General features: G+C 62.7%; 50 protein-coding genes and 1 pseudogene. 25 read left to right on the top strand and 26 right to left on the bottom strand.

Annotation, left to right across the window (positions count from 1 at the left end; translation table 11 throughout):
* The 4 genes from BLP73_RS17425 to BLP73_RS17410 all read left to right on the top strand — a co-directional run.
* The coding region (locus BLP73_RS17425) for an integrase core domain-containing protein (RefSeq protein WP_139166016.1) at nucleotides 1-219 on the top strand (219 nt) is incomplete at its 5' end.
* 262 nt (nucleotides 220-481) lie between these two features.
* Nucleotides 482-1,711, top strand: a complete 1,230-nt coding sequence (locus BLP73_RS17420) for a serine hydrolase domain-containing protein (RefSeq protein WP_090747816.1) — start codon at nucleotides 482-484, stop codon at nucleotides 1,709-1,711.
* Nucleotides 1,712-1,826: 115 nt separating this feature from the next.
* Nucleotides 1,827-2,309, top strand: a complete 483-nt coding sequence (locus BLP73_RS17415; protein WP_090747813.1) for a nucleoside deaminase — start codon at nucleotides 1,827-1,829, stop codon at nucleotides 2,307-2,309.
* Between the two features lie 305 nt (nucleotides 2,310-2,614).
* The gene (locus tag BLP73_RS17410) at nucleotides 2,615-3,124 is read left to right on the top strand and encodes an MgtC/SapB family protein (RefSeq protein WP_090747833.1); all 510 of its coding nucleotides are present in this window, start codon (nucleotides 2,615-2,617) and stop codon (nucleotides 3,122-3,124) included.
* 406 nt (nucleotides 3,125-3,530) lie between these two features.
* Here BLP73_RS17410 and BLP73_RS17405 read toward each other — a convergent pair whose 3' ends face one another.
* The 13 genes from BLP73_RS17405 to BLP73_RS17345 all read right to left on the bottom strand — a co-directional run bounded on the left by BLP73_RS17405 (nucleotide 3,531) and on the right by BLP73_RS17345 (nucleotide 17,859).
* On the bottom strand, nucleotides 3,531-4,259 hold the full coding sequence (locus BLP73_RS17405) for an SDR family oxidoreductase (protein ID WP_090747830.1): 729 nt from the start codon (nucleotides 4,257-4,259) through the stop codon (nucleotides 3,531-3,533).
* Between the two features lie 27 nt (nucleotides 4,260-4,286).
* A complete protein-coding gene (locus tag BLP73_RS17400; protein ID WP_090747809.1) occupies nucleotides 4,287-5,006 on the bottom strand; it encodes an SDR family oxidoreductase in 720 nt (239 codons plus the stop codon).
* Nucleotides 5,007-5,024: 18 nt separating this feature from the next.
* Complete coding sequence (locus BLP73_RS17395; RefSeq protein ID WP_090747803.1) at nucleotides 5,025-6,617, bottom strand: FGGY-family carbohydrate kinase; 1,593 nt, start codon at nucleotides 6,615-6,617, stop codon at nucleotides 5,025-5,027.
* Nucleotides 6,617-7,600, bottom strand: coding sequence for an ABC transporter permease (locus BLP73_RS17390; RefSeq protein ID WP_090747800.1), 984 nt, complete (start codon nucleotides 7,598-7,600; stop codon nucleotides 6,617-6,619). Before BLP73_RS17390 ends, BLP73_RS17395 begins: the two co-directional genes overlap by 1 nt.
* A complete protein-coding gene (locus BLP73_RS17385; RefSeq protein ID WP_090747796.1) occupies nucleotides 7,590-9,092 on the bottom strand; it encodes a sugar ABC transporter ATP-binding protein in 1,503 nt (500 codons plus the stop codon). The genes BLP73_RS17390 and BLP73_RS17385 overlap by 11 nt, the downstream gene beginning before the upstream one ends.
* A 52-nt stretch (nucleotides 9,093-9,144) precedes the next feature.
* Nucleotides 9,145-10,059, bottom strand: coding sequence for an ABC transporter substrate-binding protein (locus BLP73_RS17380; RefSeq protein ID WP_090747793.1), 915 nt, complete (start codon nucleotides 10,057-10,059; stop codon nucleotides 9,145-9,147).
* 86 nt (nucleotides 10,060-10,145) lie between these two features.
* Nucleotides 10,146-11,030 carry a helix-turn-helix domain-containing protein gene (locus tag BLP73_RS17375; RefSeq protein WP_090747790.1) on the bottom strand — a complete coding sequence of 295 codons (885 nt, stop codon included), beginning with the start codon at nucleotides 11,028-11,030 and terminating at the stop codon, nucleotides 10,146-10,148.
* A gap of 365 nt (nucleotides 11,031-11,395) precedes the next feature.
* A complete protein-coding gene (locus BLP73_RS17370) occupies nucleotides 11,396-12,439 on the bottom strand; it encodes an NAD(P)-dependent alcohol dehydrogenase (RefSeq protein WP_090747789.1) in 1,044 nt (347 codons plus the stop codon).
* A gap of 509 nt (nucleotides 12,440-12,948) precedes the next feature.
* Nucleotides 12,949-14,355: a dihydropyrimidinase gene (hydA, locus tag BLP73_RS17365; RefSeq protein WP_090747786.1), complete on the bottom strand. Its 1,407-nt coding sequence runs from the start codon at nucleotides 14,353-14,355 to the stop codon at nucleotides 12,949-12,951.
* Complete coding sequence (locus tag BLP73_RS19810; protein ID WP_245686732.1) at nucleotides 14,352-15,593, bottom strand: cysteine desulfurase-like protein; 1,242 nt, start codon at nucleotides 15,591-15,593, stop codon at nucleotides 14,352-14,354. The genes hydA and BLP73_RS19810 overlap by 4 nt, the downstream gene beginning before the upstream one ends.
* 14 nt (nucleotides 15,594-15,607) lie before the next feature.
* Nucleotides 15,608-16,345, bottom strand: a complete 738-nt coding sequence (locus tag BLP73_RS17355) for an amino acid ABC transporter ATP-binding protein (protein WP_090747780.1) — start codon at nucleotides 16,343-16,345, stop codon at nucleotides 15,608-15,610.
* A gap of 1 nt (nucleotide 16,346) precedes the next feature.
* Nucleotides 16,347-17,018, bottom strand: coding sequence for an amino acid ABC transporter permease (locus tag BLP73_RS17350; protein ID WP_090747777.1), 672 nt, complete (start codon nucleotides 17,016-17,018; stop codon nucleotides 16,347-16,349).
* 46 nt (nucleotides 17,019-17,064) lie between these two features.
* Entirely contained in the window at nucleotides 17,065-17,859 is a 795-nt protein-coding gene (locus BLP73_RS17345; protein WP_090747774.1) for a transporter substrate-binding domain-containing protein, read from the bottom strand.
* A gap of 143 nt (nucleotides 17,860-18,002) precedes the next feature.
* Here BLP73_RS17345 and BLP73_RS17340 point away from each other — a divergent pair, with 143 nt between their 5' ends.
* A complete protein-coding gene (locus tag BLP73_RS17340; protein ID WP_090747770.1) occupies nucleotides 18,003-18,689 on the top strand; it encodes a FadR/GntR family transcriptional regulator in 687 nt (228 codons plus the stop codon).
* A 352-nt stretch (nucleotides 18,690-19,041) separates the two neighbouring features.
* Here BLP73_RS17340 and BLP73_RS17335 read toward each other — a convergent pair whose 3' ends face one another.
* Nucleotides 19,042-19,470 carry an RrF2 family transcriptional regulator gene (locus BLP73_RS17335; protein WP_090747767.1) on the bottom strand — a complete coding sequence of 143 codons (429 nt, stop codon included), beginning with the start codon at nucleotides 19,468-19,470 and terminating at the stop codon, nucleotides 19,042-19,044.
* 91 nt (nucleotides 19,471-19,561) lie between these two features.
* Here BLP73_RS17335 and BLP73_RS17330 point away from each other — a divergent pair, with 91 nt between their 5' ends.
* The 5 genes from BLP73_RS17330 to BLP73_RS17310 all read left to right on the top strand — a co-directional run bounded on the left by BLP73_RS17330 (nucleotide 19,562) and on the right by BLP73_RS17310 (nucleotide 23,838).
* Entirely contained in the window at nucleotides 19,562-20,965 is a 1,404-nt protein-coding gene (locus BLP73_RS17330) for an MFS transporter (RefSeq protein ID WP_090747763.1), read from the top strand.
* Nucleotides 20,962-21,600: a class I SAM-dependent methyltransferase gene (locus tag BLP73_RS17325; protein WP_090747760.1), complete on the top strand. Its 639-nt coding sequence runs from the start codon at nucleotides 20,962-20,964 to the stop codon at nucleotides 21,598-21,600. The genes BLP73_RS17330 and BLP73_RS17325 overlap by 4 nt, the downstream gene beginning before the upstream one ends.
* Nucleotides 21,601-21,720: 120 nt before the next feature.
* Nucleotides 21,721-22,404 (top strand): glutathione S-transferase family protein, encoded by a 684-nt coding sequence (locus BLP73_RS17320; RefSeq protein WP_090747757.1) that lies wholly within the window; start codon nucleotides 21,721-21,723, stop codon nucleotides 22,402-22,404.
* A gap of 35 nt (nucleotides 22,405-22,439) precedes the next feature.
* Nucleotides 22,440-23,405 carry an AraC family transcriptional regulator gene (locus BLP73_RS17315; protein ID WP_090747827.1) on the top strand — a complete coding sequence of 322 codons (966 nt, stop codon included), beginning with the start codon at nucleotides 22,440-22,442 and terminating at the stop codon, nucleotides 23,403-23,405.
* Nucleotides 23,374-23,838, top strand: coding sequence for an SDR family NAD(P)-dependent oxidoreductase (locus BLP73_RS17310; RefSeq protein ID WP_217630720.1), 465 nt, complete (start codon nucleotides 23,374-23,376; stop codon nucleotides 23,836-23,838). The genes BLP73_RS17315 and BLP73_RS17310 overlap by 32 nt, the downstream gene beginning before the upstream one ends.
* A 45-nt stretch (nucleotides 23,839-23,883) precedes the next feature.
* Here the strand turns inward: BLP73_RS17310 and BLP73_RS17305 are convergent, their stop codons facing one another.
* Entirely contained in the window at nucleotides 23,884-24,285 is a 402-nt protein-coding gene (locus BLP73_RS17305) for a RidA family protein (protein WP_090747754.1), read from the bottom strand.
* A 140-nt stretch (nucleotides 24,286-24,425) separates the two neighbouring features.
* Between BLP73_RS17305 and BLP73_RS17300 the strand changes: the two genes are divergently transcribed.
* From BLP73_RS17300 to BLP73_RS17290, 3 genes are all read left to right on the top strand, one after another.
* Complete coding sequence (locus tag BLP73_RS17300; protein WP_090747751.1) at nucleotides 24,426-25,025, top strand: TetR/AcrR family transcriptional regulator; 600 nt, start codon at nucleotides 24,426-24,428, stop codon at nucleotides 25,023-25,025.
* 233 nt (nucleotides 25,026-25,258) lie between these two features.
* Nucleotides 25,259-25,795, top strand: a complete 537-nt coding sequence (locus tag BLP73_RS17295) for a TetR/AcrR family transcriptional regulator (protein ID WP_090747748.1) — start codon at nucleotides 25,259-25,261, stop codon at nucleotides 25,793-25,795.
* Nucleotides 25,792-26,958, top strand: a complete 1,167-nt coding sequence (locus tag BLP73_RS17290) for an MFS transporter (protein ID WP_090747746.1) — start codon at nucleotides 25,792-25,794, stop codon at nucleotides 26,956-26,958. The genes BLP73_RS17295 and BLP73_RS17290 overlap by 4 nt, the downstream gene beginning before the upstream one ends.
* Nucleotides 26,959-26,980: 22 nt before the next feature.
* On the opposite strand, the gene BLP73_RS17285 is transcribed toward BLP73_RS17290, so the two are convergent.
* Entirely contained in the window at nucleotides 26,981-27,232 is a 252-nt protein-coding gene (locus BLP73_RS17285; protein WP_090747743.1) for a hypothetical protein, read from the bottom strand.
* 576 nt (nucleotides 27,233-27,808) lie between these two features.
* Between BLP73_RS17285 and BLP73_RS17280 the strand changes: the two genes are divergently transcribed.
* Nucleotides 27,809-28,318, top strand: coding sequence for an MgtC/SapB family protein (locus BLP73_RS17280; protein WP_090747740.1), 510 nt, complete (start codon nucleotides 27,809-27,811; stop codon nucleotides 28,316-28,318).
* Between the two features lie 243 nt (nucleotides 28,319-28,561).
* Here BLP73_RS17280 and BLP73_RS19180 read toward each other — a convergent pair whose 3' ends face one another.
* Together BLP73_RS19180 and BLP73_RS17275 are read right to left on the bottom strand one after the other, a co-directional pair.
* Entirely contained in the window at nucleotides 28,562-29,479 is a 918-nt protein-coding gene (locus BLP73_RS19180; RefSeq protein ID WP_139166013.1) for a DUF3616 domain-containing protein, read from the bottom strand.
* Nucleotides 29,362-30,285, bottom strand: a complete 924-nt coding sequence (locus BLP73_RS17275) for a Pycsar system effector family protein (RefSeq protein ID WP_090747736.1) — start codon at nucleotides 30,283-30,285, stop codon at nucleotides 29,362-29,364. The genes BLP73_RS19180 and BLP73_RS17275 overlap by 118 nt, the downstream gene beginning before the upstream one ends.
* Before the next feature lie 449 nt (nucleotides 30,286-30,734).
* Here BLP73_RS17275 and BLP73_RS17270 point away from each other — a divergent pair, with 449 nt between their 5' ends.
* Nucleotides 30,735-31,622 carry a cation:proton antiporter domain-containing protein gene (locus BLP73_RS17270; protein ID WP_090747733.1) on the top strand — a complete coding sequence of 296 codons (888 nt, stop codon included), beginning with the start codon at nucleotides 30,735-30,737 and terminating at the stop codon, nucleotides 31,620-31,622.
* Here the strand turns inward: BLP73_RS17270 and BLP73_RS17265 are convergent.
* The 4 genes from BLP73_RS17265 to BLP73_RS20020 form a co-directional block, all read right to left on the bottom strand.
* Nucleotides 31,606-32,538 (bottom strand): IS5 family transposase, encoded by a 933-nt coding sequence (locus tag BLP73_RS17265; protein WP_090747729.1) that lies wholly within the window; start codon nucleotides 32,536-32,538, stop codon nucleotides 31,606-31,608. The genes BLP73_RS17270 and BLP73_RS17265 overlap by 17 nt on opposite strands.
* Nucleotides 32,539-32,747: 209 nt before the next feature.
* On the bottom strand, nucleotides 32,748-33,977 hold the full coding sequence (locus BLP73_RS17260) for a sensor histidine kinase (protein WP_090747726.1): 1,230 nt from the start codon (nucleotides 33,975-33,977) through the stop codon (nucleotides 32,748-32,750).
* A 522-nt stretch (nucleotides 33,978-34,499) separates the two neighbouring features.
* Complete coding sequence (locus tag BLP73_RS17255) at nucleotides 34,500-34,796, bottom strand: sensor histidine kinase (RefSeq protein ID WP_139166012.1); 297 nt, start codon at nucleotides 34,794-34,796, stop codon at nucleotides 34,500-34,502.
* On the bottom strand, nucleotides 34,763-35,071 hold the full coding sequence (locus BLP73_RS20020; RefSeq protein ID WP_425415702.1) for a GAF domain-containing protein: 309 nt from the start codon (nucleotides 35,069-35,071) through the stop codon (nucleotides 34,763-34,765). The genes BLP73_RS17255 and BLP73_RS20020 overlap by 34 nt, the downstream gene beginning before the upstream one ends.
* Between BLP73_RS20020 and BLP73_RS19805 the strand changes: the two genes are divergently transcribed.
* Complete coding sequence (locus BLP73_RS19805; protein ID WP_245686731.1) at nucleotides 34,958-35,530, top strand: response regulator; 573 nt, start codon at nucleotides 34,958-34,960, stop codon at nucleotides 35,528-35,530. The two genes, BLP73_RS20020 and BLP73_RS19805, sit on opposite strands and share 114 nt — an antisense overlap.
* 35 nt (nucleotides 35,531-35,565) lie before the next feature.
* Here BLP73_RS19805 and BLP73_RS17245 read toward each other — a convergent pair whose 3' ends face one another.
* The 4 genes from BLP73_RS17245 to BLP73_RS17230 form a co-directional block, all read right to left on the bottom strand.
* Nucleotides 35,566-36,177 (bottom strand): helix-turn-helix transcriptional regulator, encoded by a 612-nt coding sequence (locus tag BLP73_RS17245; protein ID WP_090747718.1) that lies wholly within the window; start codon nucleotides 36,175-36,177, stop codon nucleotides 35,566-35,568.
* Nucleotides 36,178-36,345: 168 nt separating this feature from the next.
* Nucleotides 36,346-37,218, bottom strand: coding sequence for a DUF2382 domain-containing protein (locus BLP73_RS17240; protein WP_217630719.1), 873 nt, complete (start codon nucleotides 37,216-37,218; stop codon nucleotides 36,346-36,348).
* Entirely contained in the window at nucleotides 37,208-37,630 is a 423-nt protein-coding gene (locus tag BLP73_RS17235) for a YsnF/AvaK domain-containing protein (RefSeq protein ID WP_090747715.1), read from the bottom strand. Before BLP73_RS17235 ends, BLP73_RS17240 begins: the two co-directional genes overlap by 11 nt.
* A gap of 222 nt (nucleotides 37,631-37,852) precedes the next feature.
* Complete coding sequence (locus BLP73_RS17230) at nucleotides 37,853-38,260, bottom strand: LysR substrate-binding domain-containing protein (protein ID WP_281179943.1); 408 nt, start codon at nucleotides 38,258-38,260, stop codon at nucleotides 37,853-37,855.
* A 78-nt stretch (nucleotides 38,261-38,338) separates the two neighbouring features.
* Between BLP73_RS17230 and BLP73_RS17225 the strand changes: the two are divergent.
* The 9 genes and pseudogenes from BLP73_RS17225 to BLP73_RS17185 all read left to right on the top strand — a co-directional run.
* Nucleotides 38,339-39,144: pseudogene (locus BLP73_RS17225) on the top strand (transposase); the annotation flags it as partial.
* A gap of 68 nt (nucleotides 39,145-39,212) precedes the next feature.
* Nucleotides 39,213-39,970, top strand: a protein-coding gene (locus tag BLP73_RS17220; RefSeq protein ID WP_090747712.1) for an IS5 family transposase whose coding sequence is annotated in 2 segments (ribosomal slippage) — nucleotides 39,213-39,537 and nucleotides 39,537-39,970 — 759 coding nt in all. Because the reading frame shifts where the segments join, the coding sequence is not laid out codon by codon here.
* A gap of 186 nt (nucleotides 39,971-40,156) precedes the next feature.
* The gene (locus tag BLP73_RS17215; protein WP_090747709.1) at nucleotides 40,157-40,711 is read left to right on the top strand and encodes a hypothetical protein; all 555 of its coding nucleotides are present in this window, start codon (nucleotides 40,157-40,159) and stop codon (nucleotides 40,709-40,711) included.
* Between the two features lie 13 nt (nucleotides 40,712-40,724).
* On the top strand, nucleotides 40,725-41,672 hold the full coding sequence (locus BLP73_RS17210; RefSeq protein WP_090747706.1) for an HNH endonuclease: 948 nt from the start codon (nucleotides 40,725-40,727) through the stop codon (nucleotides 41,670-41,672).
* A 188-nt stretch (nucleotides 41,673-41,860) separates the two neighbouring features.
* The gene (locus BLP73_RS17205) at nucleotides 41,861-43,843 is read left to right on the top strand and encodes a site-specific DNA-methyltransferase (protein ID WP_217630718.1); all 1,983 of its coding nucleotides are present in this window, start codon (nucleotides 41,861-41,863) and stop codon (nucleotides 43,841-43,843) included.
* Complete coding sequence (locus BLP73_RS17200; RefSeq protein WP_090747703.1) at nucleotides 43,840-46,197, top strand: DEAD/DEAH box helicase family protein; 2,358 nt, start codon at nucleotides 43,840-43,842, stop codon at nucleotides 46,195-46,197. Before BLP73_RS17205 ends, BLP73_RS17200 begins: the two co-directional genes overlap by 4 nt.
* 415 nt (nucleotides 46,198-46,612) lie before the next feature.
* Nucleotides 46,613-47,248, top strand: coding sequence for a recombinase family protein (locus BLP73_RS17195; RefSeq protein WP_090747700.1), 636 nt, complete (start codon nucleotides 46,613-46,615; stop codon nucleotides 47,246-47,248).
* Nucleotides 47,249-47,876: 628 nt separating this feature from the next.
* Nucleotides 47,877-48,305 (top strand): LexA family protein, encoded by a 429-nt coding sequence (locus BLP73_RS17190; RefSeq protein WP_090747697.1) that lies wholly within the window; start codon nucleotides 47,877-47,879, stop codon nucleotides 48,303-48,305.
* A 5-nt stretch (nucleotides 48,306-48,310) separates the two neighbouring features.
* Nucleotides 48,311-49,650: Y-family DNA polymerase (locus BLP73_RS17185; protein WP_139166011.1), on the top strand; the 1,340-nt coding region annotated here is incomplete at its 3' end.

Below are 49,650 nucleotides of genomic sequence, written 5' to 3'. Positions count from 1 at the left end.
AAGCTAAGAGACGAGCTCCTGAACGGCGAGATCTTCTACAGCCTTGCCGAGGCAAAGATCGTCATCGAGGGCTGGCGCAAACACTACAACACAAAGCGCCCACATTCATCCTTGGGATATCGGCCTCCGGCTCCAGAGGCCATGCAATGGCCGGCTCCGCCATCCGGAGCCGCTTCGCCGGCCACCTCAACCATAGCGCCAGGATCTGTCATGCACTAAGACAAGAGATGGACCACCTCATCGGGGCAGGCCACAGGCCAAAGCGTAGGAAGCAAGTCCATGGACATGGTGTGTCCTTCTGCCCACCGGCCCCGCCTCGGATTCGGATGATCCGACAGGGGGGCTATCGCAAGATCGCGGGTGACGCGGCAATGTCGATGAACCACGTCAGCAACGCGCAGCCATGGCGTGCCTCCGAGAGGGCCCCACTTGCACGCCGTCCTGAACTACCGTTTCATGGCTTTAACGGATGGAGGATGGTATGAATCACGGCCCGCTGTCTCGGACGCGTATCCTGCTGACCCTCGGCAGTCTCTGGCTGGTCCCGGGTGCCCTGCAAGCGCAAGATTACCCGCATGCGGAGGAACCCATCGGCACCATCGACGACGTCTATAACGGCCACCTGACGCCGGATCTGGCAGTCAGCACCTTCCGCAACATCGACCGTCTCTTCCCGACCAGAACCATCCCGGCTAGCAACAGCCCCCGCGAACTGCCTGAGGCCCTTGTCGACCTGCCGGACATGGTCAGCTATCAGGTCGATGGGGCGACCTACGACCTCTACGACTTCCTGTCGCTGGACAATGTCACCGGAATGGTCGTCCTCAAGGATGGCGAGGTCGTCTACGAGACCTATCAGCGCGGCAACACGCCCGACACCCGTTGGATGTCGATGTCGGTGGCCAAGTCCATCACCTCGACGCTGGTCGGCGCCGCGATCGTCGATGGCCATATCGACGGACTGGACGACATGGTGGTGGACTACGTCCCCGCACTGGCCGGCAGCGCCTATGACGGGGTCAGCATCCGCGACATACTGCTGATGGCATCGGGCGTCGAGTGGAACGAGACCTACACCGACCCCGCATCGGACCGCCGCGACCTGCTCCGCGCGCAGATCGAGCAGCGTCCGGGCGCCGCGATGGAGGTGATGGCCGCCCTGCCCCGCGCGCATGAGCCTGGCACGCACCACACCTATTCTACCGGAGAGACGCAGGTTCTCGGCGAGGTCGTCCATGGCGCGGTGGGCATGCCGCTGGCGGACTATCTGGCAGAAAAGATCTGGCAGCCCTACGGGATGGAGGCCGACGCCAACTGGTGGCTGGACAGTCCCGACGGGGTTGAGATCGGCGGCAGCGGCCTCTCGGCAAACCTGCGCGATTTTGCCCGCTTCGGGCAGTTCTTCCTGGAAGGCGGGGTGATCGACGGCAGCACCATCCTGCCAGAAGGATGGACGGAAACTGCCGGACAGCCGCAGGAGCTGAAGAGCGGCGATACCATCGAGTATGGCTACATGTGGTGGCCAGGCTGGACCGAGCCGTCCATCGCCGACGGTGCATTCGCCGCCATCGGCATCCAGGGGCAGAACATCTACATCAACCCGACTCGGAACGTCGTGATCGCGACGCACATGGCGCAACCCAAGCCCGTGGGTCGAGAGCCCGTCGACCCCCTGGTTGTGTTCGACGCCATCGCGGCTGCGCTGGACTGATGGTCAACGGGCATCCTTCTTCGACACGCCGCCTGGTCTTCTGTGCATCAGTTGCCCTTTGCAAAACCACCTCTCTCGCAGGACGGTTCGGGACATCGAGCAGGAAGGAAGCGTCATGATCGACGATGCCGATCGGCAGCATCTTCAGCGCTGCGTCGATCTTGCGGCTCAGGCGCTGGAGAGCGGGAACGAGCCATTTGGCTCGGTGCTCGTCTCTTCCGACGGTGACGTTCTGTTCGAGGATCACAACCGCATCGGGGGAGGCGACCACACGCAGCACCCGGAGTTCGCCATCGCCCGATGGGCCGCGAACAACATGGACGTCCAAGAACGGGCCACAGCAACGGTTTACACATCGAGCGAACACTGCCCCATGTGCGCCGCCGCCCATGGCTGGGTCGGACTTGGTCGGATTGTCTATGCCAGTTCGGCAGCCCAAATGACGGAATGGCTTGCCGAACTGGGTGTTCCCGCGTTCCGGGTCCGGCCGCTACCAATCAGCGACGTAATCCGCGATACGACCGTTCAAGGTCCCTTCCAAGAGTTTGCATCGCAGGTCCGTGCGCTCCACGTCCGATCACACAAAGTTCTCGGCTAGCTCCGGTCATACTGCCGCCGATCTTAATGGGACCATCCAACCGGTGATGCCCGGGCTGCAGATCACGACTTCGCTCATCTAGCTGCGCCCTGCGCGAACATCTGGTCTCGAGACGTTGCGCTACGTGCCTCGAAGACCGACGACGAGCGGAGTCGAGTTTCCGTGTCCGGTCGGCTCCCTCTGCGGGCCTTAGTTCGCGCGGTGCGCTGACTAAGATGATGCCGATCGAGCCCACTCGCCAGCAGCGCACTTGCGCAAAACCAGGTCTTATCATCAGTCATGACGATCAGCACGAGGAAGCTACCGTGAATGAAGAGATCTGGTTGACCATTGGGAGCGAGTTCTCCGATCTCCCGGACCTGTCGACCATCACCCGCATCACAGTGCGGTTGATGATCGCCGCGTTGCTCGGTGGCATCCTCGGCTACGAGCGCGAACGAAAGAAGCGAAGCGCCGGCATCCGAACCCATATGTTGGTTGCTGTGGGCGCAGCACTGTTCGTCATTGGCCCACTGCAAAGCGGCATGCCCATTGAGGACATGTCGCGTGTTCTGCAGGGCGTTGTGCAGGGCATCGGCTTCCTGGGTGCCGGAGCCATCATGGTTCGTGCGAAGCAGCGCGAAGTCGAGGGCCTGACGACAGCCGCGAGCATCTGGGCGACCGCCGCCATTGGCGTCATCGCCGGCTTGGGGCTTGAGGCAACTGCGATTTTATCTGCAGGCATCGTTCTGATCATCCTCGGCGTGATACCCGTCATCATGCCGAAAACTTTCGAAGCGGATCCACCACCCGCCGGACAAAGTGACGACCGCTGAGGCACTGTTCCGGCCGAGCATGCTGCGGATGCAATGAGCGGCCGGTTTAGAGAAGCTGCACGGCAGCTCCTCACCGGGCCGACCGTCCGCAATGGGCCGGTCGCTCAATTAATTTCGAGCGCCGCCTTTGGTGTAAATCGACGCAAGCCGACACAATAGGCGCACCGCGCTACGTCCACCGGCCGCCGCGGAATTTTGGTCAGGCACTCCTTGTCGAGCCTCTCGTGAAGCTGCAGAGCAGGAACACTAAATCGGTTGCTCCCACTATCTGCCACTTCATGCCCGGGGGAGGAGAGCCTGACCGACCACCTGCCCATCCAGCATCGTCACGCAACAACTGAGCCGATAACCAGCCCTCGTTCACTGAGCCGGCTGCGGCCAACCGCTCGTCGCATTGACCTTGACGCTAGATATCGAAGTTGCTCGGCAGGACGATCATATCGCGGATGGTGACGTTCCGGGGGCGCGTCAGCATGTAGATAATCGCGTCGGAGACCTCCTCGGGCTCCATGAGCGCGCCGGTGTCCTTCATGTGCTGCAGCCGCTCCGGCTCCCAGTCCGACAGCAGCGCGGAGACGACGGGGCCGGGCGAAACCTGCGCCACGCGCACGCCATGGCCCATCAACTGGCGTCGCATCGTCTGCACGAAGCAGGTCACCGCCCATTTCGAGGCGGAATAGACCGGCTCGACATGGATCGGCGCGTGTCCGGCGATGGAGCAGGTGACGATAATGTCGCCCGACCCGCGGGCAGTCATATGCGGCGCGATGGCGTGGACGTTCTTGATCACCGCGTTGACGTTGAGGTTCAGCATCCGGTCGATGGCCGCGGGGTTCGTGTCCACAAGATCGCCGCCGATATAGCTGCCCGCGTTGCAGAGCATGATGTGCACCTCGCCGACCTTTTCGAGGACCTCAGGCACCATGGCATCGCAGCTCGCAGGATCGAGCAGGTCGGTGACCTGCGAGACGGTGTCGCCGCTCAGTTCCAGCCCCAGCTGCTCCAGCGCGTCGGCGTTGCGGTCGATCATGACGACGCGCGCGCCGGCTGAGAGCAGCGCTCGCGTTGCGGCAAGGCCGATACCCGAGGCGGCCCCTGTGATCGCGGCAGTCTTGCCGCTGAGGGTTACGGACATGTTCTTCTCCTTGAAATGCATATAGCTTCAGACGGCCAAGAAGCCGCCATCCAGCGGCAGCACGGCCCCGGTGATTAAGGCCGCGTCATCCGACAGCAGCAGGCCGATGCTCCGGGCGACGTCTTCAGCCTCGGCGAACTTGCCCATCGGGTGGCGGGCCATCATCGGGTCCTTCTTGGCGGGATCGCTCCAGGCAGCGGCGGCAAGTTCGGTCAGCGTGACGGTGGGGGCAAGTGCCACCACACGGATGCCGTGGGGACCCAGCTCGCGCGCCATGACACGCGTGGCACCCTCCAACCCGGCCTTTGAGGCCGCATAGACGACGTGCTGGTCAAAGCCACGATGGCCCGCGATGCTGGTGACGTTGACGATGGCTCCACCACCTCCGGCCGCGATGCGGGTGCGGGCGAAGGCCTGCGCGCAGATCAGCGCCGTCCGCAGGTTGATGTTCATGACGGTGTCGTAGCCAGCGTCGGTCATGTCGGTGAGGCTTTCCAGCACGTTGGTGCCGGCGCAGTTGACGAGAAGGTCCGCGGTGCCTGCCTCGGCCATGGCGTGGCGTGCCTCGGCGGGATCGGAGAGGTCCGCAACAATGCCACGGCAGCGCTCGCCCAGGCTGTCGAGGTCTGTCTTGGTGCGGCTGATGGCGACGACATCAGCGCCGCGGGACGCCATCAATTGCGCGGTGGCACGGCCAATGCCCTTGCCCGCGCCTGTGATGATGACGGATTTTCCGGTAAACTGCATGCGATCCTCTTGTGTGGTTCAGGGCATCTGGGCGCGGATCTGCCGCGCGGTGTCCTGCAGCGTGACGAAGGCGCGGTATCGTGCGTCGTGCAGGGCACGCAGCTCTCCGGTCGCAGGCTCGAAGGTCTGCGCGACGCGCGACATGGCGGTCATGGTGCTTCGCAGGTCCGGGTAGGCGTCGGCCGCCACCGCGCCCAGCATGGCTGCGCCCAGAAGCACCGGCTCGTCGCATTCGGCCGCATCGACCGGCAGGCCGGTCGCATCCGCCAGAAGCTGGCGGATCAGCGGATGGCGGCCTGCGCCGCCGCTGATGGCGATGCGGCGGACGGGCGCGCCGTGGGCGGTCTGCGTCTCAACGATCTGGCGCAGCCCGTAGCCGAGGCCGCAAAGCCCCGCGACATAGAGCACGACGAGCGAGTCGAGGTCAGTCTCGATCCCCTGGCCCATGATGACCGCGCGGGCCTGAGGATCGGCGAAGGGCGCGCGGTTGCCCAGGAACTCGGGAACGACATGCAGATGGGCAGCCCTGACGGCGGCTGCAGCGGCATCCCTTGCGCGTTCGGCCAGCCATTCGGGCAGCGACATCCTTGCTGCCCGCGCCTCTGCCTCTGCCGCGTCATGTGCGGGATGCAGGGAGATGAGGTGGTCGATGGCCGCGCCCGCGACAGACTGCCCGCCCTCGTTCAGCCACATGCCGGGCACCATGGCCGAGTAGTAGGGTCCCCACACCCCCGGCACGAAGGCCGGCTTCGCGGTGGTGGTCATCGTGCAGGACGAGGTGCCGAAGACATAGCCCACCGCATCAACCGGATCACCCGCCGCCGCGACCGTGCCGACCCCGCCGGCATGCGCATCTATCAAGCCCGCCGCAACCGGGGTGCCGGCCCGCAGCCCCATCGCCCGCGCGGCCTCGGGCAGAAGCCCGTCGCCAAGGCGTGTTCCCGGCTCGACGATCCGGGTTCCGATGCGCGCGAATTCCGCCGCCGCCAGATCTCCAAGACCCACGGAGCGGAAGTAGGCGTCGTCCCACCGCTGCTCGTGGGCCAGATAGGTCCATTTGCAGGTGACCGTGCAGATCGAGCGGGCTTCGCTGCCAGTTGCCTTCCAGGTGAGGAAGTCGGTCAGGTCGAAAAAGTGGCTGGCGGCAGCATAGACTTGGGGACGGTTCTCCTTGAGCCACAGCAGCTTCGGCGTCTCCATCTCGGGCGAGATGCGGCCGCCGACATAGGCCAGCACACCGTGATCGCCCGCGTTGATCCGCGCGGCCTGATCCTTGGCACGATGGTCCATCCAGACGATGATGTCGCGCTCGGGGTGGGCTTCGTCGCCCACCCCGCCGGGCAGATCGCCCGCGACCACCAGCGAGCAGGTCGCGTCGAACCCGAGGCCTCGGACGGCGCCCGGATCGATTTCTGAGGCACCCACCGCCTCGGCCACCGCGTCGCAAACGGCCTCCCAGATCTGTGCGCTGGACTGTTCGGCGATCTCGCCCGAGGGGCGGTGCATCGCGATCTCGCGCTTGGCGCTGGCGTGGAGGGTGCCGCGCCCGTCGAAGACCCCGGCCCGTGCCGATCCGGTGCCGACATCGACGCCGATGAACCAGCCTTCCATCAGCGCCATTCCCGCCCGATATAGATCGCCAGCAGGATGATGAGGCCCTTGATGACGTCCTGCATGTAGGGGTTGATGCCCATCAGGTTCAGGCCGTTGTTCAGGATGCCCAGCAGCACGGCGCCGATCAGCGTGCCGAGGATCAGCCCCCGCCCGCCCGCGATAGCCGTGCCGCCCAGGACAACCGCCGCGATCGCGTCCAACTCGAACCCCACGCCCGCGTTCGGCTGCCCGCTCATCAGGCGCCCCGTCAGAACGATTGCGGCGATGGAGGCAGTGAGGCCCGAGATGCCGAAGACGGCCAGCTTGACCATCCGCGTGCGGACCCCCGACAGGCGCGCCGCAGTCTCGTTTCCGCCGATGGCATAGACGTGACGGCCGAAGGCCGTGCGCTGCAGCAGCACCCAGGCCAGCAGGTAGACGACCACCATGATGATGACGGGCACCGGCACGATGCCGATGCGGCCGACGCCGAACCAAGACACCCAGCCCGGCAGCCCGCTGATCGGGTAGCCGCCCGAATAGATCAGCCCCAGCCCCCGCGCGATGCCCATCGTCGCCAGCGTCACGATGATCGCGGGCATCTTGCCCCACGCGACCAGCGCCCCGTTGAAGAGCCCGAGGCCGACGCCGACCCCCACCGCCGCCAGAAGGCCGATGCCGCCATGCAGGCCCATGTTCACCATCAGCCCGGCCGCGATGGTCCCGGCCAGTGCCATGACCGCGCCCACCGACAGGTCGATCCCGCCGGTCAGGATGACGAAGGTCATCCCCACCGCCAGAATGCCCACGACCGAGACCTGCCGCAGCACGTTCAGGATGTTGTTCACGGTGAAGAAGTTATCGCTGGCGAAGGCCATCAGGGTCGAGACGACGATCAGCCCGACCAGTGGCAGCGCCAGCGGAGAATGCAGCAGCCAGTCCAGCGCGGACTGGCGCGCGCGCGCCTTGGCGGGGGCGCCAATATTGGCGTCATGCGACATGATGAACCTTTCCGGTGGTGGCGTGGGTCATGATCTCTTCCGACGTGATGGCCGAGCCCTCGACGGTGGCGACGATGCCGCCGGACCGGAAGACGCAGACGCGGTCCGACATGCCGATCACCTCGGTCAGCTCGGACGAGATCATGATGATGGCAAAGCCCTGCGCGGTGAAATCGCGCATCAGCTGGTAGATTTCCGCCTTGGCGCCGACATCGATGCCGCGCGTCGGCTCGTCGAAGATCAGGACGCGCATCTGGTGGTTCAGCCAGCGGGCGATGACGACCTTCTGCTGGTTCCCGCCCGACAGCGTGTCGACTCGCGCCGCCGCGCCCTGCGCCTTGACGCGGACCTGGTCCATCGCGGTCTCGGTGCAGGCGCGTTCCTTCTTGAAATCGATGAACCAGTGGCCGCGGCGATACTTGCCGTAGTTGTTCAGCGACACGTTCTGCAGGATCGAGAAGCTGGTGATCAGCCCCTGCTCCTTTCGGCTTTCGGGCAGCAGGCCGATGCCGTGCATCAGCCCGTCCGCGGGATCGCGCAGCCGGCGCTCGGCCCCGTCGATGCGCAGCTTGCAGCGCGCGGCCGGGTATTCGCCTAGCATCGACAGCACGGTCTCGGTGCGTCCCGATCCGACCAGCCCCGCGAAACCCAGGATCTCGCCCGCGCGCAGCTGGAAGCTGGACACCGGGCCGCCGCGGCGCAGCTGCAGCTCGGTCACCTCCAGCACCACGGGGGCCGCGGGATTGGGCAGGGGCTTGGGTGGGAAGCTGTTCTCGATCCGGCGGCCGACCATCATCTCGACCAGCTGGTCGGTAGTGACATCGGCGACGGCGCAACTGCCGACATATTCGCCGTCGCGCAGGACGGTGATGCGGTCGCAGATCTCGAAGATCTCTTCCAGATGGTGCGAGATGAAGACGATGGCGACGCCCGCCGCGCGCAGCTCGCGCATGACCTTGAACAGGTGCTCGGTCTCGGACGGTGTCAGGGTCGCCGTCGGCTCGTCCAGAACCAGGATGCGGGCGTCCAGCGACAGGGCCTTGGCGATCTCGACGAATTGCTGCTCGGCCACGGACAGGCGCGCGATGGGAACGTCCAGCGGCAGGTCGACCTCGAGCTTCTTCAGGATTTCCTCGGCGCGACGGCGCATGGCGCGGCGGTCCAGAAGGCCGAGGCGGTTCTTGATCTCGCGCGCGAGGAACATGTTCTCGACCGCGGTCAGATAGGGGATCAGGCTGAATTCCTGGAAGACGATGCCGACGCCGGCGGCGATGGCCTCGTCGTAATTGGCGAAGCGGCGGTCCTGCCCGTCGATGCTGATCGTGCCGGCACTTGGCTGGATGATGCCGCTGACGATCTTCATCAGCGTGGACTTACCGGCGCCGTTCTCGCCCAGAAGCGCGTGGACCTCGCCAGCGCGGACCTCAAGATCGACGCCGTGCAGCACCTCGATCGGGCCGAAGCTTTTGCGGATGTCCTTCAGTGCCAGCATCTCGTGCCTCCCCGTGATCGGCCGCGCCCCGAGAAGGACGCGGCCTTTGCTCTTACCAGCTGAAGTCGGCCGCATTCTCGGCATCTACCGTGCGCACGTCGATCGGCACCTCGGTCGGCACCACGCGGGCGCCCCAGTATTGCGCCAGCGCCATGCCGAGGCCGACGCGGACCTGATCGCGCGGGAATTGCGCCGTCGTCTGGATGAACGGCCCGCCCTCGGCAATGGCCTGCACCGCTTCCGGCGCGCCGTCGACCGAGGTCAGCTTGATGTCGCGACCCGAGCCTTGGATCGCGGCCAGCGCACCCATCGCGCCACCGTCGTTGACCGAGAAGATGCCGGCCAGGTTCGGATGCGACTGGATCATGTTCTCGACCACGCCGAGCGCGACCGAGCGGTCCTGGCGGCCGTTCTGCGTGTCGACGAGCGTGATGCCCTCATGCTCTTCCAGCGCGGCCTTGCAGCCCTCGACCCGCTCCAGGATCGGAACGACCGGAATGCCGTCGAGGATCGCGACCTCGCCCTGCCCGCCAAGCGCCTCGGCCAGGTAGCTGCAGGACTGGTAGCCCGCGTCGCGGTTCTTCGAGCCGACGAAGCTGTCCACCGGGCCGTTCGCATTCGCGTCGACCGCGACGACGATCACGCCCTGATCCTTGGCCATACGGACGGCGGCCTCGACGCCCGCGCTGTCGGTCGGGTTCAGCAGCAGGATGTCAATGCCCTGCTGCAGCATGTCCTCGACATCCGAGATCTGCTTGGCGACGTTGTGGCCGGCATCGGTCACCACCACCTCGGCCCCGATCGAGGCGGCGGCCTCGTTCAGCGCCTCCTGCATCGAGACGAAATAGGGGTTGTTCATCTCCTGAAAGGTCATGCCGATCTTCAGGCTGTCCTGGGCCATGGCCATGCCGGTCGCCCCGGCCAGGCCAAGCGCCGCGATGGATGCGCTTTTCATCAGGTTCTTCATGGGTTCCTCCCTTGGGTCAGTGACAAGTCATCCCGGTCCCCTGCACAGGCAGCGGCGGTTGCGGGAATTTCGTGGTGGCGGCGGGCTCAGCTGGCCATGCGGATGGTCCGGTTGGCGGCGAAGGTCGTCCGGAATTCCGAGGGCGACATCCGTTTCAGCTTGAGGAAATGGCGGTTGAAGTTCGACAGGTTTGAAAAGCCGACCTCGAAGCAGATATCGGCAACCTTGGCATCCGGGTCCGAGAGCAGCATGTGGCAGGCTAGATCGATCCGCAGCTCGTTGCGGTAGCGCACGAGGGTGGTCCCGGTATGCCGCTTGAACGCCCGGGAAAAGGCGCTCTGGCTCTGGCCGGTCACGAGCGCCAGCTCGGTTTCGCTCAGCGGCTCGTGCAGGTTCTCTCGCAGGTGGCCGATGGCGCGGTTCATCGCATTGTCCTCGACCCGCGCCATGCCAATCACGAAGCTGAGGCTGGCCAGCGACTGCGACGAGGGCGCGTTCACCAGAAGGTCCAGGACCTGAAAGAACAGCCCAAGCCGGCGGGCGCCCCGTGCCTCGATCAGATCTAGCATCAGCGGCCTGACAGCGGCGCTCGTCGCGTCGTCGAACAGCAGACCGCGGCGGCTGCGGTCCAGAAGATGGCGCGCAGCCTCCATCTCAGGAAAGGCGGAGCTGGCGCTCTGGATGAAGGTTTCGGGAAACTGGATGACCACTGTCCGGAGGGGGATGACCTGGCCGGGATCCGTCGTGCTGATCCAGTTCTGCGGCAGGTTCGGCCCCGTCATGATCAGCTGGCCGGGCCCGAAATCACCGACGTGATCGCCGATATAGCAGGTCCCTTTTGTCGCGATGACCAGATGGATCTCGTATTCCGGATGGTAGTGCCAACGAACGGTGCGGAACGGATAGCCATGCGACCACGCCGCGAAGGATTCGCCTTTGCGGATATGAACAAGTTCCAGATCTGGCTGCATCGGCTCCTCCCTTCCGCGCCAGGTCACGACCGCGACGCGGCCCTGCCCCTCCTCGTAGCGCTTTTCCTGAGTCTACATCTTGAAGCCCCGCCCCTCTACGACGAGGCAAAGAAGATGCCGATACTTTTATGACGCTTTGCGGCCGGAATTTACCAGCCAAATCCTGCTGGAGACTGCGCAGCCCGCGGCTCATGCGGCAGCGCAGCGTGGAACTGCTGCGTTGCGGCCCGCTCACCGCAAATTAGATTGCGCAAACACCGCCAAGAGATACATGAACAGACGCGTCAAAGCAGATACATTCCGGGACCGATTGTCGCACGAGACAGAGCCGGCCGCAGCCGGCCCGGTCTGGCGGGTGGCGGCGCTCAGGCCTTCGGCATCTCGATCTGGATCTTCACGTCGCTTTCCCGCCCCTCGGCGGCGCGGTCGAAGGCGGCGATGCTGTTGGCAAACGGCACCGTGGCCGAGATCAGGGGCTTCAGGTCCACTTTGCCCGCCGCGATCAGCGCGATCGCCCGGTCGTAGACATTGGCGTAGCGGAACACCGTCTCCAGCCGCAGCTCCCTGGCCTGAAGGCCCACGATGTCCATCAGCACCGGATCGACCGGCATCCCCACCAGCACCACCGCGCCCCCCGGCCGCGCCAGCTGCGGCAGGCCAAGCACCGCCGGCGCCGCGCCCGAGCATTCGAAGACCACGTCCGCGCCCCAGCCCGCCGTCGCCGCGGCGATAGCCTCGGCCGCGGGGACGCGGCGGATGTTGACCGTCTCGATGCCGGGATAGGCGCCGATGATGTCCAGCTTGGGCTGGGCCAGGTCGGCGACCAGCACCTTGGCGCAGCCCCCCGCCAGCGCGGCCAGCGCAGTCATCATCCCGATCGGCCCCGCCCCCAGCACCATGCCCACATCGCCCGGCTGGATGCGGGCGCGCAGCGCGGCCTGCATGCCGATGGCGAAAGGCTCGACCATCGCGCCCTCGGCGAAGGTGACATGGTCCGGCAGCTTGTAGGTATAGGCGGCCGGGTGGACGACATGCGGCGTCAGGCAGCCATGGACCGGCGGCGTCGCCCAGAAGGTCACCTCGGAATCGACATTGTAGATCCCCATCTTCGCCGCGCGAGAGGCCGGGTTCGGGATCCCCGGCTCCATGCAGACGCGATCGCCGACCTTCAGATGGCGCACCCCGGCCCCGACCTCGACCACCGTTCCCGCGGCCTCGTGCCCCAGCACCATCGGCGCGGTGACGACGAAAGGGCCGATCTTGCCATGGGTGTAGTAATGCACGTCCGAGCCGCAGATGCCGACCGTGTGGACCGCGATGCGCACGTCGTCGGGCCCCACCGCCAGATCCAGCGGAATGTCCCGCAGCGACAGATCGCCCTTGCGTTCCAGAACCAGCGATGTCGGCATGTTGCTCTCCCTTCCAAACGTTTAAACGTGCCGCAGCCTTTTGCCCGGCGAAAATGAACGACAACAGCATCACGCAGACGTCGTAAATTCCCCTGACGAGGAATAGCGCCGAAAATTCGTGGAGACGGAATAATACTATATGCTAGCGCATGGCCACCGACTTGAGGCCACCGCCAGCAGGGAATATACGCGTAGATTGAGACAACAGTGAATTTTTCGAGGGCGAAGACTGAACCGAGCGAAAATGTCACCCGTTATACCTCCCGGCGCACTTTAGGTCCGCATCATGCTTGGTGACTGCTGGTAGCGCGGCGGCGGCGTCATCCGGAAAAACGGGCGCAACGCTGTTTTGGTCGTAAAGAGGCCACGATCGCTCTCAACGTGGCAAGCACTAATGTCTGGTTTGCGGAAGCAACAAGGGGCATCTGTCGAACGACGACCGTCGGCTTTGGGCCCCGTTCCACCAAGTGATCCTTCTTCGGAACCAGCGCTTCCTGGCGAGAGTGGGCTTACGTGTAGACGTCACTGATTGCGCGGCTCAGCTCCCTGCCACTTGCTTCGCCACCCCCACGACCGTGCAGCGCAATCGTTCGCCCACGAAGCACGGTTCTGATCGGCCACCCTGTGATCTCCATCCCCTCGTAGGGGGTGTAGTCGCAGCCATGGCTGAGATCGGCCTGACGGATTGGCCGCGTCAATGTCGGGTCCCAGAGCGTGAGGTCCGCATCAGCCCCGATCGCGATGCTGCCCTTCTGGGGATACAGGCCGTAGAGCCGCGCCGGATTGGTCGAAGTCAGCGCCACGAAACGCTGCAGGCTGATGCGGCCCTTGGTCACGCCCTCGGAGAAGAGGATCGGCAGCCGGGTCTCAACGCCGGGAATACCGTTCGGAACCCACTTGAACGAGGTGCGAGCACGAGGATTGTCCTTGCTGGCCTCACCTTCAAAGCGGAAGGGGCAATGGTCGGACGAGAAGATGTCGAAGGTCCCGTCGCGTAGCCCCTGCCAGATCGCCGCCTGGCTGTCGGCGTCCCGCGGCGGGGGCGAGCAGACGTATTTCGCGCCCTCGAAATCCATGTTCAACCCGCGCAGGTCCTCGGCGGTCAGGGCGATGTATTGCGGGCAGGTCTCGGCAAAGACCTTCAGGCCGCGGGCGCGGGCCCACTGGATCTGCTCCATCGGGTCGCGCCCCGAGACATGGACGATGACAATGGGCACGTCGATCAACTGGGCATGGCTGATGGCGCGGTGCGTCGCCTCGCGCTCGGCGATCTGGGCATGAGCCTCGGCGTGGTAGTAAGGCGCGGTTCGGCCTTCTGCCTCCAAGCGCCGTGTCAGGTGCTTGATGGCGTCGTGCCCTTCGGCATGGACCATGACCAGCGCGCGCTCGCGGCGGGCGACCTCGAACACGTCCAGAAGCTGGGCGTCGTTCAGAACCAGATCGTCATAGGTCATGAAGACCTTGAACGAGGTGTAGCCGTCCCGCACCAGCGCCGGCAGCTCCTGCCCCAGCACTTGCGGGGTTGGGTCACTGATGATCAGGTGGAAGGCGACATCGGTGTGGCAGTTGCCTTGCGCCTTGCGGCGATAGTCCTCGACGCAGGCGCGCAGAGACTGGCCCTTGATCTGCAGCGCGAAGGGTAGAACGGTGGTGTTGCCCCCCGCCGCCGCGGACCGTGTGCCGCTGGCGAAATCGTCGGCCATGGTAGTCCCGTCCGAGGTCGGCTGGTCCAGATGCACATGCGCGTCGATCCCGCCCGGCAGCACCAGAAGGCCGGTTGCGTCGATCCGTTCGGCCCCGGACAGGCCGGTGCCGATCTGGGCGATGCGCCCGTCCTTGATGCCGATATCGGCAGCATAGCTGTCGGCCGCCGTGACGACGGTGCCGCCGGCGATGACGAGATCCAGATCGCTCATGCCGCCTCGCGCGCGACGATCTGCGCCAGCGCCTCGGTTAGCCTGTCCACCTGCTCGACGGTATTGTAATGCACCATCGAGACGCGCAAGACGCCGCCGTTCCCGTCCTCGCCTAAGTGCTCGACCAGCCGGCGCGAGTGGAAGTCGCCGAAGCGCATGGCGATGCCGTGATCGTCCATCGCGCGGGCGACGGCGCCCGAATCCACCCCGTCGAACTTGAACGCGATGGTGGGCACGCGGGAGCTGCCGTGGTTCACCGCCTCGCCGATAATGCGGCAGTCGTTCCGCGCCGACAGCCAGCCGAGCAGCCGTTCCGTCAGCGCATCCTCCTGCGCGGTGATAAGGTCGAAGGCGGCGGTCAGCAGCGCCCGATCGTCTCCGGAAGCGCCGTGGTGGCGGGCGAGGTCGGTGAGGTAGGACAGAATGCCGTCGGTGGCATAGGCAGCCTCGTAGCTGGAATTGCCCGGCTCCAGCTTGGCGCTCACCTTCTCCTTGCCGTAGAAGTAGTGATAGAGCCCGTCCAGCTCGGCCAGCAGATCGTATTTGCCATACATCAGAGCGCCATGCGGGCCATAGGCCTTGTAGAGGCTGAAGACATAGTAATCGACGTCCCATGCCCGCACGTCGATCAGCCGGTGCGGCGCATAGGCGACGGCATCCACGCAGATCCGCGCGCCGCGTTCATGAACGAAGCGCGCAAAGTCGGCGACCGGATGGACCTTGCCGAGGATGTTCGAGACATGCGTGACGCAGACCAGCCGCGTGCGTTCGGTCATCAGCGGCGCCAGATCGTCCAGCTGCAGGTCCATCGTCGCGCTGTTGAGCGGCCAGACCTTGATGGTGACGCCGAACTCCTCCAGCCGCCGCCACGGACCGATATTGCTCTCATGATCGGCCATGGTAACGATCACCTCGTCGCCGGGCGCTAACTGGCGGCGCATTGCCTGCATCAGGTTGCCCATCAGCACCGTGGTCGAGGGGCCAAAGACGATCTCTTCGGGGCGCGCCGCGTTCACCAGCGTCGCCGCGGCCTGCCGCCCGGCCATCAGCGCCGCAGCCGCAGCCTGGGAGACCGCATAGCTGCCGCCGATCTGGACGTTACGATGGGTCAGGAACTCGACCATCCGGTCCAGCGCCGGCTGCGCGATCTGCGCGCCGCCCGCGTTGTCGAAGAACACCCAGTCCGAGGCCAGGCCCGGAAACTGCGCCTGCACCCAGGCCATGTCCAACTGTGTCATCATCTAGTCTTTCGCTAATGGTTCAGCACGGCGCCGAGGAAATCACGCGTGCGGGGTTCCTGCGGGGCCGACAGCACCTGTGCGGGCGGTCCCTGCTCCACGATTTGTCCGGCATCCATGAAGATCACCCGGTCGGCGACCTGCGCGGCGAAGCCCATCTCATGCGTGACTACGATCATGGTGACGCCGGTGCGGGCGAGATCACGCATGACGTCCAGCACCTCGCCCACCATCTCGGGATCGAGTGCACTGGTCGGCTCGTCGAAAAGCATCACCTGCGGCTCCATGGCCAGCGCGCGGGCGATGGCCACCCGCTGCTGCTGGCCGCCGGACAGGTGCTCGGGATACTTGTCCGCCTGATTGCCAATGCCCACCCGGGCCAGCAGACGGTCGGCCTGCGCGGCCGCGTCAGCGCGCGAGGTGCCACGCACCCGGCGCGGGGCCAGCATGACGTTCTGGCGCACGGTCAGATGCGGGAAGAGGTTGAACGATTGAAAGACCATCCCCACCTCTGCCCGCACTTTCGCCAGCGCCCGCCCCGAGGTGACGAGCGTGCCGTCCACCCGGATCTCGCTGCCCGGATCGAAAGGCTCCAGCCGGTTGATGCAGCGGATGAGGGTGGACTTGCCGGACCCTGAAGGGCCGATGATGCAAACCACCTCCCCCTTGGCGACGTCCAGATCGATGCCTTTCAGCGCCTCGAACTGGCCGTAGGACTTCCGCAGGTTGCGGATGCTGACAAAGCCCGCCATGTCAGCGCCTCCTTGCCGCGAAACGGCGTTCCATGCGCGAGACCAGCGCCACGAGCGGCCAGAGGAAGGCGACATAGATCGCCGCGGCTACGATCAGCGGTGTTGGGTTTGCGGCCAGCGCCTGCGCCTGCGTCGCCTGTTTCAGCAGATCCGGCATGGCGACGACCGAGGCGAGCGCCGTGTCCTTGACCACGTTGATCGAGTTGTTGGTCAGCGGCGGGATCACGATCCGCACCGCCTGCGGCAGGATCACGTCTGCCATCGTCTGCCGTCCGCTGAGGCCCAGTGCCGCTGAAGCCTCGAACTGGCCCTTGGGGATGGCCTCAATGCCGGCGCGGAAGATCTCGGCCGTGTAGGCGCCCGACACCAGCGTCAGCGCGGTCATGGCCGAGGCGAAGGGTGACAGCCGCACCCCGACGAAAGGCAGCGCGTAATAGACGATGATCAGCAGAACCAGCAGGGGGATCGAGCGGAAGACGTCGATATAGACCCGCGTCAGGAAACGCACCGGCGCGGGCGCGTAGAGCCGCGCCATCGCGAGGCCGAGGCCCAGCACCAGTCCCGCAACAATGCTGGCCGCGCCCAGTTGCAACGTGATCCACAACCCCCGAAGCAGCAGCGGGAAGGTCCGCCGCATGACCTCGGCGTTCAGGAAGGTATCGAAGATGTCCATGAGCGTCCTTTCGGGTCCGGGCCGGGCCCGGACCCGGGTCTTCGGATCAGTCCAGCGACGGCATCGGCAGGACGGTGACGGTGGACGAGCCCTCGTCCGGCGCGACGCCAAACCATTTCTCGTGCAGTTCAGCCAGAACGCCCTCGGTCTTCAGATCGTCGAGGACCGCGTTCACCTGGCTCGCCAGTTCGGCGTCCTTGGCAAACATCATCGAGTATTTCTCGCCGGTCGGGATGCGCTCGACCACGGCGAGGTTCGGCTTGTCGACGACGTAATACTGCAGCGCCGGGATGTCCGAGATGTAGCCGTCGATCCGCCCGGCCGTCAGGTCCAGCATGGCCGGGGCCAGCCCCTCGTAGCGGCGGATGTCGGAGAAGCCGTATTCCGCCTGATGCTCGGTCACCCACATGTCGCCGGTCGAGCCGGTATCGACGCCGACGACCTTGCCCTCCATCTCGTCCAGCGACTTCGGCCCCTCGGCCAGCGCCGTCAGCGACTGGTCGCTGTCATAATAGGGCTGGGCGAAGCTGACCGATTGCAGCCGCTCGTCCGTGATGGTGATCGACGAGGTGGCGATGTCGATCCGCCCCGACTGCACGGCCGAGAAGAGGCCGTTGAAGGGAATGTTCACCGTCTCGACCTCGGCGCCCATGCGCTCGGCCACGGTGGCAACAAGGTCGATCTCGAAGCCGACGAACTCACCGGCTTCGTCCTGAAACTCCCATGGCACGTTGCCGATATTTGCACCTACCGTCAGCGTCTCTTGCGCTGCTGCCATCCAGGCAGACCCGGCCAGCGCAACTGCTGCCGTCATCGTCATCCGCGCGCCATATCCGAACATCTGAAGCTCCCCATTGTTGTTATTCAATTGACCGGACTAACCGGTCTGACCAGTATCAGCATGAGATGCGCTGCATGGCAACAACATTGACAGGTTCCCGCATTGCCGGAAGAAGACTGCCAACAGGAGAGGCAAGACTGGTGATGTGGGACAAGGGACCCGTGGCGCAGGGCGTGGCGAGCCGGCTGCAAGGGATGATCCGCTCGGGCGAGCTCAAGGCCGGCGACAAGTTGCCCTCGCAGCGCATCCTGTCCGAGCAGTTGCGCGTCTCGCGTCCAACATTGCGCGAAGCGTTGTTGACGCTTGAAACCCTTGGCCTGATCCGGACGCTTCCCGCCCGCGGCACCTTCGTGCTGGACCCCGCGGACCAGCCGCTGCGGACAGGTTGGCGTTATGAAGGGGCGCATGACCTGCACGACGTGTTTCAGACCCGAATCGTGATTGAGGCAGAACTTTGTGCCCTTGCGGCTCCGGCAATGACGGCAGATCTTGCAGCCGACCTCGCCACGGCATCGCAACGGTTCGAAGAGGCGTGGCAGAAGGGCGATCTTGTGGCGCATGTCGAGGCCGACCTTGCCTTGCACCGAGGCATCGCCGATGCCTGTCCGAACCGCATGCTGGCGAATATCTATGCGAATATGCAGCATCTCCTCAGCGAGACACAGCGCCAGCCCATTCCGAACACTGACCCGGACCGCATGCGAGAGTCTATCGCCGAGCATCAGGCCATCGTGGCAGCTCTGAAGGCTGGCGATCCCGATGCCGCGAGGACGTGCATGCGCTCACACATCCAGAACACCGCGCGCTGTGCCGGTGTGTCTTTGGACTAATCTGGCTTTGTCAGTGCTGCGCACGTTTATGCATCTGCGACCAAGTAAACTACGGACCGTAGCGCTGTTGCAGCAAGCACGAACGGCCGCTCCTGGGAAAATGACACAGTGAACCATGTGCCGCCCAACGGCAGGTAAGGGCCGAGTGCGCCTAGACCGTGCTCAGCCAAGCACATTCGTCCACACAGCTCCTGTAGTGTGAAGCAGATCGGCATGATAAGCCGTGCCTACAGTCGCAAGAGCCGCAGCAGGTGAGGCCGCGCGAAAGCAGTCGGCTCATGGCACCGTCGCCCGCTCGCCGGGACCGTGACCACGGTGACCGATTTGAAAGGCTCGCATGCCAGCATAGGTGCTAAGTCTTCTGCATCCTCTCCCGCACCTCTGCCTCAATCTGCGAGAGGCGCAAGGTGCTGAACTTCTCGAGGATCGCTGAAGTAGCCGTGTCGATGCTCTCCGCGATCGTTTCGTTCACCGACTGCTCGACCAGGCAGGAAGGCCTGGGATTCGAGAAGCCGAAGGCGAAGAGATCGGGCGAGCCGAGTGAGCGATAGACGTCCAGCACCGTGATCTCCTCCGTGCCCCGGGTGATGCGCCAGCCGCCGCCATGGCCTCGCTCAGCCTCGACATAGCCGCCGTCGCGAAGACCGGCCATGATCCGCCGCACCACCACCGCGTTCGAGCCAAGCATATCTGCGATTTGCTGCGAGGTCATCGGCGCGTCGGTCTGCGCCATGTGCAGCAGCACATGCAGCAGGCGGGATAGGCGAGTGTCTTGGCGCATCGGAATCCTCAGGTCGTGTAACTTTAGGCATTACATGATGTAGACCGAATGTGCTATCAAGACACTCATGTAGTTACATGAGTCGCCCCACATGGACATCCACCCTGACCGCACCGCCACGCGCAGCTTTGCCCCGCTGCTGATCGGCATGGCCATGACCATCGTCGACATTCCGATGGTGGCGATTGCGATGCCGGGTATCGTCGTCGATCTTGGCCTTGGCACCAGGGCATTGGCTCTGCTCGCGGGGGCTTATTCGCTGGTCGTGGCAATGATGATGCTGCCAGCGGGGCGCGCCGGCGACCGCTTCGGGCGGCGGCGTGTCTTCCTCACCGGGGGCGCGCTGTTTCTGATAGGGGCGCTTCTGTCAGCTCTGGCACCGGGAGCCGTGTGGCTGGCGGGGGCGCGGATGCTGCAGGGCATCGGCGCGGCCGCGCTGGCCCCTCAGGCCCTGGCGATGATCCCACGGCTCTTCGCGCCTGCCGCCCAGCCCGGAGCCTTTGCGCGGCTGGCGATGACCGGTTCATTCGCCTCGGTCTGCGGGCCGCTGCTGGCGGGGGCGCTGCTGGTGGGCGCGCCGGACTGGCTGGGCTGGCGCGCGATCTTCCTGGCCGAGGCGGCGCTTGCGCTGACCGTGATGCTGCTGGCGGGACGGCGCCTGGCCCCGCACAATGCCGCCGGCAGCGCCGCCAGCCGCCCCGCCGAGGTCGCCAGCTTCGCCGCGATCATCCTCTGCCTCGTCGCGCCGCTGTCTCTCGGTCCCGCTTTTGGCTGGCCGGTGCCTGTCTTCCTCATGCTGGCCGCCGCTCTTCCCTGTGCGGCCCTGTTCGTCCGTCTGACCGCACGGGCCGGACCCGCAGCCCTGATCCCGCCCGCGCTCCTGCGGGCCCCGCGCTTCCGCTGGAGCCTCGTCTTCCTTTTATTGGCCGTCTCAGCCCCTCCCGGCTTCTTCGTGGTCCTGTCGCTGGCCCTGCAGAGCGAGCTGGGCCTCAGCCCGCTGCAGACGGGGCTGGTGACGGCAGGCTTCCCGGTCGGGGTGGTGACCGGCTCTTGGGCGGCCGCGCGGCTGCCCCTGCAGCCGCTGGCGCGGGTGGCGCTTGGCACCCTGCTGCTGTGCGCCAGCTTCCTGCTGATCCACGCGATCCTGTCGGGGCTGACGCCGACGCGCCTCTGGCCGCTGCGGGCGGGGATGCTGGCGGCAGGGGCGGCGATGGGGCTCACGGTGACTTCGGTCATGCAACTCGGCATGTCGGGCCTGCCGAAGGCGCTGTCCGGAGCGGGGGCCGGGACCATGCAGACCATGCAGCAGGTGAGCATGGCCGCCTCCATCGCGCTGAGCTTTGCCATCTACGGCCAGGCGCTCGAGACGCGGCCGGGGCTGGAGGCGGCCGCGGCGATGATGTGGCTGCAGATTGGCACGACCGGTGCGGCGGCGGCGCTGGCCAAGGCGCTGCTGCGCGGAACCATTTTCAACCGAAGAAAGGCAGAAACATGATCAGTGACCCACAACAGGACCCCAACGCCTTTTGGGAGGAGTTCTACCGCACCAAGCGCACAACATCGACCGGCCGCGCCACCGCTGCGCTTCATCGGATCGCGGCCGGGCTGACGCCGGGCTTGGCGCTGGACCTCGGCGCCTCGCATGGCGATGACGTGATCTGGCTGGCCCAGCAAGGCTGGCTGGCGCGCGGCTGCGACATCTCCGAAACGGCCGTCGCCCGTGCCCGTGCGCGCGCTGCTGAGTTGGGTCTGGAACAGCAGGCGCAGTTCGAGCGGTGCGATCTGTCGGTCGCCCTGCCCGAGGGCGAGTTCGACCTGATCACCGCGCTTTACCTACAGTCGCCCGTCGCCTTGTCGCGCGCTGCGATCCTCAGCCAGGCGTTCGGGCGGCTGCGTCCGGGTGGTCATCTTCTGGTCCTCTCGCACGCAGCCCCACCGCCGTGGAGTCCGGAGGCAACACCCTCCACCATCTTTCCCACAGTCGGCGAGGAACTGGCCGCCATGGATGCGCCGGCGGCCGAGCTTGAGGTGATTGCCGCCGAGATCGTCACGCGCCTGGCGCGCGGCCCGGATGGCAGAGAAGAGATGCTAGAGGACAATCTCGTGCTGGTCCGGAGGCGCACTGCTTAGGTGCTGCACCGGACGAGTTGCAATGGCACCGCCTGAGGCGCCGCATCCTCTAGGGGCCGCGCCGGCTCCGCGGCTGGTCAACCATGCCGGCTTGTCGCTCCGTTTTTAAGGAGAACCTCTATGAAGCTCTACAATTTCTCTTTCGGCCCATACCCGCAGAGACTGAACATCTATCTGGCCGAGAAGAACCCACACAACGTAGACCAGATCATCTTCAGCGAGCCGAACCCGTCAGCCGATGTTCCGCCCGCGAGGATCAAGGCGCTGACCGCAACTGGTTCTCTGCCGATCCTCCGAGATGACGACGGCACGGTGGTAGAGCAGTCGCTCGTGATCCTGGAATACCTGGAGGAGCGGCTGCCAGGGCCTGACATGCTAGGTGCGACCGCTGCCGCAAGAGCGCGAACGCGTCAACTCGTGCAGGCCTTTGACGAGGCCATGACCTTCTTTGCGCTTTGGGCGCGGCATGGAAGTCGCCTCGGCGTGGGAAAGGTGCCGATCAGCATGGAGCTCGCGCAAATCTGTGGCAGCCGCTTCTTTGACCAGTTGCGGTTGCTGGACCGGATGATTTCCGCTGGCGAGTTTGTAGCGGGAGATCATGTCTCCATTGCGGATTGCATGGCCATGGCAACCCTGCAGTATGCTCATGATTTCTATGGAGTGCCCGTTCCGCCGGATTGCGAAAGACTGACCGCCTGGCTCGACAGCTTCTCACTGCGGCCAAGCGCCCGGCGCCCGCCTTATCCCGAGGCAAAGCGCGCGCGAGCGCTTGGGCTGATGGAGCAGACCGGGGTGACGCCGTAGCCTGGGGAAATGCGGTGGCGGTCGGGGAGGCGCGGATGGAAGCTGCTGACGTAAACGGCGATGAAGCCTCACATTGCTTGGCCGGAACGCCATGTGTTGGAAGCTCGCCTTCCTCCGCCGCGACTGCTCCGCCTGAGCGCACCTCTGCACGCGGACTGCAGCGCTTTATCGCCGGCCGCACGCTCGTCAGCGGGGACGGGCCGGTCTGGACCGACCTCTTCGTGCAGGTCCATTCACGGCTCAGCCACCAGGAGCCCTTTCTCGTGCCGGCGGTTGCCGAGCCGCTGATCGTGTGGATCATTTCGGGGGAGGCCGTTGTCGAAGAACGGGATCTGGGAGGGGACTGGGCTGCATGCCACGTAAGGACCGGCGATTTCTTCCTGACGCGCTCGGCAACACCCTACGAGATGCGCTGGCGCGCCATCGGCGACGCGCCGTTCCAGGTCATGCACCTCTACCTTTCGGTTGCGGTGTTTGAGCGGGTTGCGTCCGACATGCTCGGAGGCGATGCGCCTCCCGCGCTGCGCGACGTCGCGGGCGCGCGCGACGCGCAGCTGTCGCATCTTCTTGCGTTGATCCACCAGGAGCTGACGGCAGAGGGTCAGGGCAGCGAGATCTTCATCCACAGCCTCGCCCGGTGCCTCGCCGTTCACCTCATCCGTCACTACGCTGCCGCGGAGCTCGACCAGGATCAGCAGACGGCGCTGCCAGGCTTCCGGCTTCGTCAGGCCATCTCCTATCTCCAAACCCATCTGGCCGAGCCGTTCAGCCTTGCGGAAGTGGCAGCAGTCGTCGGCATGAGCGAGTTCCACTTCAGCCGCCTCTTCAAGAAGGCGACCGGGATGTCTCCTTCGCGCTACCTCATCCGCCAGCGGATCGCTCGCGCTCAGGTGCCGCCGACTGGATCAGGCTGGACCTGGACGATCACGCGACGCTTGATGCTGCCGCGGCGGGAGGCTCGAAATTCTGGTGAACAACGCCGGGATCTTCGATCCCGCTGACGGTGCCCCCGGCGCGGCGTCCATCGGAGCAGTGCGCCGCGTGATGGAGGTCAACTTCATCGGCGCCCTTGCCATGACGCAGGCAATGCTGCCGCTGCTGCGGAAGTCGCCGGCCGCGCGGATCGTGAACCTGTCCAGCTCGCTCGGCTCGCTGGCGCTGAACGGCGATTCCTCCTCGACCTACTACGCGCAGCAGTTCATCGGCTACAACGCCTCGAAGGCGGCGATGAACATGCTGACGGTGCAGCTCCACGAGGCGCTGAAGTCGGACGGCGTCAAGGTGAACTCGGTCAGTCCCGGCTTCGTGAAGACGGATCTGACCGGCTACGGCACGATGAGCCCCGAGGGAGGGGCGCGCCTGCCGGTCCATTTTGCGCTTCATGCCGGCGAAAGCGGCCTCTTCGTCGAGCCGGACGGTCGCAGCCCATGGTGATGAGAGCAGCGGCAGCTGGCAGCAGGTGCTCGCTGCCACCGCTCCTCAGGCGTTCGGGAGGCGGGCGATGACCTTGATCTCGAAGTCGAAGCCGGCCAGCCACGTCACGCCGACCGCGGTCCAAGTCGGGAACGGCGTCTTCGGGAAGAAACGCTCCTTCACCGGCATCAGGATCGGAAGCTGCGCCTCGGGGTCCGTGTGGAAGGTCGTGACGTCGATGATGTCATCGAAACCGCAACCCGCGGCCTGCAGCACCGCCTCGAGATTGGCGAAGGCACGCTCGACCTGGCCGAGGTAGCTGTCTTCGGGCTGGCCATCCTCGCGGCTGCCGACCTGACCGGACACGAACAGCAAATCGCCCGAGCGGACGGCGGGGGAGTAGCCATGCGCGTCATAAAGCGCATGGCGAGCCGAGTTGTCGGGGTAGATGGCGTCGCGTTGGGCCACGGGTCTTTCTCCTTTGATGAAAAGCTGTCTTGGGCCTGAGGGAGCGCGCTTCCCTCGGGGCGCGATTTCAGATACGTTGCGTATCTGGAAGCTAGCTACATACGCAGCGTATGTCAACCGGAGCGGACGCGGGAGATGCCATGGCGGGGCGAACACGGGCAGAGATGATGGAGGACACGCGGCGCAAGCTAGTCGCCTCGGCGCGCGCGGCATTTGCCGGAAAGGGCTTTGCCAGCACCTCGATGGACGACCTGACGGCTGCTGTCGGGCTGACTCGCGGGGCGCTCTACCACAATTTCGGTGACAAGAAGGGGCTTCTGGCGGCGGTCGTGGACGAGATCGACGCCGAAATGGCGGGCCGGGCGCGCCGGCTTGCCGAGGCGGAAGCGACGGCGTGGAACGCGCTTCTGGCCGAAGGTTGCGCCTATATCGAGATGGCGCTCGACCCCGAGGTGCAGCGCATCGTCCTGCGCGATGGCCCGGCGGTGCTGGGCGATCCGGCGCAATGGCCGAGCCAGAACCGCTGCCTCGACGCTACGCGCGCGGCAGTGGCCGAACTGAAGGCCGAGGGCGTTCTGCGGCCGGTGGACGTGGAGGCGGCAGCGCGCCTCCTGAACGGCGCGGCCCTGAACGCGGCACACTGGGTGGCGGCCTGCGAGGACCCCGCGGCAATGCTGCCGAAGGCGCAGGAGGCGTTCCGGATGCTCGCTGAGGGACTTCTGGAGGAACACGCATCGTAGCTCTTGAAGAAGACACGTGGTGCCGAACTTTGATGAGCTATTCCGGACCGAACTGCCGGCGAAGATCACACTCGGCATCGGCGGTCAAAACTGCCGCCGATAGCATCAACGTCCAGTCCCGGATACTGCAGGGCTTGATAGAGCCGCCCGCTCGAAATGAGTGGACTATCGTTCTGCAGGCCTCAGGCATTCCTACCTTGCGCATGTAAAGCGATCGCTTTACATCGCACGCCATGAGCAAGCGCGACGAGATCATCACAGGTGCCATGAAGACCTTCGAGGAGCATGGCTTTCGCGGCATCGGCGTGGATGCGGTGCTACTGCCTTCCGGCGCGTCCACGCGGACGCTCTACAAGCATTTCGGATCACGTGACGGTCTGGTCCTGGCGGTCGTCGAGCAGCGGCACCACGCTTTCATGGAGCGGCTGCGCGAGGACCCTGAGAGCGGCGTCCCTGGGCTCTTTGTGGCGCTCGCCGTATGGCTGGCCGAGTTCGGCGCCCGCGGCTGCATGCTGCTGCGCGCCCATGGCGAATATGCCGGCGACAGCGCAGAGATCGCCGAGGCGGTCCGCGTGCAGAAGACCGAGTTCCTCGGTGAGATCGGCCGCCGCGTCGAGCTTGAGCTGGGCCGCCCTGACGAGGCGCTTTCGCTGCAGATCTGGCTGCTCTTCGAGGGCGCTACCGCCGCCGCCAGTGTCGCCGGCTTGGATGTCGTGCAGGCCGCAGGTGAGGCCGCCGCGGCGCTTCTGGCCAATGCGAGGCGCAAGTGAGCCGCCGCAGCACGGCCGGGCTGGTTGCGGCCGGCTTTGCCCTGACCGCTTTGGTCTACGGCCTTGCGCGCTTCGCCTATGGGCTGCTTCTGCCGCAGATCAGGGCCGAGCTGTCGTTGAGCACGTTGGCCGCAGGTTGGATCGGCAGCGCGGCTTTCGCCACCTATTGCATTGGCATCCTCGCCGCCTTCTTGGCCGTGCCGCGATGGGGGCCGCGGGTTGTCGCCGCTCTCGCCGGGCTCTGCGCGACCGTTGGGCTGGCGCTGGCGGGGCTTGCAGGCTCGGCACTGGCCCTTGGCGCTGCCATCGCACTGGCCGGCATCAGCACGGGCCTCGCCTCGCCGCCACTGGCCGCTGCGGTGAGCCGCCATGTCACTGACGCGGGCCGGCCGCTCGCGAACGGCGCCATCAACGCTGGCACAGCGGCCGGGATCATCCTTTCCGGCGTCGCCGCACTAGCCTTCGCCGCGGCCTGGCGCGAGCTCTACTTCGGCTTCGCCGGCATCGGCGCGGCGGTCACCCTGTGGCTGTGGCGGGCGATTCCGGCCCAGGTTGATGAGGGCGGGGCCCCGAGTGGACTTCAGCTGCGCCGGCATGGGCTGGTTCCGCTCGGTCTCGCCGCGCTGGCGATGGGAGGTGCCAGCACGGCCATCTGGACCTTCGGCGCTGACATCCTGCGGGAAGAGCTGGGGTTTGCTGGCAACCGCATCGCGCTGGCCTGGATCGTTCTCGGCGCGGCCGGCCTGGCGGGGCTGGTGACAGGTGTCGCGACTGACCGTCTTGGCCTCGCCCATGTCCACCGGCTGTCGCTGGCGCTAATGGCTGTCGCGGTGATCTGCCTTGCGGCGGGCGGTGCGGCTGCCATCCTGCCCTATTTCGCCATGGGACTGTTCGGAGCAGGCTACATCATCTCGTCGGGCACGCTTCTGCTGTGGGGGATCACGCTGTTCCCAGACCGCGCCGATCTCGGCCTGGGACTGCCGTTCCTGATGATTGCAGCGGGGCAGACGGCGGGCGCGCCGGCTTTCGGCGCGTTGCTCGACATAGCAGGTGCGCCGGTGGCCCTTGCCGCTGCAGCGTTGCTGATGGCGGGCGCCGCCTTGCCGGCGCCCGCATGTCACGGCGTCGTCACTGCAACGGCTGACCCCACCTGCGCCTCGTGACTCCGACATTGCCGCAGGAGGATCAGGCGCGGTCCGGCTGGCGTTCAAGCTTCTCCGCCGCCTCGCGCAGCGCCGTCTGAAGGGAGGCGGCGAGCCTCGATATGGCCGGATCGGGATCCTCTGCCGCTGCCGCGAAATCGTCCGCGATCTTGCGCAGACCGCCCGGCGTGCCGCCGAGGCCGAAGCATAGTCCGACCATCATGTGGACAGCTATATCCGCCAGGTGATCAACCTCGGCCTGTAGTTCAGCAAGCCGTATGTCGGTGTCGCTCATTGTCCTCTCCGGCGCTTACGAGGCCTGAGCATCTTGGTGCCTGAAGCTACGGCAAGATTACCTGCGCCAAGTATCTCATGTAGGCCCCCGCTTTTTGCAAGGCCACGGCAAGAGCCTAGTCGAGAACCGTCACGGGACCGATCTGGCCGTTGTAGCTCGCGCATATCGAATAGCGGCGGAAAGTGTATCCCTCTGCTACCTTATCCCAAGTGCCAGAGGAGCGCATTGCCTATCCATGTGCCATAATTCCGGATGCCCTCCCTATGAGATCATTGTTCGCCAACGCAGCCAGTCGATCTCGCTGCGGCATGCTTGAACGGCCGCTTAAGGGAAGCTGCACCGCAGCACCTGAGCGGTGTCGACCGTCCGTAATGGGCCGCAGCGTGTTCGAAACCTGGTTCTCCGGCGGCGAGCGGAAGCACGGTCTAGTGTCTGGCCCGTTCCCGTCTGTGCCGGGCGTAGTTCGCGCACTGTGCTGGCTAAGAGGATGCTGATCGCCCCCCCTTTTACCAGCGGAGCACTTGCGCGACCCCGCATTTTTTCATCAGTCTCGGCGACCAGCACGAGGAAGCGACTGTGAAAGAAGAGATCTGGTTGACCATCTTGAGCGAGTTCTCGGACATCCCGGACCTGTCGACCATCACCCGCATCACGGTCAGGTTGATGATCGCAGCGTTGCTCGGTGGCATCCTCGGCTATGAGCGGGAACGGAAGAAGCGAAGCGCCGGCATACGAACCCATATGTTGGTTGCTGTGGGCGCGGCACTGTTCGTCATCGGCCCCCTGCAAAGCGGCATGCCCATCGAGGACATGTCGCGGGTTCTGCAGGGCGTTGTGCAGGGCATCGGCTTCCTGGGTGCCGGAGCCATCTTGGTTCGTGCGAAGCAGCGCGAAGTCGAGGGCCTGACGACAGCCGCGAGCATCTGGGCGACCGCCGCTATTGGTGTCATTGCCGGGCTGGGGCTTGAGGCGACCGCGATCTTATCTGCAGTCATCGTCCTGATCATCCTCGGCGTGATACCCCTCATCATGCCGAAAGCCTCTGAGGCGGATCTACCACCCGCCGAACAAAGCGAAGACCGCTGAGGCACTGTTCCTGGCGAGCATGCTGCGGATGCACTGAACGGCCGGTTTAGAGAAGCTGCACGGCAGTTCCTCACCGGGCCGACCGGCCGCTATGGGCCGATATGCGTTAAGATCCGTGTAGAGAAGTTCCGGGCGTGCTGTGTGATTCATTCGGGTGCGTCCCACTGCATCCTTCACCACACACCTGCAGGAAGGCGCGCTGGCCATCAGGCACTGACGGAACCCATAGCCGTCCGCCGTGCCTCAGCGCTCGGTCAGCTGCCCGTAGTCCAGCATCATGTAGCGTGCGGGCTCGTTCTTCTTCTCGCTGCCCTCGTCGCTCATGATGAGAAGGCGCGGCTCGCCGTCGATTACGATCGAGTCGATTGACTCGACATTGTTGAGGTTGATGATGTCGGGCAGCGCGATCGGCTCTGGCTGGACCGCGGGGTTGCCGCTCCACCGCCACAGCTGCGAGAAGCGGTTGCCGTCAAACCCCTCCAGCTCGTTGACGATAAGAAATGCGTCCAGAACCGCGTCGTATGACAGCGCGCGGATGCCGCCGCCCTGCAGCTCCAGCAGGATGGGCGCGCCGAAGCGGGGGCGGGCGCTGCCGTTGAACATCTCGTCGGGGTTCTCGATCACCACGATGATGCCCTGCGTGCCCGCCATGGGCGCGCGCAGGCCGACGTAAAGGTGGCCGGACTGGCGCACAAAGGCCAGCCCCTCGATGTTCAGCGCGTTCATGTCGATATGCTGACCCGTCGCCTGCAGCACCGCCTCGCGAAGCGCGGTGTCGGCCGCCAGCGTGTCGCGCAGCCCGCCGAAGGTCGCGATGTCGCTGACGCCGTTGCCGGTAATGCGGAAGCGCAGCATCTGCTCGCGATCCGCCTTGCGCTCGCCCTTCTGGGTCAAGCTGTGCGAGGTCGTGGCGTAGAGGTATCCGTCCGCATCGATGGAAAGGCCCTCCAGATCGGTCAGCTTGCGCCCGAAGGCGCGCATCATCCGCACGTCCAGGGCATTATCCTCGACCAGCATGCCGGTTTCGTCGATGGTCAGGATGTTCAGCGCGCGAGAGGCCTCGTCCTCGACCACCAGCAGGCGGCCGTCGGGCAGCTGCTGGACGGCCGAGGGTTCGTAGATGTCGTCGAAAGTCCCGATCCCCAGGTTCCGCAGCCGCACCGACGCTTCGCTCTGACGGGGAACATGTCCAGCGACAGCTTCAGCAGCAGGAAGGACAGCATGGTTGCCAGAAGGCCCCACCGAAAGACGGTGTAGCTCATGTTCAGCAGCCGGAACTTGCGGTCGGCGACCAGCCCCAGCCAGTAAAGCTGGTCGCTCATGCTGTAATAGATCCGCTCGCGGTTGCGCATCATGTCCTGCATCTCGGCCCAGTAGGCTTCGGGCGACAGGCGGACACGCTGCTCGTAGATGAAAACGTTGGTCGGCCCCTCGACCGGGGTGCCGTGTCGCGGGCGGGTCATGTAGGCGCGCAGGTCACGCAGCCGCGCCTCGCGCCGCCGCACCGCCAGCGCCCAGTCCCGCAGCCCGGTGAACAGGTCGCTGCGCTCGGGCGAGGCCGAGAGCAGCGCAAAAACAATGGACGTGGCCGCGGTGACAAGAAACACCCCTGCAGGAAACAAGAAGGCCGGGGACGAGGCAAAGATGAACGCGCCCGAGATCATTAGCGCCGAGATGATGAACCCGTTGAGCGAGATCATGATATTGGCCTTCATCGCCGCCAGGGCGATCGTGTCCAGCTCGGCCCGATAGCTGTTGCGGAACATCGTCTCGACCGCCTTCTCGGTCCCGATGGGCTTTTCCTTCTTGCGCTTGATGGCCGGCGCTTCAGGCGCAGGGCTTTCAGCCGCCTCGTCCAGCGGCTCAGTCTCGGCATCAAGCTCGGGGGGCATGTCGGGGGCGGGGGCATCCGGGTCCGGGATCAACCCGGTGCGCGCGTTGTCCTTGTTCTTGCGCCCCTTTGCCATCCTGTCCCTTTCATCGGTGCATCTTCCGCTTGCCATGAAGACACCGCGGGGGCGGCGAGTTCCGTGCGGCTGTCACGAAGTTGTCACATGTCGATCCGGCATGTGGGAAGAGAAATCGGCGGCATACCCTCAGCTTTGGACGCCAGCGTCCACAGCCGCACCGTGCCCGAAGTCGGGTCTGAGCGCGCCAGCTCAACAGGTGCGCTGAGCATCACCCCGCGGCGCTGCGGCCGGTCAATTTCGCTGCGCCGAGCTCTAACGTCCGCTTCGGGGAAGCTGCACTGCAGCGCTTGGAAAGGGTCGACCGGCAAGAATGGCCCGGCCGCTCACGCTGCACCTGCATTCGCTGCGGCTACCGCGAATGTCGCTGATGGGCTCTTCGCGTCGATGCTGCGCCGACTGCTAACCGTCCGCTTTCATCAAGCTGGCGAGCCCGAAGGGCAGACTGCCTGACAGAAAAAGCAGAACTATGTGCCACAGAACAGCTACCCATCATCTGCATCGGGCTTGGGATAGGCTTCTTCTCCCTCCCCTGGATCAAGTCGTCGCCCCTACCGATGGATTATCCCCATATCACAGAGCGCGCGACAGAGTTCGTCGTGATCATCGCGTTGATGGGAGCGGGCCTGAAGATCGACCGCATTTTTGGCTGGCGGCGCTGGATCATCACCTGGCGGCTGATCTTCGTGACCCTTCCTCTGGGACTTGTGCTGATCACGCTGCTGGGCGGCGTGTGGCTTGGGCTCCCGTGGGTCATTGCACTACTGCTTGCTGCTGTTCTTGTTCCCACTGATCCCGTCCTCGCGTCCGATGTTCAGGTGGGTCCTCCTGCCTCCGGCGAAGAGTACGAGGTGCGTTTCGGCCTGACTTCGGAAGCAGGCATCAACGACGGTGCCGCCTTTCCCTTCGTCCACCTGGCCATCACCCTCAGCCTGTTGACGGCGTCCGGAGAGCCTTGGCTGTGGGAGTGGCTGACCTTTAACATCATGTGGGAGATCAGCGTCGGTATCCTCGGCGGCTATCTCGTCGGCCGGCTGTTCGGCTGGATCACCTTTCACATCCCTGCAGAAACCAAGCTTGTGAAGACCGGCGATGGGCTGATCGCCCTGTCGGCCACGTTCGTGTCCTACGGGCTGACCGAGTGCCTGCATTCATATGGCTTCCTGTCGGTCTTTGTTACGGCGCTGACCTTCCGGAACTCGCATCGATCCCACGACTTCCACGAGGAAATGCATGACCTGACGGAGCAGATCGAGCGGCTCACGAGGCGTTGTTGCGCTAATTGGCTGCGGGCTGAGATGACCCTATCGCGCTTTGCGTTCAGCCAACGGCTGTGATCTCGGCCCTGCCGAGTGCGTTGTAGCTGTTCATGATGGCGATGCGGATCTGGATTTCTGCAGTCTGTCGATCCGGGTCGCGTGAGGCGATGCGTTCGCCGAAGGCCTTGAGGCAATTCATCCGCGCCTCGACCCGGCTTCGGACGTGGTAGCCGACCGAACGCTTCCAGTTGGCTCGTCCGAGGTGTCGTGTCTGGTGCAGGATGTCGTTGCGGACGCGTGCGGCCGGGCAATCCTTTTTCCAGGCGCGACCGTTCCGGCGGATGGGGATGCGCGCTTCGGCCCCTCGATCAACGATCGCGCCATGGCATCGTCTGGTGTCATAGGCGCCGGCAGCCGTGACCGAGCCAATTTCTTCATCCTCGGGGATCCGCGCAAGCAGGTCCGGCAGCAGCGGGCTGTCGCCCTGTCGGCTCGACGTGAATTCAACGGCCCGGACGTCGCCAGTCTGAGCATCCATGCCGATATGGACTTTGCGCCATTGCCTGCGTCGAGACGCACCATGCTTGCGCGCCTGCCACTCGCCATCGCCACGGAACTTGATACCGGTGCTGTCGATCAGCAGGGTCACGGGACCGTCCGGGCGGCGGTAGGGGATCTGCACAGCAAGCCGTGCCTGACGTCGGCAGAGCGTGGAATGATCCGGAACCGGCCAGTCCAAGCCCGCCATCTCGATCAGGCTGGCGACCAGCCCGACCGTTTGCCGCAGCGGCAGGCCGAACAGCACTTTCAGCGTCAGGCAGGTCTGGATCGCGCTCTCGGAGAAGGTCTCCGGATGACCACGCTTGCCCGTCTTCGTAGCATGCCAGGCTATCGTCGGGTCGAACCAGATCGACAGCGAACCGCGGCGGCGCAGGGCGGCGTTATAGTCAGGCCAGTTCGTCGTGCGGTAGCGGGGAGAAGAAGGCTTCGGCATGTCCCGAAGCTAGCATGCAGGATTCACGACGTGAATCCACCTCACTGATAAGTGCAACAACGCCTGTGAATGGGACAACGTGACGCACGGCCAGATCAGCACATAACTCCCGCCAGCAGTTCGTGGAAGCATCGTCCGGGCCGACCTGCCTTCAGCCCGACAGGATCCTATGCTGCAAGGCCAAATAAGCCTGACCGTGATCCTTATAATCAAACCTGCAGCGTCGAGCGCTCCTGGAGGGGAAACTCCAGAACGAAGCGGGTGCCCGGTTCAGCGTCCTGCCATTCGGGCGCCCCGCCCAACTGGCTGCCAAGGCTGGCGATGAGCTTCATGCCCAAGCTCTCGGCACTTTCGGCATCAAAGCCTGGTGGCAAGCCCCGCCCGTGGTCAGAGACAGTTAGCCGCAAATGCGAAAGGTCAAGTGACTGAATGGTGACGCACACCGTTCCTTCGCCGTCGCCGTATGCGTATTTGAACGCGTTCGTCACCAGCTCATTGAGGAGCAGGGCCAGTGGCACCGCTTGATCGGTGGCTATCTCAACCGGAGCAATATCCGTGCTAAGAGTCTGGCGTTGCGGTGCTGACGCGCGGATCAGCTCGCACAACTCGCTCATGAACTCGGCGAGGTTGATCGTGTGGACCTCGTCAGCCCTCCACAGCCTGTCGTGAACCTGTGCGATCGTCGTCACACGGGTGCGGGCGTCGTCCAATGCCTGTTGCAAAGCGGCGTCGGAAGCCCCACGTCGTTGCATGCTCAGAAGGCCTGCGACCATTGCCAGGCTGTTCTTGACGCGGTGGCTGATTTCCCGTGTCAGCACCTCTTGGTGGGCCATCGCTGCCCTCAGGCGCGCCTCACTCTCCTGCCGGGCCTCCTCGACCTGCTGCCGCTCAAGCGCCACGCCGAGAAGATTAGCAAAGCCCTGCAGGAAAGCCAGGTCTGCAGACGTAAAGCGTCCAGGGATTGGACTGTCCACCTCAAGTACGCCGTAACGGCGGCCATCGCCTTCGATCAGCACATTGATCGCCCGCTTGATCCCGTGCTCCACGAGCAGAGCCGGGGTCCGGAAGCGGGTCTCCTCGGCCAGGTGGTTCGAGATGATCGGCTCGCTGGTGCGGAAGGCATATCCCACTGGGCTCTCGGTATCTGCCGCAATGCGGGCATGTCCGACAACACCGGGCTTCCAGCCGACACCGGCCTGCACGACGAACTGCTCTTCCTCGGGCAGGTACTTCATCACCTTGCAGAAGTCGCTGTGAAGGCCAAGGGCGCACAACCGCGTGGCTTCCTGCAGCAGCGCCGCACCATCATGGATCTGGAGCGCGTACCGGCCCAGCTCCGAGGTGAGCTTTTGCTGCCGGAGCCGGTAGGCCAACTCTTCTGACGTGTTGCCACCCTCTTCGGGAGCTACAGCGGGGGCGGAGCCGTCTTCGTCGTGCATGATGCTGTCCTAGAATAAGACCGAGCCAGTTGAACAACTTGGCGCCGTGCCATCCTCTGCCCATGAACCTCGTGGGTCCTGACGCCTCGCGAGACAATGATGCCAGTCATCAGCCGCAGGCTCTTTGGCAGATGTCCTTGAAACGTGCAAGTGAAAGACCCGCGCGCCCGCGCGCACCGAGAGATGCAAAGCTGAGTGCCCGGCGCAGGTGCCGCCGCCATGCAAGAACAGGCTGATGTCGTTTGACCACCCCGCCGATCTTCAGCTTGACGACCCATCGGGCGTTAGATGACTGCGTCGAAAGCGACATCGAACGCGGTAGTCACAGAAGCTCAATGAGAGGATTGGCATCGTGGGTTGGTGCCAAAGATCGGCGCTCCGAACGTGCGTGCTCAACATTGCCGCCAAAGCGGCAGGTGCAGGTCCGCGAGAACTGGGTTGAAACAGCTCTTGCTGTGCATCCTCTGCTATGGCGTTGCCCTGGTTGATCACCTCGATGACAATCTCGTTGCTGCCGGACCATCACCGCACAACGACAGGGGTCCGAGGAGCGCCGTGTTTGATGGCGTTGGTCACCAGGTTCGAGACAGCCTGAGCAAGACGCGCGGGATCACAAGTGACCGGACGGTTGACGTCGAGCTCGACCATGATGTCGTGATCTGCTGAGACAAAGCGGATTTCATCCACAACCTGCGTGATTGCGCTGACCAGCGGGGCATCAGGCTGAGCCAAGATGCTGATCCCGCCCCCGAGGCGAGACTTTGCGTGAAGCATGATGTTCTCGATCAGCTCGTGCATCCGGTGCAGCGATGACTGCATGAGGCGGGGGAGCTGTCGGGCTCGGTCTGACAAGGGCTCCTTTTCCAGTTGCCGCACCCCCGCCGTAAGTGCTGCAACAGGAGCGTCCCGAAAAAGCTGCCGTCGCCACGAAATATCGGGACCGAGGCGTAGCTGACAATGCCGAATGCAGCTGCAACAGGATGATCTCGATACGCTGCTTCCGCAGCGGCATCGCTGAAGATGATCATCTCCGAGGTCTGGCGTACGGCTCGACAGAATGTCGAGTTGATCTCAATCTCATCGCCTTCCCGGATGCCGAAGTTGAGATCGTCAACCGTCCGGCAAGCGAGGGAACAAAGCTCTTTGCCTCTTGGTTCAGCTGCAGAAGGCCTCACCAGGAGCAGCACGTGAGCACACTCAACCTTGCGGGGCGGCGCATTTTCGTTGTTGAAGACGAAGCATTGCTGGCGTGGGACATCTGCGCACAGATTGAAGCTTGCGGTGGAGTAGTGATCGGCCCGGCGATGTCGTTGGCCGCCGCTCACGATGCGCTTCAGGAGAACTCCGACCTAGACGGGTCTGTTCTCGACATAAGGCTGGGAAAGGAAATGGCTTACCCGCTGATTGAGCCTCTTGAACATGCCGGTGTCCCGGTTGTCTTTGCCAGCAGCGAGAGCCGAGAAGGGATCCCCAGCAGGTATGCCCATATCCCGCTGTTTCGTAAGCCAATCGATTTTAGACAGGTGGCAAAGCAGCTTTTCACCGGAAGGTAGCTGTTCTGCTGTCGAACCCGCCTAGCTCCGCATCCTCAAATCAGGCGATACTCCTGTGCCCGCTGCAGCGCTTCGGCGGTCGTACGCGCGCCGAGGCGTATCCGAACACTGATTAGACGTGCCTTGAACGCACTTTCGGTGATGCCTAGGGCCGCTGCAGCAGCTGCATGGCGATCACCGCGAGCAACACAGCGAAGGGCCTCCTGTTGCGCACGCGTCAAAGATGCAGGAGGTTCGGTCAGGTCATGGAGTTGCTGTACCAGACCGGGGATCTGGACGATTTCCTGGTCAGTGAATTCACGATCCACTCTGGCGAAGCTGGTGATCGATCTGGATGTCAGGGGTCCGTGCGAGACGGTCAAGCCGAAGCACAGGCCGTGTGCAGCCGCATCCTTCAAGATATTGAACGGGTCAGGTACAGGAAGCTCGGACCAGCGACATGCGCCGGTCGTGGAAAACCCCCAAGCAATGGTAGGGTCACGAAGCGTATAGCCGCTCTTGAGATAGTGCGTTGACCACTTCTCTGAGTATGTCTGAAATTGCAGCAGGGGAGCAGCCAGTCGGATGTGCAAACCGATGTAGTAACCTGCACTGGCGAGCTTACCGAGCTGGTGAAGGCGGCCGTTGATTTCGCTTCGAGACAGCATTCAGGTTCACATAAAGCGCGTCATGGCGCGACGAAGCAGTTATAGCATATCGCCGTAGTTGAAAAACAACTGCCGTGACAATTTTCCGAAGCAGGTGGCTGATGTATAATCCATCTCAAAGGAAGATGGCCTGAGCCCGACAAAACGGGCTCAGGCCCAGTGGCAGCTTCAGCGGCTTGTAGGATCAGTCCGGTCGTCTTCGATCTCGACCTCAGTATGCTTGACTGTGTCGGTTACGGTCTCCTGATGAGTGTCGCTGACCTTCCGCAGGGCTATTTCCTCGACAACACGCGCCTCTTTCGAGACAACGGCTTCCTCGCGATGCTCCTCAGCCTCAATGGTGCGGTCCTGGAAAGCATCCGCCCCAGTAACCGGGCGGTCGACGACACGGCGCTCAAGCTCAACGCGTTCGTCGCGCAGCTCAACCGTTTCGCTCACCGGCTCTTCAACGGTGTAGGCCCGAATGCGGACACGGCCGTGGCTGGTGTCGCGCTTGCCGATGCGCAGGCGCTCCTCAACCACCGGGATACTCTCGTCCGAGCTTTGGGCGCCTTCCGTCAGGACGCTGCTGCGGTCTGTGTAGCTGCCCCCGGCCGATGCATGGTTGCCCGAGCCGCCGGCACCCGAGGCGTAAGGGCTGCTCTCGTAACCACCCCAGCCTTCCGACCGCCAGCTCTGCTCGCGCTCGTTCAGGTCGATCGTGCCTTCGTCGTCAAGGATGTCCATGGCCAGGTCATAGTCGGCCGATGCAAGGCCGGTAACAGTGACAAGGCAGCTCCCGCGCGACAGGCCCTCGGCATAGGTGTAACGGTCTTCGTCGGGGAAGAAGAAATCGCCTAGGCTGTCCCAGAAGCCCTTGTCGCTCTCAGCGGTGCGGCCGGTGGTGCCGGCTTCCGAGCCTTCAACCATGCGGATCTGCGAGCTGGAGAAGCCGGCATCTTGCAGGCGGTCGACAGCGCGCTGCGCTTCGTGCCGGCTGTCGAACATGGCCGAGACCGAGCTGGACGAGCCCATAGACGGGGTATTGCTATCATAGGTCATCATGATCTTCCTTTGTTGAGGGATTAGGTTGATCCGTCGCCGGTACGCGCTCGACATGCGCCACCTGGCGCCGGGTGCTGACGGGGATCTCAGTCTTCTCCTGGTGCTGAACGCGCCTTATATGGAGCTCTTCACGCAGATAGAGCTCGCGCGTTATCACGACGCGCTCCTCCACCACAGGAATGATAGTCAGGTCGCCCTCGACAGCGATGTCCGGAACGGCGTCGATCTTGCGATCCACCGGAACCCGAACGACGTCAACCTCGGTGCTGTTCAGCTCGATGGGAATGATGGTGTCGACGGTCTCGGTCTGCGTCGTGACTTGGACGCGCCCGGTAATGCGGCTCTCCTTGTCGACGTGCAGCTGCTCGGCGATCAGAGAAATATGGTTGTCACTGAACTCGTCCGCCATCCTGTTCCTCCCGCTGGCAGGAAAACAGGCAGCGTCAGACAAAGTTCCTCTGCTGTCCGGCTCGCGTGCGGCGACGTCCACAAGCAATCTCTAAAGTCGGCGTTGCCCGACCTTCTTCAGCTTTGCACATCGCCAAGTTGCAAAAGGGACCAGTTGATAACTGCAATCCTCCGCCCATAGCAAGCCACGACCGCCCGCACGTGCTCGGGCTATGGAGGCATCTTATGGTCGCTCCAGCTTACCTTCGGCTGCTGCGAGAACGGCTTGCGTCAGACCCTGTAGCCGATCTACAACCAGACGGCTGATCTGCCAGAACAGCGGCACGTCGAAAGTGGCCCTTGGCACGAGTTCGACCAGCGCGCCCGACGCAAGATGATCCGCCACGAGCATGGCCGGGTTCAGGCCCCAGCCAAGACCGGCACGGCAAGCATCCACGAAGCCTTGAGTGGATGGCAAGGAGTGGCTGGGGAGAGTGGCGGACTGGCCGAAGACTTGCCTCACCCATGCCTGCTGGAGGTTGTCCTTCGAGTTGAACCTCAGCGCGGGAGCTTCGGCCAGGGCCTGAAGTGTCACGTCATCCGGAAAATGCCGCTGCATGAAGTCAGGACTCGCCGTTGCATGGTATCGCAAGCGACCGAGACTGACCTGCCCCCCGGAACGTCCTTCGGTTTAATGTAGAGTTTGCTTCATCACGAAGGAGCAGACGACATGAGGAAAAGCCGCTTCACCAAGGCGCAGATCATCGGGATGATCAAGGAGCAGGAAGCCGGGATGGCGACGGCGGAGGTCTGTCGCCGTCACGGTCTCAGCCCGGCCACGTTCTACAAGCTGAAAGCCAAGTATGGCGGCATGGATGTGTCCGACGCGCAGAGGTTGAGGGCGCTCGAGGACGAGAACGGCAAGCTCAAGCGTCTGCTGGCGGATGCGATGCTCGACAACGTCGTGCTGAAGGATCTCCTGGGAAAGCCCTGACGACACTGAATGCGCGGCGGGGCGCAGTGGTCAAGGCGGTGCGGGGTCATGACATCTCGCAACGCCGGGCCTGCGTTCTGGTCGGTGTCGATCCGAAGACGGTGCGGCGCGAGCGCCCACCCGACAACCTGGAGATCCGCAAGGCCATGCAGGAGGTCGCGGCGCTGCGCCGCCGGTTCGGCTATCGGCGGATCGGTCTGCTGCTGGAGCGCAGGGGCATGCTGATGAACCCGAAGAAGCTGTATCGGCTCGATCGCGAGGAAGGGCTGTCGGTCCGGCGGCGACGCGGCCGCAAGCGGGCCCGACGCCCACGCACGCCGATGCCCTTGGCCCTGATGCCAAACCAGCGCTGGTCGCTGGACTTCGTGGCGGACACGTTCGGGGCGTCCCGCAAGTTCCGCATCCTTGCGGTGATCGACGATTGCTGCCGAGAAAACCTGTGCCTGATCGCCGACACCAGTATCTCGGGCGCAAGGGTCGCGCGCGAGCTGGATGCGCTGGTCAGGGTCTACGGCAAGCCTGCCTGTATCGTCAGTGACAACGTCCTAGGTCAGGATGCATTGATTTCCGTTGCGCTGCGTGATTCACGGTCCGGAAACGGAGCGGTGACATGAGCGACCTTTTCTGGCTGACCGACGCGCAGATGGCACGCATGGCCCCATTTTTTCCAAAGTCGCACGGCAAGCCACGCGTTGATGACAGGCGAGTTCTCAGCGGGATTATATTCATCATCCGCAATGGCTTTCGCTGGTGTGACGCACCTACCGTCTACGGGCCTCACAAGACGCTTTACAGCCGTTGGAGGCGTTGGAGTGGGAAGGGCATTTTCGCCCGGATGATGGCTGGTCTCGCTGCGAGCCACGGCGAGGAGAAGACCGTGATGATCGACGCCACATACCTGAAGGCACATCGAACAGCGACCAGTATGGCCGTTAAAAAGGGGGGCGTGGACGCCTGATCGGCCGCACCAAGGGCGGCATGAATACCAAGCTGCACGCCATTTGCGACAGCCAGGGACGACCGCTCGACCTGTTCATCACCGCCGGACAGGTGAGCGACTATATCGGCGCACGGGCGCTGCTGAGCGGCCTGCCAAGCGTCAAATGGCTGCTTGGCGATCGCGGTTATGATGCTGACTGGTTGAGAGACGCGTTGCAGGACAAAGGGATACGCGCTTGCATCCCCGGTCGGAAGCAACGCAAGGCGCCGGTCAAGTATGACAAGCGACGCTACAAGCGGCGAAGTCGCATCGAGATCATGTTCGGCAGGCTCAAGGACTGGAGGCGCGTGGCAACTCGATACGACAGATGTCCGAAGATCTTCCTCTCGGCCATCGCCCTAGCAGCAACAGTCATCTATTGGTTATGAATCCTGACCCTAAAGGAGCTGTAATATAAATTATGTCACAAGCTGCATGAATGACAATCCGCTGGCCGGTAACACGAGTTAACAGGATCTGATCGTATCCCCCATGAAGGCGAACGGATGCTCGCTGCTACACGCCATTGACAGGCGCTTTTGGCCGGGCATATTTGCCCGGTATAGGAGTAGATCATGTTGACCTATAGCCCCGAAAAATTTGCTTCGCTTTACGCGACTGATATCGGTCAGCAGATCTGGGCGTTCCTGGGGCAACCGGAAAACATTGCCCGGCTTGAAACAGCGTCAGAGTTGCGAAAACCCGCCGTCGAGGGACTGGAGGAACAACTTCTTGCCAAGTTTCGAGAAAATGTTCTTGCTGATCGTGTGAAGCAGATGATCGGTCACATGGTCCGACAGATCCTTGAGCAGCGTGGCTGGGTGCTTGACCAAAGCGACGTAAAGATACAGTCCGTCCCGTTCAGCAAAGCCGCGCGCTATCGCCGAGTCGACTGGATAACCTTCTACGCTTTCAGAAATACCAGTGATCCGCGGGACGTCGTTATTACCGACAGGCGGCAAAACCCGCAGTTGCCGGACGACGCGCGGTGGAGCTATTACGCCACCTTTGCCAGCCCGCTGAAGGCTGCAGTGGCATTTGGCGTAGACGATATCAAACAGCTCCGGCAGCAGATCTACACGCAGGGTTTTCGGCGGGTGCGCGTCGAACGAGTGCTGCGGCGCGCTTGATGGAGGCCCACCGATGACCAACCTTCCTGCTGCTACCCTTGCTGCAGCTGACTTTTATGATAAGCACTATGTGGGCGCTGAACCGATCTTCCTTCAGCCTGGCATGAAGCTCATGCTTGGCAACTCAGAGCGGCCAAGGCATTGCCGTTTCTGCGGCAATAACGAGCCAGCAGTCAGTTTCAGGGACGAGGCGCACGCATTACCGGCTGCGTTCGGCAATACGGGACTGTTCAGCAACTACGAATGCGACACCTGCAATCACCTGTTTGGCGAGGGCATCGAGAACGATCTCGGTAACTGGTCCAAGCCAATGCGCACCTTATCGCGCATCAAGGGACGGAATGGAGTCCCGACGATCAAAAGCCCTACCACAGGGAAAGGTTGGCGTGTCGAGTACACTAACGAAGGCTTCCAGCTGAAGCAATATGAGGACGATCCCTTCTTCGAGATTGACGAAGAGGCGAAGCAGATTAGCTCTGAGCTGCACCGCGACCCCTATATCCCGGTGGCGGCATTGAAGGGGCTCGTCAAAATCGGCCTTACCCTGATACCCGAGGTCGAGACGCAGCATTTTTGCGAAACCTTCAATTGGGTTCGCGACACTGATCACACACGCGACTTCGTTGCCGAACTGCCGGTTATCCGCACCTTCATCCCCGGTCCAATGCGCAACGATCTCATCGTGCTCATGCTTATGCGCCGGCGAGCCGGCGTCGACACCGTCCCCTATGCGTTCTTCACCTTCGCCTACGGTAACGAGGTTCTCCAAGTCTTCCTGCCGTCTCCGTCCCAAGACAAGTGCATCCATGGCAACCCCCTGACGCTCATGCCATTCCCCGCTCCCGGGGCGCTGTACCCTGCCCGGCACGGCCAGCCGCGCGTCAAGGTCGAAACCCTGACCGGCCGCGAACCCGTCAGAGGCGAGAAGGTCCGAGTGGTACTCGGCTTTGAGGGGTCATAAAGAAGACGCCTGACCGAGCCAGAAGGGCCTGATCCATGACCGTCAGAATAGCAATTGCCATATGTTCGCGTTGCGTTCTAGTCAGCGACGGTCACGGTGTACCCAGCAACGGCAAGCTCTCCGCAGACGCGGCACGAGCTTTATATTGATTCAGGAGCAGGCGCGGCCCGGCCTTGTTGAGGAAAATGATGATTGATTACAGCAAACTGAGCCGCGAAGACCTCATCCGACTGCTACTTGAGCGCGACGGTGTGGACATAGGCGGCATCCGGCTGACATACCCGGGTCAGACCCCTCCATGGCAAATCATTCGACAGTTGAAGCCTCGCGCACAGCGGATCGAGAAGAAATTTTGCGTCGGCTCTGAAACACAGCAGTCAGAAAACATTCTTCTCGAAGGGGAGAACCTTCAAGCGCTGGTCAGTCTATACAAGTACCGTGGCCAGGTTGACCTCGTACTAACCGACCCTCCTTACAACACCGGCTTGGACTTTCGGTACAACGATCGTTGGGACGAGGATCCAAATGATCCCGACCTAGGAAGGTTGGTTCCGGCGGATGACGGGTCAAGGCATTCCAAGTGGCTCCGGTTCATGACACCACGCCTATGGATGATGAAAGAAATGCTTCGACCTGGAGGAGTCCTTGCGATCTGTATTGATCATCGAGAGCTCTTTCGCTTGGGTATGCTGCTCGATGAGATGTTTGGAGAGGCGAATCGTATCGGAATAATCAATTGGCAAAAGTCATATGCGCCGCGAAACGATCAGCGCCAACTCTCTACAGCAACTGAATATGTCCTTGTCTATGCAAAGAATGCGGAACGGGCGAAGACTGCTCTCCTCCCACGCACTGAGGAGATGGACAAACGCTACCTCTCGCGCGATGGCGATCCTCATCCATGGAAGCCCGGTGATTTAACGGCGCGTGGTGAGGAAACGCATCTTTCCATGATCTACGCGATTCAATCGCCATTCACTGGTCAGCTGCACTATCCCACCGCGGGCCGCCACTGGAGCTCCGAAAAGCGGCGAATGAAAGCATATTTGGAAACTTGGGGATCAAAGTACGTTGAACGCGACATCGGCGATGGTCGCCAAAAGGCTTTGCTCATTAAAGGCGCTCCAATTCCGACCGAAGAGTCGTTTTCGCCCGAGCACAAAGCACTGGAGGCTGCGCGTCGAGCTGCTGAGAAAATAAGATCCGGAGTCTGGCCTGCTGCGCATTGGCGCGACAATGGTCAGGGCACCTTCGGTATGAAGAAGTATTTAAAGGACGTAAAACAAGGAATTGTTCCGACGACCTACTGGTCTGACGATGATTATGAGGAGCCGTTAGACATCGGAACAACCTCATGGGATCACGAGCATTCTGGCCATAGTCAGATTGGCGTTAATGAGCTTACTTCGATCGTCGGTCCTGGCCACGGGTTTGAGACGGTCAAACCAATGAAGCTGATCAAGAAAATTATTCAAATCTGGTGCCCGCCCACAGGCATTGTGCTCGATCCGTTTGCAGGATCGGGCACAACTGCGCACGCAATCATGGAACTGAATGCTGAATCAGGAGCCAATCGGCGTTTCCTGCTTATTGAGCAAGGCCGCCCGGAACGTGGCGATGCCTATGCTCGTACGCTTACCTATGAGCGTTTGAAGCGGGCTGTGACCGGAGAACGAGTTAACAAGAAAGGTGTGACCGCGATCTCTGCAGCGCCGATTTCGAGCGGCTTCCGGTTTTCAAAGCTGATGTCGCAGGTCGACGCTGCGGCGGTTTTGGCACTTGAGCGAGAAGAAATGGTCGACCTGCTGTTGACCTCTTACTGGGATCAAAGGGACAGGGCTGCTGCTCACCTGAGACGATTGCCCGCAGGAGCACATTTGCACCTGTTCGCGAAAAGCGCGCGGGGTGAAGGCTTCTTCCTAATATGGAACGGTCCAGATCAGGCTTCCGTACTCAATCGCACCTCGTTTCGAGCCATCGTCGCGGAAGCGAAGGCTGAAGGGCTGGCACAACCGTTCCACGTCTACGCGCGAATATCGACTTACAGTGGTCCCAACGTCGAATTTTACCAAATTCCAAATCGGATCCTTGATGCGCTTGGGTTCAACGAAGCGCTACACCCCTACGGAGTCGGATCAACCCCAGATGCCGGCGAGGAGACAGTCGCGTGAGCATCGAGCTACTTCCCTTTCAGACTAAAGCGTCTAAACAAATTGTCGCTCGCTATGCGCTTCTGGTCACCGACAAGAAGCGGCCTATTGAGTATATGGGGTGGCCGACGCCATTCTACCAAGCGCTCGCGTCGCTCACAGGGTCCGGTAAGACAGCCATTCTTGCCGATACAGTTTCGTTGCTGCGTGCGGGCATGCATCTCGAACCTATCGTGCTGTGGGTTTCGAAATCCAAAGCTGTCGTCGATCAGACTTTCGCCAATTTCGAGGCGGGCGGGAAGTACGAACATCTGATCCCCCAGTTTACCGTCGGCTACTTAAGTGAAGCCAAAGTGGATCAAATCCTAGACGACACGCAGGCGTGCATCCTGCTGACTACGGTGGGCAGCTTCAATCAGAAATCGAAAGGCGACGGCAAACTCAAAGTTCACCAAAAGGACGAGGACGAGAATGACGGAGCACTCTGGGAAGTCCTTGCTGGGAGAAAAGCTTCTAGCGCATCGGAGCGGCGTCCGCTGATCATCGTATATGATGAAGCACACAATTTATCCGATCAGCAGACGGATCTGCTCCTTGAACTTGAACCGGACATTATCTTGGCGGCCTCAGCGACGATGCGCACCCCAGGTAAATTAGGACAGATTATCGATCGGCTCAAGCAAGTAGGTTGGAGCGCTGAGGCAACTTCTGATTCCGAAGATAGTGCGTCGCGCTGCTTGATCACTGCCATTAGATCAAAGGAGCCAGTCAACGCTGGCTTGGTAAAACGACAAGTTGTTCTCGGCGGCTACGACACCGAGATGGAAACTACTCTCGATGACATGCTCGAGGACTTTCAGCTTGCCACGCTTAAAGCAGACGAACTCGAAGCCGGCTTCCTGCCGAAAGCGATCTACGTTTGCCGCACAAACATCAGTCAGGATGATGGAACGGCAGATAACCCTCACCGGCCGTTCAACCAACGCAAAGCGCCTCCTATCTTAATCTGGCGGTACCTAACTGAAGAAAAAGGTATTTCTGGAGACGAGATTGCCCTCTATTGCGATCTGAAAATGAATCAGAAAGATTATCCATCCCCAGAAGGATTCAACCTCTTCTCAGGCGGAGAGGACGACTTCGCGGTGTTTTCTCAGGGAACCTATCGGCATATTATCTTCAACCAGAGCCTTCAGGAGGGTTGGGACGATCCGGCCTGCTGTTTTGCCTATATCGATAAATCTATGGGGTCGGCTCTTCAAGTCGAACAAGTCATTGGCCGCGTCTTGCGTCAACCGGGGGCCCGTCATTATCCTGACCCTCTGTTGAATACGGCGAATTTTTACATTCGCATCGACAGTAAGCAGGAATTTCCAAAAATACTTGAAGTGGTTCGCCGAAAGATAGCTTCAGAGATCCCGGACGTAAAGCTAGAGGGTTTCAGCGATGCACGTGACCGGCGGCGGTCGCGTGTTGAGCCGAAGATAAGCCTCACGATCCCAGAAATACACATAGATGCCGATGAGGCCGTCGCTCCACTTACTAAAGCTATATCCTCCATACACGACTATACGACAGATTCCGTGAATGTTCAGGGCGCGGGCGAGCTAACACGCGCGATTCAACAAATCGGTGATGGCTCCAAGCCATCGATCGAAAAATATGTCAAAGCTCACTCGAACCGTGTCATAGCGCGCTGGCTCGTTCGGAGACACATGCAGTCTCGGTATCCCGAAGCAGTCAAGACAATCGATTGGGCCGATCCAAAGTTTGAAGCACGAGTGGAGATTACGAGTGTTGCCGCTCAACAGTTGCGCGAGGATGCCGAACGGCTTGTCGATACATACCTATCTCATGCGGAGTTGGCATTCGAAGATTCAAATCCTTATACCGTAGGGGCAGTGTATGTTCGTCCAGATGCCGCTCAAAAATTTAGTTACTCGGTCCATGAGAGCTATAGCGATCTCAACGCGCCAGAACTTGCGGTAGCCCACGAGATTGATGCTACGGGACACACCTGGGCCCGCAATCCAGTGAACGGGGGATACTCGATTCCTCTCTTGGACAAAGGCGACAGTCGGCGTTTTTTTCCTGATTTCCTTGTGTGGACAGACAAGAAGATTATAGCGATCGATCCTAAAGGTGGGTTTCTCCTTCAAACGGAAGCTGGTCGCAAGTTGTTGGCTATCCGGGACGAAAAGGGCCAGCAACGCATTTTGGTGCGGTTTATTACCGAGGGGACCTGGTCGGCGGAGACCATGAAGCAGACAGGTAGTTTCGGCTTTTCCGTATGGCGAATGACAACAACCGGTCAGATCCGTTGTACGACCCATGCAGATGTAGCCTCAGCTGTTAAAAAGGCTTTGGAAACTAAATGAGAAGGCGCGCCGTAGCAGATGATGCTGGTTGATGCGCCTTTTCCAATTACCGGAGATAAGCCTGTTCCGGGCAACAGTGTTGCGCTGGATGGCCTACCGCTGAGTAACGTTCCGAACCTCGCACCTGTAAGCCGTGTGTTCAGACAGCCTCGGCCGCGTGAAGCCCGGGGCGAGCGGTAGCGGGTGGTGATCTTGGCGTAATTGCATTTCGCCCCAGAAAGGCTGCGAAGTCTGGCTTGCTGTTTGTCTGCATCACCGCCGTGGAGGCAGTGTCAGAAAAACGACCGGTTTTCTTGCGAACTCCTTGCGCAGCGAAAACCAGACGCTAGCAGACCTATGAACTGCCAGAAAACCGGTTGCGGAAATCTATGGCAGGTTGCAGGGTGTTGGTGATCTTTTCTTGCGGGGTTGAGAAGTGCTCATCGGCTACATCAGGGTCTCGAAGTCGGATGGCACCCAAACACTTGCCCCGCAGCGTGACGCATTGCTTGCCGCTGGCGTCGAGCCTGACCGCATCTATGAGGATCTGGCTTCCGGTCGGCTCGATGCACGACCTGGCCTGAAGGAGTGTCTGAAGTCACTTCAGCCGGGCAACACGTTGGTGATCTGGAAGCTGGATCGCCTTGGCCGCGATCTACGCCACTTGGTGACCACTGCCGAAGCCCTCCGAGATCGAGGCATTGGGCTGAAGGTTCTGGCCGGAGCTGGCGCGCAGATCGACACGACCACCGCGAACGGCCGGCTGGCCTTTGGCATCTTCGCCGCTTTTGCGGAGTTCGAGCGGGAGCTGATCGTTGAACGGACACAAGCTGGGATCGCGGCCGCGCGGGCCCGCGGCAGGCTTGGAGGACGGCCCCGTAAAATGGATCGCACGACCTTGAGCATGGCCTTGACGGCCATGTCCGACCCAAACGCTGTCGCCAAAGAGGTTGCGCGCCGCCTCGGGATCACGACGACGACGCTCTATGCCTATGTCAATGGTGACGGGAGCCCGAAGGCTGCAGGACAAGCATTGCTTGACGCTGTGCCGCTGCACCCCGTTCGTAGTTGATGCAGTTGCATGGCGAGCATCATCTTTGCTGCGCTCAGCTAGCGGGATGATGCCGCGTTTCTATACGTTCCGGCGATACCAGAGATATTGCCTCGATCTCCGGATCAACCAGACCAGAAGAACACCCACGACGAGCGCGGCATCCCAACGACCAGCCGCCGCGGCATTTGCCGCTGCAAGAGCAAGAATTGCAGGAATGAAGATGCCCAAGCCGCGACGCCGGTAGTTCGCGCCACATGCTGCGCAAACCGAATATCCCTGCCGAACCTCAGTGCCACAATGGCCGCAAGTTCGGGTCAGATCATGAGTTTGATGAAGTTGGGTCATGCTTTTCCTCAAATTTCATTGCGAGGCGGCGCTGGCGCGCGTCACAGCGCGCCTTTAGCCGCCGCCAAACAGCATTGTATGCGCTGATGACCTTTGCCCTCTCTGCTTCAATCAGGTGCAGCTCCTGGCGCTCATCAGGCGTAAGATGACTTCTCCACGACATAAGCTATAGTATGCTAATTTTCCGCATACTGCTACCGTGTATCGTCTGATTTTGGCGCTGGTCGGGCATATGGCTTGACGAAGTGGGGGGGACGCGCGGTAAGGCTGTGTTCACTTATTGTTCTAAGGCCACCGTGTCATGCACCTCCGACCAATCAAGATCACGCTCGTAAATCGAGAGGTGCCGCTGGCCTCTTTCCCTGTGCCTGCTGGCTTTCCCTCGCCAGCGGCAGACGATCTTGAGGACACGGTTGATCCGATCAAATGGGTTGTGCGGCATGAACACGCGACGTTTTGGTGGCGCGTTTCCGGCGATTCACTAGAGGCCGAGGGCATCCTTGACGGTGATCTGATCGCTGTTGACCGCGCCGGGCGCCGCCGCAGTGGCCGCGTCGTCCTGGCTCTGATTGACGGCGAAATTACCGTCAAGAAGCTCGCGAAGAGGGGCGGCCTGTGGTTTCTGGACCCTCGCGCGCGCAGTGACGCCTATGAGCCGATCCCGGTAACGGAGACGACCGAGATTTGGGGCGTCGTTGCCGGCGTCGTCCGGCGCCTTCCGGTCGAGTAGAGCAGGTGCTTGAAGCCTCTTCAGCTCCAATCGCACTCATCGACTGCAACAACTTCTATGTCAGTTGCGAGCGCGTTTTCGACCCGGCCCTACACGGCATTCCGGTCATCGTCCTGTCGAACAATGACGGTTGCGCCGTAGCCAGGTCGGACGAGGCCAAGGCCCTCGGGATCAAGATGGGTGCCCCCGTTTTCAAGATGCGTGACCTGATGGAGCGCCACGGGGTAAAGGCCCTTTCCTCAAATTACACCCTCTACGGCGACATGAGCCGGCGCGTGGTCGAGGTGCTGCACAGCTATTCGCCGCGCCTGGACGTCTACTCGATCGACGAGACGTTTGTTGACCTGGCCGGCTTTGGCGACCGGATGGAGGCTCATGCCGTCCGAATGCGCGCCGCTGTCCGAATCGAGACAGGGATACCAACCTGCGTCGGCATCGGGCCAACGAAGACCCTTTCGAAGCTGGCAAACTATGCCGCCAAGAAGAACCCGATCTTTTCCGGGGTCTGCAACCTGATGAATGCAGACGTGCGGGACTATGTGATGCGCCGCATCCCGATAGGCGAGATCTGGGGTGTAGGGTCTGCAACCGAGGCCAAGCTGACCGCGCAGGGCATCAGGACGGCGGCCGAGTTGCGGGACATGCCGCTCGCCCTCGGGCGGAAGATCGGCACGGTCGTTCTCGAGCGCCTGGTGGCCGAGCTGCGCGGCATCCCCTGTGTCGATTTTGAGGACGTGCCGCCGCAGCGCAAAGGCATGGCCGTGACCCGCTCCGCGGGCACGCCCATGACGAGCTTCGATGTGCTGGCCCAAGCCATCACAGCTCATGCCACCCGCGCTGCCGAGAAGCTGCGCCAGCATGGCCTTGTCGCCGGCACGCTGACAGTTTTCTACCACACCAATCCGCATAAGCCCGACAGGCCGCAGCACTCCGCCTCGCGCAGCATCCGCCTGCGGCCAATGTCGAACCATACCTTCGATCTGGTCGACGCTGCAGTTAGTGCCGCGCGGCGGGGCTGGAAGGGAGATCCAGCCGGAAACGGGCACGCCTACACCAAGGCCGGGATCATCCTTGATGACCTTCTGGCCGAGGCCGACCGACCTGCCATGCTTTTCGCGCCGGATCAGCCGCGCGATGCGCGGCTGACCGCCGCCTTAGACGCGATCAACGACCGCTTCGGAAAGAAAACGATGGTGCTGGCACAAGAGGGTTATAGTCGATCCTGGGCAACGAAGTCAGACCACCGGTCACCTAGGTGTTTGATCCCAGGGTTTGATGGTGCGATCCTTTCTCGTGAATGGAAGGAAGCATTATGGGCCAGGTTCGTCATGGAAGCGCCACGACC

The organism is Paracoccus tibetensis, from assembly GCF_900102505.1.
In the GTDB taxonomy this organism is placed as follows: Bacteria; Pseudomonadota; Alphaproteobacteria; order Rhodobacterales; family Rhodobacteraceae; genus Paracoccus; species Paracoccus tibetensis.
The sequence above is the reverse complement of the archived record's forward strand: the minus strand, read 5'-3'. Positions and strand labels throughout refer to the sequence as shown.

Coding starts and splice junctions, on each gene's coding strand:
- BLP73_RS17265 (WP_090747729.1), bottom strand. CDS start 32,538: ATGCCGAAGCCTTCTTCTCCCCGCTACCGCACGACGAACTGGCCTGAC.
- BLP73_RS17330 (WP_090747763.1), top strand. CDS start 19,562: ATGGACATCCACCCTGACCGCACCGCCACGCGCAGCTTTGCCCCGCTG.
- BLP73_RS17395 (WP_090747803.1), bottom strand. CDS start 6,617: ATGGAAGGCTGGTTCATCGGCGTCGATGTCGGCACCGGATCGGCACGG.
- BLP73_RS17380 (WP_090747793.1), bottom strand. CDS start 10,059: ATGAAGAACCTGATGAAAAGCGCATCCATCGCGGCGCTTGGCCTGGCC.
- BLP73_RS17355 (WP_090747780.1), bottom strand. CDS start 16,345: ATGGCGGGCTTTGTCAGCATCCGCAACCTGCGGAAGTCCTACGGCCAG.
- BLP73_RS17390 (WP_090747800.1), bottom strand. CDS start 7,600: ATGTCGCATGACGCCAATATTGGCGCCCCCGCCAAGGCGCGCGCGCGC.
- BLP73_RS17400 (WP_090747809.1), bottom strand. CDS start 5,006: ATGCAGTTTACCGGAAAATCCGTCATCATCACAGGCGCGGGCAAGGGC.
- BLP73_RS17285 (WP_090747743.1), bottom strand. CDS start 27,232: ATGAGCGACACCGACATACGGCTTGCTGAACTACAGGCCGAGGTTGAT.
- BLP73_RS17325 (WP_090747760.1), top strand. CDS start 20,962: ATGATCAGTGACCCACAACAGGACCCCAACGCCTTTTGGGAGGAGTTC.
- BLP73_RS17370 (WP_090747789.1), bottom strand. CDS start 12,439: ATGCCGACATCGCTGGTTCTGGAACGCAAGGGCGATCTGTCGCTGCGG.
- BLP73_RS17295 (WP_090747748.1), top strand. CDS start 25,259: ATGAGCAAGCGCGACGAGATCATCACAGGTGCCATGAAGACCTTCGAG.
- BLP73_RS17375 (WP_090747790.1), bottom strand. CDS start 11,030: ATGCAGCCAGATCTGGAACTTGTTCATATCCGCAAAGGCGAATCCTTC.
- BLP73_RS17335 (WP_090747767.1), bottom strand. CDS start 19,470: ATGCGCCAAGACACTCGCCTATCCCGCCTGCTGCATGTGCTGCTGCAC.
- BLP73_RS17205 (WP_217630718.1), top strand. CDS start 41,861: ATGATTGATTACAGCAAACTGAGCCGCGAAGACCTCATCCGACTGCTA.
- BLP73_RS17420 (WP_090747816.1), top strand. CDS start 482: ATGAATCACGGCCCGCTGTCTCGGACGCGTATCCTGCTGACCCTCGGC.
- BLP73_RS17315 (WP_090747827.1), top strand. CDS start 22,440: ATGGAAGCTGCTGACGTAAACGGCGATGAAGCCTCACATTGCTTGGCC.
- BLP73_RS19805 (WP_245686731.1), top strand. CDS start 34,958: ATGATCTCGATACGCTGCTTCCGCAGCGGCATCGCTGAAGATGATCAT.
- BLP73_RS17210 (WP_090747706.1), top strand. CDS start 40,725: ATGACCAACCTTCCTGCTGCTACCCTTGCTGCAGCTGACTTTTATGAT.
- BLP73_RS17415 (WP_090747813.1), top strand. CDS start 1,827: ATGATCGACGATGCCGATCGGCAGCATCTTCAGCGCTGCGTCGATCTT.
- BLP73_RS17405 (WP_090747830.1), bottom strand. CDS start 4,259: ATGTCCGTAACCCTCAGCGGCAAGACTGCCGCGATCACAGGGGCCGCC.
- BLP73_RS17320 (WP_090747757.1), top strand. CDS start 21,721: ATGAAGCTCTACAATTTCTCTTTCGGCCCATACCCGCAGAGACTGAAC.
- BLP73_RS19810 (WP_245686732.1), bottom strand. CDS start 15,593: ATGACACAGTTGGACATGGCCTGGGTGCAGGCGCAGTTTCCGGGCCTG.
- BLP73_RS17350 (WP_090747777.1), bottom strand. CDS start 17,018: ATGGACATCTTCGATACCTTCCTGAACGCCGAGGTCATGCGGCGGACC.
- BLP73_RS17240 (WP_217630719.1), bottom strand. CDS start 37,218: ATGACCTATGATAGCAATACCCCGTCTATGGGCTCGTCCAGCTCGGTC.
- BLP73_RS17245 (WP_090747718.1), bottom strand. CDS start 36,177: ATGCTGTCTCGAAGCGAAATCAACGGCCGCCTTCACCAGCTCGGTAAG.
- BLP73_RS17345 (WP_090747774.1), bottom strand. CDS start 17,859: ATGTTCGGATATGGCGCGCGGATGACGATGACGGCAGCAGTTGCGCTG.
- BLP73_RS17385 (WP_090747796.1), bottom strand. CDS start 9,092: ATGCTGGCACTGAAGGACATCCGCAAAAGCTTCGGCCCGATCGAGGTG.
- hydA (WP_090747786.1), bottom strand. CDS start 14,355: ATGAGCGATCTGGATCTCGTCATCGCCGGCGGCACCGTCGTCACGGCG.
- BLP73_RS17190 (WP_090747697.1), top strand. CDS start 47,877: ATGCACCTCCGACCAATCAAGATCACGCTCGTAAATCGAGAGGTGCCG.
- BLP73_RS17215 (WP_090747709.1), top strand. CDS start 40,157: ATGTTGACCTATAGCCCCGAAAAATTTGCTTCGCTTTACGCGACTGAT.
- BLP73_RS17255 (WP_139166012.1), bottom strand. CDS start 34,796: ATGCAGTCATCGCTGCACCGGATGCACGAGCTGATCGAGAACATCATG.
- BLP73_RS17300 (WP_090747751.1), top strand. CDS start 24,426: ATGGCGGGGCGAACACGGGCAGAGATGATGGAGGACACGCGGCGCAAG.
- BLP73_RS17260 (WP_090747726.1), bottom strand. CDS start 33,977: ATGCACGACGAAGACGGCTCCGCCCCCGCTGTAGCTCCCGAAGAGGGT.
- BLP73_RS17235 (WP_090747715.1), bottom strand. CDS start 37,630: ATGGCGGACGAGTTCAGTGACAACCATATTTCTCTGATCGCCGAGCAG.
- BLP73_RS17275 (WP_090747736.1), bottom strand. CDS start 30,285: ATGGCAAAGGGGCGCAAGAACAAGGACAACGCGCGCACCGGGTTGATC.
- BLP73_RS17340 (WP_090747770.1), top strand. CDS start 18,003: ATGTGGGACAAGGGACCCGTGGCGCAGGGCGTGGCGAGCCGGCTGCAA.